Here is a 53,597-nt window from a genome sequence, read left to right as displayed (position 1 = left end):
GGCGAACCGCGCGCTCACGTACTTCAGGGGAGAACTTCTTTGACTTGTTCATGGCTCCATCTTCTCAAGAGTTGGAGCCTCCGCAAAACCCGGGGCGATTCACAACTGGTGTTCGCTTCAGATCGAAGAGCAGCTCGCCCGGCTCGGCATTCGCTACCGGCTCTACACGGACGCATCCGTCCCCCGCCGCCGTGTAGAAAACCTCTTGCATCTGGCTGACTACTTTCACCCGGCAACCGAGCCGGTGCCGGCGCACGAACTCACGCGTTTGAATCTGGCGTTGAAGGAGCACGGAGCCCTTTACATCGCCGAGCTGTGCGGCGTGCCGTTTGGCTTCTCTGCGGACACGCTCAACAAGGCCATCGCAGATAACCAGGCCGTTGCCGACCTGGACCGGGAATCACTGTCCGACATCCGCAGGTGCCGTCTTTACCGGGACACCACGCTGCGGGATTTCATGGCGGGTGAATCCCGGGTAGGGACCGTTCCGGGTCTGGCTGCCTTTGCACTCGATATCGCCGAAGGCGCGCAGTTCATATACGGGCGCCAGGAACTGACAATGCTTCTGATCGGTGAGAAAGAAGTCATTTGCTCCCGGCAGGACGGCTCCACGATCACGTTGAATCAGCAATGGCTCAAGGATGCACACCAGTCGGGACAGATCACCGCGCTTAAGCCGCCCGACACGAACTGCCTGGACTGGAACCGAGTCGGTGAATCTGAGCTTAGGGAAGCCATTGGCCGCCAAGCCATACTCGACGCAGGTCCTTCAGCAGCGACCGTAACCGATCGCACATTGCGCCGGTGGGAGCGCAGACAGCAAGCAGTTCTGGCCAGCGGTGGCAATGAAGTCCTCGCGCTCGTCCCGCATACCAATAAGCGCGGTAACCGAACAGCACGCCTGAGCGATGAGCAGTTGGCCCTGATCGACGAGAACATCAATAAGCACTGGCGTAGCCATGAAGCGAAGAACTACAAGCACTGTCACCGGCTGCTAGTGGTTGCTTGCGCGGACGCAGGTGTCCGCCCTCCTTCCTACCCGACGCTCATTTCGTTCATCAGGACCCAGGAAACGAACCATGACGTGCGCATCCGTCACGGCAAACGGATGGCTTATCAACAGGACACGTACGTGGACGTGCTCTATGCGGACACGCCACCGCATGGCAGCCGGCCGCTCCAGTACGTGCATATCGATCATACCCAGATCGATATCGAGCTGATTCCGAGCCGGACCGGCAAGCCGCTCGGACGCCCGTGGCTCTCGCTCGCTATTGACGCGTGGTCGCGCCGGATCGTTGCCTTCTATTTGACCTTCGATCCGCCCTCGTACCACTCGGTCATGATGGTGATGCGAGACTTGGTCGGTCGTTTCGGACGCTTGCCTGAATTCATCGTTGTCGACAACGGCAAAGATTTCATGTCGGAAGCTTTTGAGAGCTTTCTGATCGCGCTGGGCACCCATCTGCGCTTCCGCCCTGCCGGACAGCCGCGCCACGGCGCTGTTCTTGAGCGGCTCTTCGGGCGTGCCCATACCGAGTACATCCACAACCTCGCCGGCAACACCAAAGCTACAAAGAACGTGCGGATGACCACCGGCAAACATCTGCCAGTGAACTTTGCTGAGTGGACGCTCGAAGCGATGTACGCCGGCATTCAGCACTGGGCGATGGAGTACTACGACGCCGAGTATCACGCGGCAATCGATGACACCCCGCGGGACGCCTTCAACCGCGGTCTGCGGGAAAGCGGCGCGCGCCCGCAGCGGCAAATCCTGCTTAACCGGGATTTCCTCATCGCAACCTGCCCGCCGGCAGATCGAACCGGGCAGCGACAGATTCACAGTCAGAACGGCGTCAAGGTGAACAGCCAATTTCACTGGGCGCCGGAATTTCAGGATCCCCGACTTCAGGGCAAATCCGTGCCGGTCCGCTATGACCCTTGGGATGCGTCATCCGTGTATGTCCGCATCAACGATCGATGGGTGCACGCAGTCTGTCGCAAGTTGATCGGGCTTGGTCAACTCACCGAGCTTGAGCGCAGGGCGCTTACGGAAGAGTACACGCACCGCAGCGGCCACCCGATTTCAGATGAGAAGTCCGCGCAGCGCCTGCGCGAATTCGTGCAGACCTTCACGCCCGACGGCGCACTGGCGATCGAAATGGACCGTCAGTCAGAAAACAAGACGCTCTACAACGGCTTGCAGCTGGCAAGTATCAGTCCAGTTGTCCCGTTGAAGGAACGCCGCCTTTCCAAGGAAACATCGAGACCTGCCGAATCTGCGGCAGACAACAGGCCATCTGCAACGGCACTTTCGTCCGATCCGCTGAGCGAAACGCCAGCAACGGAAATCTTTCCCGACTTTGACACATTTTAAGGCTAACCCATGACACACCCGATCACTGCACCGGCGCTGACGCCGGTATCCACCCCCCCACAACCTTGGCATGAGCTCCGTCTCAAGCACCCGAGGATCGAAAGGGTTCTAGATGAACTAAACACCCTGATTCACCCTGGTAGTCAGAGCAGCATCTTGCTTGTTGTAGGACCAACAGGTGTGGGCAAAAGCACGCTCGCCAAATATATGGTCGAGCAGGCGATGGCTGACGCGGTAGCTGAGATGACGGCGAATGCCGGGCTGATTCCCGCAGCCTATGTCGAAGCCCCGACGTCGGGCGAAGACGATTTCTCTTGGCGCATGTTTTACATGCAAGTCCTGGCCCAGTTAGGCGAAGACCTCAGTGCTCCGAGAGTTGCTTACGGCATCGACCCAGCCACTGGACGGATGATGAAACCGCGCGGGATGAGCCTCAACGGCCTCGCAGGGTTGCGAACCGCCGTCGAGCGTTGCTTGAAGGAGCGGGAAACCCGCTTTCTGGCAATTGATGAAGCTGTCCACATCATTCAGCAGACACGTCCGAATCGTCTGCAGATCCAGCTCGACACGCTTAAATCACTTGCGAACAAGAGCAGTGCCCAAATAGTCATGGTCGGCTCTTACGATCTGTACCCGCTGGTGGCGCTATCCGGCCAGCTCGCGCGACGCATTCACGTTGTTCATTTCGAACGCTACATGCAGGACCGCCCCGAAGACGTGTGGGCATTCGGGCGCTGCCTGCAGAAATTCCAGGACAGCCGCCTGGATCTCTGGGGTGACCGACTGTTTCAACACAGCGCCGCGCTGCACGAAAACACGCTTGGCTGCATCGGAACGTTGAGCGGCGTGCTCGCCCGCGCTGAGCGATTCGCTCGAGCAGAGGGGGGTTGGACGGACGGGGCGCTGGAGCGTGCACTCCTGAACGAAGCTCAGCGGAGCCGGATTCTCGAAGAAATCCTTGCCGGCGAGGCGGCAATCGATCCGAGCATGACGCGGGCGCTGCGCCTCACGAAGAGCCGCAAAGGCGGCGCAGGCAGCGCGCGGGAGGTGGCATGAACTCGATCGCGAACAACCCGCGCTCTGAACTGCATGCCCTTCAGCCGATCGCGTCCGGGACGGGCCAGGTTGAAAGTCTGTCCAGCTACTTCTGCCGGCTGGCAGTTTCGCACTCGGTCTCCACGCTCGTGCTTTCCCGCACGATCGCACAACGGTTCGAGCATGACGTGATACCCAACTTCGAATGGCATCAGCGGCGAATTGCCGGCATCGGGGATTCCGCCGTAACCTGGTCGTCCGCACTATCGGCACTGACTGCCGTTGAAGGACTGGACCAGCTCACATTCGCTCCTTGGCGACAGGTGATCGCACAGAATGGGCTGGCGATCGCAAACTGCGGGCAGTTCTGTCCGGCGTGCCTGGCAGATGACCTTGCCGACGGACGTGAGCCGTACTTTCGCCTTACCTGGGAGCCGACCGCGGTAACGGTCTGTTCGACTCACGGCATCGCTTTGACGACGCAGTGTCCACACTGCGGAAAACACAAGATTCGCCACACGGCGCCATATGTGGTCCCTGGTTGGTGCGCGCACTGCGGCGGATTCCTGGGAGACGCCGACACGATGGCGACACCCGTTGATCCGGCCGCGCGTTGGAGGGCACGTCAGATCGGCGATCTGGTCGCGCAGCACGGCCAATTGTCGTCAACCCCGACACGGGAGAGCCTTGTCGACTCCATCACACTGCTGATCGCGGAAATGGATAACGGGCAAAGTGCGTCATTTGCGCGGCGTATCGGGGTGGCCAAAAGTACGATCAATTACTGGCTAAAGGGCGATGGCACACCGACAATCGATGCCAGTCTGAAGATCGCGGCGCAAACCGGTGCGAGTCTGACTCAACTGCTGACCGGAAACCTTGCCGAGTGGCGGCGTCCTGAACCTGAAGAACAATTGGTGCTGACACTCTCTCGCCCCTCACCCCGGGCGCGCGCCGTCGCACGTGATCTGGACTGGGCGGAGATTGATCGGCAGCTGAAGCAATTCCTCTCGCTGCCCACGCCAATTTCCGTCCGGGACGCGGCCAGTCGAGTAGCGGTGGAGCCCCGGCAGCTGTATCTGCGTTGCAATTTGCACACGCGACAAATTGGGGCGCGCTGGAAGAAGTACATCCGCCAGTGCCAGGACGAAAAGGTTGTCGTCGCCTGGCCTTATCTGGAGCAGGCATGCATCGACATATGGGCGGAGGGGAAGGCGGTCAATCTAAGGGAAGTCATTGCTCGGGTGCCGGCCCCGATCTTCTGCTCGATCACCAATGTCCTGCAGATTCTGAGGGATGTGCAAGCTCATCTTGCGATGCACCGATCAGGTGATTCCGCTCACGATCATCCGTAGCGAATCACTGAACATCAGCGCTCAAGCAAAACCGGCCAATCAGGCCGGTTTTTTTTCGTCCCCGTTTTGGGGAGTCCTAGCCGAGGACGCCTACCACACATTCCCGATAAAGCATAATGTGTCCTATCGGAAAATAAAGCATAACCTGTCCAAACGGACAATTTATGCTTAACGGCACAGCATCTCTCAGGCGGCGTCTGCCCGACGCTGGCGGAAGCTCAGGGATTCGAACCCTGGATACCTTGCGGTATGCCGGTTTTCAAGACCGGTGCAATCGACCACTCTGCCAAGCTTCCGCTTTACTGCTCGCGATGAACATCACGGTGTCAGAGGCCGCAACACCACGTTTTCATTCGGGGCCGGATACTAACACGCGTCCAATGCGTTGAAACTTAACGACCTGTGCGATAGTCTTTAGTGTGTTAATCATCCTTCGGGGTCACGCCATGCAACCGCAATTCCAGACCATCCAGACTGCCGGCACCGCAAGTGCAGGACAGAACCGCGTACTGCGCAACACCTACATGATGCTGGCCGCGTCGATGGTTCCGACACTGCTCGGCGCCGTCGTGGGCATCCAGATGAACTTTTCGTTCATGGCGGGCAGCCCGTTCATCGCGTTCGCATTGTTCATGGGCATCGCCTGGGGCTTCATGTGGGCCATCGAGAAGAACAAGAACAGCGGGCTGGGCGTCGCCCTGCTGCTCGGCTTCACCTTCTTCATGGGTCTGATGTTGAGCCGCATCCTGCAGGTCGCGCTGGGCTTTTCGAACGGTGGATCGCTGATCGCGATGGCGGCCGGCGGCACGGCCGTCACCTTCTTCACACTGGCGTCGATCGCCAGCACGACGAAGCGCGACTTCTCGAACATGGGCAGCTTCCTGATGGTCGGCATGATCGTTCTGCTGCTCGCCATCGTCGCCAACATCTTCCTGAAGATGCCGGTGCTGTCGCTGGCGATCTCGGGCGGTATCGTGATGATCTCGGCGGCCTGGATGCTGTACGACGTGCAGCGCATCGTGCGCGGCGGCGAAACCAACTACGTGTCGGCATCGCTGTCGGTGTATCTGAACCTGTACAACATGTTCGTCAGCCTGCTGCACCTGCTGATGGCGCTGACCGGCCAGCGCGACTGACCCGGGCTGTACGGAATGAAAAAGGCGGCTGCGGCCGCCTTTTTCGTTTCTGCCGTCGCACGCGACCGGATCAGCGCTCGATCAGCGCGATCGATTCGACGTGCGAAGTCTGCGGAAACATGTTGGCAATGCCGGCGCCACGGAATCGATAACCCTTGTCGTTGATCAGCACGGCCAGGTCGCGCGCCAGCGTGGCCGGACTGCACGACACGTACACGATGCGCTGCACCGCCCCGGCGGCATCTGCCCGGGGCAGCGCCTTGACCAGATCGAAGGCGCCTTCGCGCGGCGGATCGATCAGCATCTTGTCGAAGTGGCCGAGCGCAGCGAGGCTCTCGGGTGTCGCCTTGAACAGGTTGGCGACGCGAAAGCTCGCGCGTGACGCCAGACCGTTCGCTTCGGCGTTGCGCGCGGCGCGCTGCACCAGCGCTTCGGCGCCCTCGATACCGACCACGTCAGCGCCAAGCGCCGCAATCGGCAGCGAAAAGTTGCCCAGACCGCAGAACATGTCGGCGATGCGTTCGCCCGGCTGCGGCGCCAGCATCGACATGGCGCGACGCAGCAGCGAGCGGTTGATGCCGTGATTCACCTGGGTGAATTCCGACGGCGCAAAGGCCAGTCGAACGCCGAAATCCGGCAGCTCATAGGCGAGTTCAGGCATCGGCAGCGGCCAGAACGGCGCCAGCGTGTCAGGGCCGCCCGGCTGCACATAGATGGATACCCGCTGCGTGTCGGCAAACGCACGCAACGCGGTTTCGTCCTGCGCCGACAACGGCGCGAGCACGCGAAACACCAGCACGGTCATCTGCTGCGCGCCCTCGCCGCCGATCGCCACCTCGACCTGCGGCACTCGGTCGCAGATCGAAAAGCCGTTTATCAGTCCGCGCAGCGGCAAAAGCAGTGCCGACATGTGTGGCGGCAGCACCTCGCACGACGACATGTTCGTCACATGGCTCGACTTGCGTTCCCGGAAGCCCACCAGCACGCCGCCCTTGCGCGACACGTGACGCACCGACAGGCGTGCCCTGTAACGGTACCCCCAGCCGGGCCCGATCAGCGGCGTGAACACCGTCTCCGGCTTCACGCGGCCGACATGCCACAGCGCGTCTTCCAGCACGCGCTGCTTGACCGACGCCTGCGCGACCACGTCGAGGTGCTGCATGCTGCAGCCGCCGCAGGTGCCGAAGTAACGGCAGCGCGGCTGCACGCGCTGCGGGCTGTGCTTCAGGATGCGGCTGATCTGCGCCAGTTCGTACGACGGCTTGCGGACATAGGGTGAAAAATCGATCTGCTCGCCCGTCAGCGCACCATCCACGAAGATCACCTTGCCTTCGAAGTGCGCGACGCCGCGACCTTCGTGGTCCATCGATTCGATACGGACAACCGGCATGGCTCAACCTTGCATGATTCTTGGGGGATGCGGATTTTACCCGCTGCGCACGCGCTTTCCGGCGCATCGGAGATAATCCGCGCCATGGACAAGACACTGCTCGGCGGGTTGAGCCCGCGTACATTCCTGCGCGACCACTGGCAGAAGAAGCCGCTGCTGGTGCGTGGCGCGATCCCCGGCTTCAACGGTCTGCTGAGCCGCGACGCGCTGTTCGATCTGGCGCGCGACGAAGACGTCGAGTCGCGCTTCATCGCGCATGACGCCGCAGGCTGGCAACTCGAACGCGGCCCGCTGCCGAAGCACCTGTTGAAGCGGCCGAAGTCGAAGCCCTGGACAGTGCTGGTACAGGGCCTGAATCTGTTGCTGCCGCAGGCCGATGCCCTGATGCGGCGCTTCGCGTTCATCCCGTATGCGCGGCTCGACGACGTCATGGTGAGCTACGCCACCGGCGGCGGCGGCGTCGGGCCGCACTTCGATTCCTACGACGTGTTCCTGCTGCAGGGCAGTGGCCGACGCCGCTGGCAGATCAGCGCGCAGAAGGACCTGACACTGGTCGATGGCGCACCGCTGCGCATCCTGCGCGACTTCGTACCCGAGCAGGAGTGGCTGCTCGAACCCGGCGACCTGCTCTACCTGCCGCCGCACTACGCGCACAACGGTGTCGCCGAAGGCGAATGCACCACCTATTCGATCGGTTTCCGCGCCCCGTCGGCGCAGGAACTGGGCACCGCCTTCCTGGACCACCTGCGCGACCGGCTGTGCCTCGACGGCATGTACGCCGACCCGGATCTCGCGTTGCAGGACGACCCGGCCAGACTGCCGCCGGCCATGATCGATCATGTTGCCGACATGCTCGGCGCCATCCGCTGGTCACGCAGCGACGTCGAACAGTTCCTCGGCAGCTACCTGTCGGAACCGAAGCAGCACGTGTTCTTCGACCCGCCCGACGACACGCTGAGTCTGAAACGCTTCGCACAGAAGGTGTCGAAGCACGGTGTGCGGCTCGACACCCGCACGCAGCTGCTGCGCAGCGGCCGCCATGTCTGGATCAATGGCGAGGCGGTCGATGTGCCGCAAGGCAGCACCGAGACGCTCGCAGCGCTCGCTCGCGATCGACTGCTGGCCGTCGTGCCTGACCATGCCGGGACGCTGGCACTGCTGCACGACTGGTATGGCGACGGCTTCCTGTACCCGGGTGCCGACGGTGACTGACGCTGCCGAGCCGCTGCGCTTCGCCGACCGCGCGGGCTACCAGGCTGCAGTGGTGCAGCAGATCGAACACAGCCGCCTCAGCCTCGACATTTTCGACGTCGATCTGGTCGACACCGCGCTGGCCAGCTCACCACGCGTGACACAGTTGTCGGACGCGCTGACGCGCGACCCGGCAATGACCGTGCGCATCGTGCTTCATGACGCCGACGCGCTTCAGCATCGCATGCCGAGGTTGTGGAATTTGTGCACCGCGCAATCACACCGGATGCATATCCGGCAGACCCCGCGCACCCTGCGCCACCTGACTGAAACCTTCATGCTCAGCGCAGGCGGTTGCCTGTTGATTCGTACGCACAGCAAGCATTTCCGCGGCAAGCTGCTGATCGGCGATGCGCTGGAAAACGCCGGATACAAGCAGCGCTTCAGCGAACTGTGGGATGCCTGTTCATGTTGCATCAGCACAACAAAGTTCGGCCTCTAAGGTCATGTTTCCCGCGCGCTACCTTGATACATGACGCCCGTGCTACTATTTTGGGCTGATCGATGCTGTATGTTCGATCTTGTCAGACAGAATTTTTGTTGTCGCCCTCAGCCAAGGAAATCAAAATGAAACAGTCCCTCCTCGCCGCCGCCCTGCTCGCCCTGACTCTCGCCGCTTGCTCGAAGCCGGAAGAAGCACCGGCTCCGGTTGCCGAACCCGCTCCGGCCGCTGCCCCGGCTGACGCTGCTGCTGCCCCGGCCGCCGCAGCCGCTGACGCTGCCGCCACCACGGCCACCGATGCCGCCGCCACCGCGACCGACGCTGCTGCCACCGCAACCGACGCCGCTGGCGAAGCTGCCAAGGCTGCCGGCGAAGCCGTTGATGCAGCTGCCGATGCTGCCAAGGCTGCTGCTGAAGAAATGAAGAAGTAATTCTTCCTTTCGAAATGAAAAAAGCCGGCATCTCGCCGGCTTTTTTTCGTCTGTCTTTTTGTATATCGGTTTCAAAACTCGCAGCGATTCACGATCCGGGCTGATCCTTGCGGATCGGCGCGTAAGGACAGCTCCGTCCTGACAGCTCAGTTCGCCGGCGTCTCCGCCGCATCCTGCAGGCTTTCGGTCAGCGGCTGGATCAACGGCGACTCCGGTGGCAGCAACTTAAGCAGGCGCTCCCAGTGCTTGCGTGCGCCCGCCTTGTCGCCGCGCTGCATTGCAGCACTGCCGGCGAGCGCCAGGGCCTTCGGATGGTCCGGATCGATGGCCAGCGCCTTCGCCAGCATGGCTTCCGGCTCGCCGGACAATTGTCGGCCCTTGCTCATCGCGAGCACATCGGCGTAGTCGGTCCATACCTGCGCGTCGCCGCTGACGATCTTCACCAGATTTCCATATGCCGCGCTCGCCTCGTCAAAGCGCTGCATTGCGCTGTACGAGCGTGCCAGCATCTGCCAGCCATCGGCGTTGTCCGGCTCGCGCTTCAGGCGCTCGGCGAGTTGATCCACCATCGCCCTGATGCGCTCCGGGGTGATTTCCTCCTGCCCCATGGCCTGCTGTTCGCTCGGGCTGCTGCGCGGCGCATCCACAGCCTCGGGGTTGCCGAGCGCAAGATAGACCGGCACGGCGAAGACCGGCACGGCGAGAGCCGACACGATGGCCACCCAGCGGCCGGAACTGCGCATCGACGTCGGTGCGGCACCTGCTTCGTCAAGCACCCGACGCTCCAGCTCGGCGCAGGAAATGCGGTACTGCGCATCGTCAATCAGGCCGGCCGCCAGATCGCGGTCGAGTTCGGCCAGGGCGTCGCGGTGAATGGCAAGCGTCAGCGCACGCTGGGCTTCGGGGACTGCGCCGGAACGCCCGCGCAACAACGGGGCGAGCACGAAAGCGAGCGCCAGGGCGAGCATCAGCCCGGCGCCTATCAAGAACTGCGTCAAACCTGTTTCTCCTCGCCGGCCAGCAGCGCGCGCGCGCGCTGCTGCTCATCGGCACTCAATGTATTGGCGGCAGCCGCCTGTACCGTGCGACGGCGCAGGCGACGGCCGAGCAGCAGCACGACCACCCCAAGCAGCACGAACGGCCCGGCCCAGAGCAGCACAGTGGTGGCTTTCAGCGGCGGACGGTACAGCACGAAGTCGCCGTAACGCTCGACCATGTAGTCGAGAATTTCGCGGTCGCTGCGACCGGCGGCGATCTGCTCGCGCACCTGCTTCTTCAGGTCCATCGCCAGATCGGCGTGCGAATCGGCGATGTTCTGGTTCTGGCAGACGAGGCAGCGCAATTCTTCGCCGAGATGCTGCACGCGCGCCTCGACCGCCGGGTCGTCGGCCAGCGTCGGCGCCTGATCGGCGTGCGCAGGCAGCAGCGCGCAGATCGACAGCGCGATCGGCAGGAACAGATGGCGCATGTCAGGAGGCCTCGAGTTGCCGGATGCGCGGCAGGATGTCGTCGCGCAGAAGCGCAGGCGTCAGCGGCCCGGTGTGCTTGTGGCGGATCACGCCCTGGCGGTCGATGATGAAGGTTTCCGGCGTGCCATAGACGCCGAAGTCGATCGCGATGCGGCCGTCGCGGTCATGCGCCGACAGCAGGTAGGGATCGCCGTAGTCGGCCAGCCACTTCAGGCCGGCGTCGCGTTCGTCCTTGTAGTGCAGGCCGACCATCGTGACCGTGCCGGTCTTCGCGAGCTCGACCAGCAGCGGGTGCTCCTGCCGGCACGACACGCACCACGAGGCCCACACATTCATCAGCCACACCTTGCCCTTCATGTCGGCCGGCGAGAAGGTCTTGTCCGGCGCCCCCAGCTGGGCGACGCTGAACGCCGGCACTGTGCGGCCGATCAGCGGGCTGGGTACCTCGCGCGGATTCAGGAACAAACCGGCAAACAGGAAGCCGGCCAGCACGACGAACAGGCCGAGCGGCCACAGGTAGCGACTCATGCGTGCTGTTCCTGCGCCGGCCCGGGTTTCACCGCGGGTGCCGGCGCCTCGGCCGGCTGCTTGCCATCACGTTGCGCGAGCTTGCGGTAGCGCCGGTCAGCCGCTGCGAGCGTACCGCCGAGGGCCATGATGAGCGCGCCGACCCAGATCCAGTTGATGAAGGGCTTGTAGAAGATGCGCACGATCCAGGCGCTGCCATCCGGCAGCGGCTCGCCCATCGACACATAGATGTCGCGCGTGATGCCCGAATCGATCGCCGCTTCGGTCATCGGCATCTGCGACACGCGGTACATGCGCTTTTCCGGGTACATCATCGCGACCGACCGGCCGTCCCGCGTCATTTCGATACGCCCGCGCGCGGCGTCGTAGTTCGGCCCTTCATGCGCGAACGCGCCATCGAAACGGAAGGTGTAGCCGGCCAGCGTCGCCGTCTGCCCCGGCGCCATCTTCAGGTCGATGTTCTGTTCGAAACCCTTGACCAGCGTGATGCCGACGATGGTGACCGCGATGCCCAGATGGGCGAACCACATGCCCCACCAGCCGCCGGGCAGTGCCCTGGCGCGGGCGAACCAGTTGCCGTCACCGGTGCGGCCGCGCAGCCGCTCGACCAGGTGCTGCACGCTGGTGGCGACGATCCACACCACGATGAAAGTGCCCAGACCGAGCATCGGAGCAAAACGGCCTGACATGACCATCATGATGAGCGTGCTGACCACGCTGACCGCGAACGCCCAGCGCAGGCGGGTCACCAGACCCGGTGCGCCGTCCTTCTTCCAGCGCACGAAGGGCCCGATCGCCATCAGGAAGGCGACCGGCGTCATCAGCGGCACGAACACCGCATCGAAATACGGCGCGCCGACCGAAATCTTACCCATGCCGAGCGCATCGAGAAACAGCGGATACAGCGTGCCCAGCAGCACTGCCGACGTGGCCACCGCCAGCAGCACATTGTTGCCGAGCAGCGCGGTTTCACGCGAAATGAGCGCGAAGCCGCCGCCCAGGCCGACCGACGGCGCACGGATCGCGAACAGCAGCAGCGACGTGCCGATGACGAACACCAGCAGCGCGAGGATGAACACGCCGCGTTCCGGGTCGGTGGCGAAGGCATGCACCGAAGTCAGCACGCCGGAGCGCACGAGGAAGGTGCCGAGCAGCGACAGCGAAAAGGCCGAAATCGCGAGCAGCACCGTCCAGCTCTTGAAGGCGCCGCGCTTTTCGGTCACCGCCAGCGAGTGGATCAGCGCCGTGCCGACCAGCCAGGGCATGAAGGACGCGTTTTCGACCGGGTCCCAGAACCACCAGCCGCCCCAGCCGAGTTCGTAATACGCCCAGTAGCTGCCGAGCGCGATCCCCAGCGTCAGGAACACCCATGCCACGGTGGTCCACGGTCTCGACCAGCGCGCCCAGGCAGCGTCGAGGCGACCGCCGATCAGCGCCGCGATCGCGAAGGCGAAGGCGACCGAGAAGCCGACGTAGCCCATGTAGAGCATCGGCGGATGGAAGATCATGCCCGGATCCTGCAGCAGCGGATTCAGGTCGCGACCATCGACCGCCGCCGGCAACAAGCGGTCGAACGGGTTCGAACTGGCCAGCATGAAGGCGAGGAAGCCGACCGTGATCAGGCCGAGCACGGCGAGAACGCGCGCCACCATGTCCGGCGGCAGGCGGCGCGAGAACACGCTCACCGCCAGCGCCCACCCCGCCAGCATGAACACCCACAGCAGCAGCGAGCCTTCGTGGCTGCCCCAGGAGGCGGCGATGCGGTATTCCAGCGGCAGTGTGGAATTCGAGTTGGTCGCGACGTTAAGCACCGAAAAGTCATTCAGGATGAAGGACTGGATCTGGCACACGAAGGCAAACGCGACGAACACGAACACACCCTGGGTCAGCGGGCGTGCTGCCGCCATCAGCCGTGCGTCGCCGCGCTGCGCGCCGACCAGCGGCAGGATGCCCAGCAGCAGCGAAAGTACCAACGCGATGGACAGCGAAAAATTACCTAATTCGGGATACATGCTTGCTCAACCCCTGAAACCGGGCGCGCCAGGGCGCGCCGGTGTTGGACTTCACTGGACGACCGTGCCCTGCGCCTTCTTTGCCTGTTCGAGCGCGTGCGCCGCTTCCGGCGGCATGTAGTTTTCGTCGTGCTTGGCCAGCACTTCGCTGGCAGCGAACACGCCGCCATCGTTCAGCTTGCCCTGTGCGACCACGCCCTTGCCCTCCTTGAAGAGGTCGGGCAGTGCGCCGGTGTAGGTCACCGGAATCTTGTTCACCGTGTCGGTCACCAGGAATTTCACCGACGTGCCATCCGCGCCGCGCTCAAGACTGCCTTCCTCGACCATGCCGCCAATGCGGAAGGTGCGGCCCTGCGGCGCTTCGCGCGACGCCACCTGGGTCGGCGTGAAGAAGAACACCATATTGTCCTCGAACGCGGTCAGCACCAGCGTGGCTGCGCCGGCCAGCGCGATCACGCCGACTGCGATCAGGGCGAAGCGTTTCTGCCGTGGTTTCATGCGCGCCCCCGCCGATCGGCATCGATGCGTTCGAGCGCCACGTCGCGCGCCGCGCCGGCACGCGCCGCACGCATGCGCCGCGCAACCAGCACCAGTTCGGCCGCGATCAGCACGGCGGTCACCGCGTACGAGCCCCACACGAAAAATCCGTAACCGCCCATCGCCCAGAAATGGCTGGCGCTTTCCCAGTTCATGCCTTGATGTCTCCTGCCTGTGCTGCGTTGCCGAGCTGTCGCACCCAGTCTGTGTACCGCTCGCGTTCTATCATGATGGCGCGCACGCGCACCAGCGCCACGCCTACCGTGTAGGCCCACGCCGCCAGCGCCATCAGCAGCATGCCGGTGAGCATGGTGCTGGCCATCGACGGTGACTGCGTCAGGCTTACAGACGCCCCCTGATGCAGGGTGTTCCACCACTTCACCGAAAAATAGATGATCGGCACGTTGATCGCACCGACGATGGCGATCAGCGCACCTGCGCGATCGGCCCGGCGCGGGTCGTCGATGGCCGCCTGCAGCGCCATGTAGCCGCAGTACAGGAAGAACAGGATGAGTTCGGACGTGAGTCGCGCGTCCCACACCCAGTAGGTGCCCCAGGTCGGCTTGCCCCACAGCGCACCGGTCCACAGCGCGATGAAGGCCCACAACGCACCGGTGGGCGCCAGCGCGCTCGACATCATGAAGGACAGCCGGGTGTTGAAGATGAGCCCGACGGCGCACCAGAAAGCCATCACCAGATAGACAACCATGGACATCCAGGCTGCCGGCACGTGGATGAAGATGATGCGGTAGCTGTCGCCCTGGGTGGCGTCGGTCGGTGCGATGAAGAAGCCGGTGTAGAGGCCGGCAATCGTCAGCACGACGGCGATGATCCAGGTCGGCCACAGCAGCTTGCCGGCGAGCGGGAAGAAGGTTTGCGGACTGGCGTAGTGGAACAGGCTGAAGCCGGACGACGGTGCGCGCGTTGCAGTAAGCGGTGAGTCAGACATCAGCGGTTTTCGGGTTGATCCGGATTCGGGTTGCTCGACGGTTTGAACGGGGTGTCGGCGGAAGCGGTACTCGCACGGCGGAGCTTCGGTCGCATTCAAAAAAACGACCGCCCCGCAATATCAGCGCCCGACAGTTTAACCGACTGTCCGCTTTGGCCCGAATGGCGCCTGAACAGTTCAATCCTGGGCGATCCGCAGTGCGGTTGCACTGGCCAGCGGGCACACCGCCAGCGCCACCAGCAGCACCGCCGACAGCAGCGCCAGATGCGACTGTATGCCCAGCCCCGCCCGCCAGGCGTCGAGTGCGCCGGCGCCGAAGATCAGCACCGGCACGTACAGCGGCAGCACCAGCAACGCGATCAGCGCACCGCCGCCGCGCAGGCCCAGCGTCAGCGACGCGCCGACTGCGCCGAGCAGAGACAGCGACGGCGTGCCGACCAGCAGCGTGGCACACACGATCAGGGTTTCGTCGGCCGACAGGTTGAACTGCAGGCCGATCAGCGGCGCAATCACCACCAGCGGCAGGCCGGTCAGCAGCCAGTAGGCACACACCTTGCCCAGCACGATGACCGGCAGGGGCTCGACCGACAGCAGCATCTGTTCCAGCGTGCCGTCGGCTTCGTCGGATTCGAACAGCCGGCTGACCGACAGCAGCGTCGCCAGCAGCGCGGCGACCCACATGACGCCGGCCGCGATGTGGCTCAGTTGCTCCGGTTCCGGCCCCACTCCCAACGGAAAAAGGCTGGTCACCAGCAGGAAGAAGCCGAGCGCGGTCAGCACGTCGGAGCGCCGTCGCCAGGCCAGCAGCAGGTCGCGGCGCACCACCGACACGAACAGGCTCAGCATGCGTAGTCGTCCAGATTGAGTGTCTGCCGGCGCTCGGCTTCGATGTCCACCGGCTGATGCGTGGTGTAGATCAGCGCGCCGCCACGCCGCAGATGCGCCGCCATGGCCGCCGCGAGCACCGCGACGGCGCGCACGTCGAGCGCCGTGAAAGGTTCGTCGAGTATCCACAGCGCGCTGCGCGTATCGGCCAGCAGGCGCGCCAGCGCCACGCGGCGGCGCTGGCCCTGCGACAGGCTGCGCGCCGGCACATCGAGACGCGCGGCCAGACCGATGTCGACCAGCGCTTCGAGCAGCACCGTGTCGGCGATGCGCTCACCGGCGATGGCGGCACTTGCGTGCAGGTTCTCGAGTGGCGTGAAATCGTCCTTCACGCCGTTGCGGTGACCCAGATACAGCATGCCGCCGCGCCAGTCGTCGCGCACCGACCGGGCCGGCTGGCCCCGCCAGCGCACCTCGCCCGATTCCGGTTCGGACAGGCCGCACAGGATGCGCAGCAGGCTGGTCTTGCCGCTGCCGTTGGCACCGGCGACATGCACCAGCTCGCCCTCGCCGACGGTCAGGTCGAGCCCGGTGAACAGCCGCGCACGACCGCGCACGCAGGTCAGGGCACGGGTTTCGAGCAACGGGGCGGACGGTTCGGGCATCGATGTTTCGGACAGCAGGAACGGAGGCGTGACGACGCGTGGGCAGCCGCGAATTATCCGTTAAACCGGCGCGCGAAGGTCTGGTGATGTGAACCGGCCGGATTGCCGGCATCCAGTCGCGGCCTCGAGAGCGACGAGGCACGTCGCGAGAACAGGGAAAGGACAACGACAAACAAAGAAAAACGGCTCGCGAAGGAGTCGCGAGCCGCACAAAAGAACCGGTTCAATCCGCTGGCAAACCGGCCTCCCCATTGCCCCCCTGCCACCGGCCACCGTTCGAGGAGCCGTCGGGCGGTGGCCACAGAGCTGGCATGGAAGTTCTAGCAGGGGATGTGCCAGTTCAAACCAAGATTTCAAGTCATTGATTTCATTATGTTCGCCCATCCAGCCCCGGAGTACGCATTCAGCGGACGTTGCACAATGCAGCGACCCGGGCTATTCATGCCTGTCCGATCGACGAAAACCCGCATGAAACCGACCGATGCGCCGTTCGCATTACCGTTGAAATCCGCAACGCAACGTTTCAACATGCAATTAATGAAACTGTTGCCCCGATCGCTGCACGGCAAGATCCTGCTCGGCTACATCGTGCTCGGCGGCCTGTTCGTGCTGCTGGTATTCGCCGCACTTGAACAGGTGCGCGACCTGCTCTCGCATGTCGACGACGAATACAAGGTCACGCGCATGCACGACGTGGTGCGCGAGGCGCGCCGGCTGGAGAAGAATTACCTGCTGTTCCGCAAGCCGTCCGAACTGAAGGCGGCGGTCAGCAAGGCGGAAGAGGCGCTGGCGATGATCGGGCGCGACCGCCCGCTGATGCAGCGTGCCGCACCCGGTTTTGCGCTCGACGAACTGGAGCAATCGCTGTCCGACTGGCGCGACCTGCTGGACGACCGCCTGCAGCGCCGCATCAAGCCGACCGACCCGATCTCGCCGCTGGAAGAGCGCATGGAGGCGGTCGGCAAACAGGTGTTCGACAGCAGTGAGCGCCTGTCCGACCAGGCGCGCGAAGCGATGCGCAGCGCACTGACCGGTCAGGAATCGCGGCTGTACGTGATCATGATCGCCGCCATCGTGCTGGTGCTGGGCATCGGGCAGCTGGTGACACGACGCGTCGTGGTGCCGCTGCGCGAGGTCGAAAGCGATCTGGCGCGCGTCGGTACAGGCAATCTGGCGCGTCTCACGCCACGCGATCACGACGACGAGATCGCGGCGCTGGTCGATGCCTTCAACCGCGCGCTCGGCGACCTCGAAGAACGCCAGCTGGCCGTGCTGCGCACCGCGCGCCTGGCGTCGCTGGGCACCATGCTGTCCGGCGTGGCACACGAACTGAACAACCCTCTTTCCAATATTTCGCTCAACGCGCAGTTGCTGCTCGAAGAACCCGAGCGTGGCGACGCCGCCCCGCTCAATGCCTTCGTCGAACAGATCGATGATCAGGTGCAGCGTGCCCAGCGCATCGTGCGCACACTGCTCGCCTTCGCGCGCGACAGCCACTTCGCACTGGTGCGTCAGCCACTGCGGCCGCTGGTCGAGGAAACCATCGCGCTGCTGCGCGCCGAACAGCCGGACGCCGGCGATGCGGTCACGCTGCACATCGACCCGGCGCTGGAAATTCACGCCGACGGCCAGCGCATCCAGCAGGCGCTGCTCAACCTGATCCGCAACGCGCTCGAAGCGTGTGACGAAACCGCGACCACGCCGCACATCGTGGTCAGCGGCACGCAGCGTGACGGCGGCACGGCGATCGACGTGTGCGACAACGGCCCCGGCATCGCGCCGGGAAATCTGCAGCGCGTGTTCGACCCGTTCTTCACGACCAAACCGGTCGGCAAGGGCTCCGGACTCGGGCTGTTCGTGGTGCATGAAATTGCGGCCGAACACGGCGGCCGGGTCAGCATCGCGCGCGAACCGGACGGCGGCGCCTGCGTCACGGTCTGGATACCGGCGGAGGAAGCATCATGAGTGGAGCACGCGTACTGCTGGTCGATGACGAGGCGGTCGCCCGCGAGGGACTGGCCACTGCACTGCGGCGCGACGGCTTCGACGTCACGACCGCCGACAACGGCGACAGCGCGCTGGCGCTGCTGCGCACGCGCGACTTCGAGGTGATGCTGACCGACGTGCGCATGCCCGGCATGGACGGCCTCGATCTGCTGCGCCGCGCGCGCGAGGCATGGCCCGACATGGAGGTGCTGGTGGTGACCGGCTTCGCGACCACCGAATCGGCGGTCGAGGCGATGCGCACCGGTGCCTTCTATTACATTTCCAAGCCGTTCCGGCTGGGCGAGGTGCGCAAGCTGGTGCGCGAAGCCGCCGACAAGGCGCAGCTGCGCGCCGAAAACCACCGCCTGCGCCAGCTGGTCGAGCAGGCTGCCGAAGAGCGCATCATCACGCGCGACGGCGGCATGCGCGCCATTCTCGACATCGCGCGCGGCGTCGCGCCGACCGACTGCAATGTGCTCATCGTCGGCGAAACCGGTACCGGCAAGGAGTTGCTGGCGCGCCACCTGCACGCGCACAGCCGACGCGCCGGCGGGCCGTTCGTGGCGGTCAATTGCGGCGCGCTGACCGAGGATCTGCTGGCCAACGAACTGTTCGGTCACGAAAAGGGCGCCTACACGGGCGCCCAGCAATCGCGCGGCGGTCTGGTCGAGGCGGCGCAGTGCGGCACGCTGTTTCTCGACGAAGTGACGGAAATGTCGGCGGCGATGCAGGTCAAGCTGCTGCGCCTGTTGCAGGAGCGTGAATACATGCGGGTCGGCGGCACCGAACCGGTGCGCGCTGACGTGCGCTTTCTCGCGGCCACCAATCGCGAGCCGCGCAGCGCGGTCGATGCCGGCACATTCCGGCAGGACATCTATTTCCGGCTCAATGTGGTCACGCTGCAGTTGCCGCCGCTGCGCGCCCGGCGCGAGGACATCCCGCTGCTGGCGCAGCAGTTCCTGCGCCGCGCCGCCCTGGCGATGGGCAAGCCGGTGACAGCCATCGCCCCGTCGGCGATGCAGAAGCTGTGCGCCTACGACTACCCGGGCAATGTGCGGGAACTGGAAAACCTGATCGAGCGCGGCGTGGCACTGGCCGGCGGCAGCATGCTGGGCGAGGCGGATCTGCCGGCCGGATTTGCCGCGTCGGCGGTTCACCGCGATGCGGGCAGCCGCGTCGGCGGCGAAATCCGCACGCTGGAAAGTGTCGAGCGCTCGCACATCCTCGACGTGCTGGCCGAAGTCGGCGGCAACCGCGCCATGGCGGCACGCCTGCTCGGCATCGACCGCGTGTCGTTATGGCGCAAGTTGCGTCGCTATGAAGAGCTGGGGCTGATCGAAGCCGGCGACACCGAAGGCGCACTGCGGGTGCGCGACGCGCCCGCCTGATTGCACCACATTGGTGCGCGCACCGTCTGCGTGCATCGACTGATCGCAGGCAAACCCGCGCCGGTGCATGGAAAGCGGCCGCGACGCCTTTTGGCACGCTTGATGCAGGGCTGCCGCATCGCTTCATCGTGCGCGCACCGTGTTCGCCAACCTCCACCACCTGTCGCATCACGCTGCCTGGCGCCACCAGCTCGAAATGCTGCTGGAGTCGGCCGGCGAAGGCATCTACGGCATTGACCAGCGCGGCCGCTGCATCTTCATCAATCGTGCCGGCGCTGAACTGATCGGCTTCGACGCCGACGAAGTGCTCGGCCGCAACATGCACTACCTGATCCATCACGCGCATTCCGACGGCCGCTGCTATGAGGTCGAAGACTGCCCGATCTTCCGTGCCTTCCAGGAAGGGCGCGGCGTGCGGGTGGAATCCGAAGTGCTGTGGCGGCGTGACGGCAGCGCCTTTCCGGCCGAGTACACCTCCTACCCGATCCGCGACGCGGGCCAGATCGTCGGCGCCGTGGTCACCTTCGCCGACATCAGCGAACGCAAGCAGGCCGAGGCGGTGCTGCGCGCCAACCATGCCGAACTGGAACGCCGCGTATCGGAACGCACCGCCGCGCTGTCGCAGGCCAACGCCCGGCTGCAGCAATCGCACGGCGCGCTGCAGCGGCTGTCGGCCCACCTGCAGCAGGTGCGCGAGGACGAGCGCGCCCATATCGCGCGCGAAATCCACGACGAACTGGGCGCGTCGCTGACCGCGCTGCAGTTCGACCTGAACTGGCTGCGCGCCAAGGTGGCGCATGACGACACGCTCGAGCGCAAGTTCGACGACATGGTCGGCGTGACCCGGCAGGCACTTGGCGCCGTGCGGCGCATCCTGACCGACCTGCGACCCGGTGTGCTCGACCACCTCGGTCTGTGGGCGGCCATCGAATGGCAACTGCAGGAAATGCAGGCGCGCAGCGGCGTGCGCTGCACGCTGAACGTGCGCGACACCGGGCCGGAGCGCCGCCTGGGGCGCAGCGCCGAAGTGGCGGTGTATCGCATCGTGCAGGAGGTGCTGACCAATATCGCGCGCCACGCCGGCGCCACCGAAGTACAGGTGGATGTGACCGGAGCCGCCAGCCACATCGAACTGCGCATTCGCGACAACGGCCGTGGCATGCAGGTGCCGGCGCAACCCACCTCGTTCGGCCTGCTCGGCATGTACGAACGCACCCGCGTGCTGGGTGGAGAATTGCAGATCGACAGCGCACCGGGTGACGGCACCACGATCACGCTGCGCGTACCGGATTCGACCCGATGAACTCCTTCATGGACGCCAGCCGCCCCACGCGCGTCGTCATCGTCGATGACCACCTGATGCTGCGCCGGGGCATTGCGCAGATCCTCGGCGAAAACCCGGCCATCGCAGTCGTCGGTGAAGCGGCTGGCGGCCCGGACCTGATGCGTCTGTTGCGTACCGACGGTGCCGACGTGGTGCTGCTCGACATCGCGCTGAACGATCGCGATGGCTTCGACGTGCTGAAACAGCTGCGCAGCGAATTCCCGCAGGTCGCGGTGCTGATGCTGTCCACCTATCCGGAATCCCAGTTCGGCGTGCGCGCGCTCAAGAGCGGCGCGGCCGGATACCTGAACAAGGGCTGTTCGACCGAACAGCTGTTCGAAGCGATCGCCCGCGTCGCGCGCGGTGGCCTGTTCGTGACACCCGAACTGGCCGAGCGGCTGGCTTTCGGCGTGCGCAGCGACACCCCCGCCAGTCCGCTCGACAGCCTGTCCAACCGCGAAATGCAAGTGCTCAAGCTGCTCGCCAGCGGCCACAGCGTGGGCGACATCGCACGCGAACTGTCGCTGTCGGCCAACACCATCAGCACCTATCGGGCACGATTGTTCGAAAAACTCGACATCAAGAACCCGGTCGAACTGGTGAGCTTTGCGGCCAGACATCAATTGGTGACGCTGTAATCCTGCGCGCCTGACCGGCAGCCATGGGAGGCTTGCCGAGGCGCTGTGGGACGGGTGCAATGGGAGCTGTCCTTGTGGGAGCGGCAGAGGTTTTGTGGGAGCGGCGGCCTCGCCGCGATACGCACGCTGCACAACGATGGTCGCGGCACGATCGCGGCGAGGCCGCCGCTCCCACAGGCCGCTGCTCGCACAGGGTGGCTCNTGTGGGAGCGGCGGCCTCGCCGCGATACGCACGCTGCACAACGATGGTCGCGGCACGATCGCGGCGAGGCCGCCGCTCCCACAGGCCGCTGCTCGCACAGGGTGGCTCCTTCAGGAGCCACTCCCATGGCAGGCCGCAGCCCGGTGCTGTTCGCCTGCGCCCGCCAGCACCGACTCATCCGGGAGACCTCATGCCACTACCCGCCCACCCCAAGGCCCTGCTGATCGATCTGGCGGGCGTGCTGCATGTCGGCGACCAGATCATCCCCGGTTCGGTCGAAGCACTCGCCCGGCTGCGCGCCGCCGGTCTGCCGCTGCTGTTCCTGACGAACACGACGCGCACGCCGCTGCGCACACTGGTCGCGAAGATGAATGCGCTCGGCTTCGCGATGCAGGAAGACGATCTGCTGACGGCGCCGGGCGCCACGCTGAATCTGGTGCGTTCGCGCGGGTTGCATCCGCACTGGGTCGTGCACCCCGACCTGCGCAGCGAAGTCGGGCCCGATGCCGCAGAGCCCGATGCGGTCGTGCTGGGCGATGCCGGCCCCTGCTTCGACTATGCAACGCTGAACACCGCCTTCCGTCTGATCCAGCGCGGCCTGCCCTTCATCGCGATGGCGCGCAACCGGACCTTCAAGGAAGAAGACGGCCTGTCGCTCGACATGGGCGCCTTCGTTGCTGCACTCGAATACAGCACCGGCGTCACGGCGGAGATCGCCGGCAAACCGGCGGCGCCCTTTTTCCAGGCCGCGCTCGATCGCCTCGGCGTGGCGGCCGCCGACACCATCATGGTCGGCGACGACCTGCGCGACGACATCGGCGGAGCGCAAGCGCTGGGTATCGCCGGCGTGCTGGTGCGTACCGGCAAATATTCAGCCGCTGACGAAAGTCACCCGGACATCCGCCCGGACGCCATCCACGACGATTTCGCCCGCCTCGCCGAGCGCCTGACTTAGGGCCGCCTGCGGGCAACGAACAGCGCGCCTTCTGCGGGAGCGGTACCTGTGGGGTGCATCCTGTGGGAGCGGCGGCCTCGCTGTGGGGGCTGGCTTTGGCTGTGGGAGCTGGCTTTGGCTGTGGGAGCTGGCTTTGGCTGTGGGAGCGGCGGCCCCGCCGCGATCGTGCCGTGACCATCGTTGTGCAGAGTGCCTATCGCGGCGAGGGCGGAGCGGGGGTTTCGGCGAGCACTGCTCGCCGCCCGCAGAGCCGGCTGGCCATGCAGGGCCGGCAGTGGATCGCCGCTCCCACAAAACCTGCGCTGCTCCGACAAACCCCGCGCTGACCGCAACGGGTGTCTTCGAGCATTTCTCGCCGCCCGAGGAGGGGCCCTTGCCCGCGATCCTTGCTGCCGTCAATCGCCGCGCGCCTTGCGGTCCCGCTCGCGCAGTGCGGCGAGTTTTTCGGCGATCTTCGCCTCCATGCCGCGGTCGGTCGGCTGGTACCACTGCGGCTCGGGCATGCCGTCGGGCAGGTAGCGCTCGCCGGCCGCATAGCCGTCCTGCTCGCTGTGCGCATAGCGGTACTCCGCGCCGAAGCCCATGTTCTTCATCATCTTTGTCGGCGCGTTGCGCAGATGCATGGGCACCGGGCGCGAACCGTCTTCGGACACGAAGCGGCGGGCGGCGTTGTACGCCATGTAGACCGCATTCGACTTGGCGGCGCAGGCGAGAAAGATGACCGCCTGGGCAAGAGCGAGCTCGCCCTCGGGCGAGCCCAGCCGCTCGTAGGTCTGGCAGGCCTGCAGCGACAGCTCCAGACCGCGCGGGTCGGCCAGACCGATGTCCTCGACCGCCATGCGCACGATGCGCCGGCCCAGGTAGAGCGGATCGGCACCGCCGTCGAGCATGCGCACGAACCAGTACAGCGCGGCATCGGGGTTGGAGCCGCGCACCGACTTGTGCAGCGCTGAAATCTGGTCGTAGAAAGCGTCGCCACCCTTGTCGAAGCGGCGCAGGTTGCGCGACAGCGTGCTGTCGACAAAGGCGGCGGTGACCGGATCGACTCTGGCGGTGCGCGCAGCGGTATCGAGCTGTTCCAGCAGATTCAGCAACTTGCGTGCGTCACCATCCGCGAAACCGATCAGTCGTGTCCGGGCGTCATCATCGAAGGCCAGGCCTTTCAGGGCACCGGTGCGGGCGCGCTCGAACAGCGCCTGCAGTTCGTCTTCGTTCAGGCTCTGCAATATGTATACAGCGGCGCGCGACAGCAGCGCGGAATTGACCTCGAAGCTCGGGTTCTCGGTCGTTGCCCCGATGAAGGTGACGGTGCCCGATTCGACATACGGCAGGAAGGCGTCCTGCTGCGCCTTGTTGAAGCGGTGCACCTCGTCGACGAACAGGATGGTGCGCCGGCCGGTGCTGGCCGCGACCGCTTCGGCGCGCTGCATGGCTTCGCGGATGTCCTTCACGCCGGCAAACACCGCCGACAGCGCGGTGAACTCGGCGTCGAAGGCGGTCGCCATCAGGCGCGCCAGCGTGGTCTTGCCGACCCCCGGCGGGCCCCACAGGATCATCGAGTGCGGAATGCCGGATTCAAAGGCGAGGCGCAGCGGCTTGCCCGGCCCGAGCAGATGCTGCTGGCCGATGACCTCGTCCGGCGTGCGCGGGCGCAGCAGCTCGGCCAGCGGTGCGTGGGCCGGGCTTTTCGCCTCGCCCGGCGCAGCCGCTGCGCGCGCGGGCGGCACCGGCTCGTCCGGCATGCCGAAAAGATCAGCCATGCGTTCGGGTCACGACGGCCAGACTCACTTCTTCGCGTCGTCGCCGATCACATCGGCGCCGGCGGGTGGCGTGAAGCGGAACTGCGCGTCGTCGAGCTTCGGATTGCGTTCGAAGCTGTTGAAACGCAGCAAGGTGGTCTGACCGAAGCTGTCGCGCAGCACCATGCCGCGCAGCATGCCGTCGGCGAAGCCGATGCGCACCGATTCGAAACCGCCCTCCACTGCGTTGGGTTTGGCGTCCACCCAGGTCAGCCCGTCCTCGACGCCGCCTTCGCGCAGTTCGAAATTGCGTTCGAGTTCGTTGCGACCGGCCAGCAGCGCGGCGGGCGTCGACGCAAGGGCGTCGCCGAGTGTCTTCACGGTGACCTGGTTCAGGTCGCGGTCATGCACCCACAGCTTGTCGCCGTCGCCCACCAGCAACTGGTAGTAGGGCTTGTCATAGGTCCAGCGGAACTTGCCGGGGCGGGAAAACGCCATCGTGCCACTCGCCTCCTGCGGCTTGCGACCGGACTTCGCGGTCACCCGCTGCTCAAAGCTCGCTCGGCCCGACTGGGTCGATTCGATGAACGACCGCAATTGCTCGATGCCGCTGGCGGCAGAAGCCGACAACGAAGCCAGCAGGCACAACGCGCCGACGACGGATGCCCGCCATGGATGCACCATGATCATTCCTCCCGCACCGGCGCCAGCACTTCGCGACCGCCGGTGGCATTCATGGGTGACACGAGCCCGGATTTCTCCATCTGCTCGATCAGGCGCGCGGCGCGGTTGTAGCCGATGCGCAGGTGACGCTGCACCAGCGAAATCGAGGGCCGGCGCGTCTTGACGACCACTTCGACCGCCTGATCGTACAAAGGGTCCGCTTCGCCGCCGGCACCACCAGCCGCGCCTTCGAGCTGCAGTTCGCCGCCGTCGTCGTCGGTCGCCCCGGTCAGCAGGCCTTCGATGTAATCCGGCGCGCCGGTGCTCTTCAGGTGATCGACCACCTTGTGCACCTCGCCGTCGGCGACAAAGGCGCCATGCACACGCGTCGGCAGACCGGTACCGGGCGCGAGGTAGAGCATGTCGCCCTGGCCGAGCAGCGCCTCGGCACCCATCTGGTCGAGGATGGTGCGCGAATCGATCTTGCTCGACACCTGGAAGGCGATGCGGGTCGGAATGTTCGCCTTGATAAGGCCGGTGATCACATCGACGCTCGGCCGCTGCGTCGCAAGTATCAGATGAATGCCGGCCGCGCGCGCCTTTTGTGCCAGCCGGGCGATCAGTTCCTCGATCTTCTTGCCGGCCACCATCATCAGGTCGGCCAGTTCGTCGATGACGACGACGATCATCGGCAGGGTCTGCAGCGGTTCCGGCGTGTCCGGCGTGATCGAGAACGGATTGTTCAGTGCCATGCCGGCCTTTTCGGCTTCGATCAGCCGGGCGTTGAAGCCGGCGAGATTGCGCACACCGAGCGTCGACATCAGCTTGTAGCGACGGTCCATTTCGCCGACGCACCAGTTGAGTGCGTTTGCGGCATGGCGCATGTCGGTCACGACCGGCGCCAGCAGATGCGGAATGCCTTCGTAAACAGACAGTTCCAGCATTTTCGGGTCGATCATGATGAGCCGGACGCGGCTTGGATCAGCCTTGTACAGCAAGGACAGGATCATCGCGTTGATCGCCACCGACTTGCCCGAGCCGGTCGTGCCCGCGACCAGCACATGCGGCATGCGTGCCAGATCGGCCACCACGGGCAGGCCGCCGATGTCCTTGCCGAGCGCCATGGTCAGCGGGCTCGCCATGTCGTGATAGGCGACCGATCCGAGGATTTCCGAAAGCCGCACGATCTGCCGGCGTGCGTTCGGGATTTCCAGCCCCATGCAGCTCTTGCCCGGAATGGTTTCGACCACGCGGATGCTGGTCACCGACAGCGCGCGCGCCAGGTCCTTCACCAGACCGACGATCTGGCTGCCCTTGACGCCGGTTGCCGGCTCGATCTCGTAGCGCGTGACGACCGGGCCCGGATAGGCGGCCAGCACCTTCACCTCGACGTTGAAATCGGCCAGCTTGCGTTCGATCTGGCGCGAAATGAGTTCCAGCGTTTCCGGGCTGGGCGGTTCGATGTCCGGCTTCGCTTCATCGAGCAGGGCGAGCGGCGGCAGCGATCCGGGCAGGTTGGCGAACAGCGTCTGCTGGCGCTCCTGATTGACCCGTTCCGACTGCTGCACCTCGACTTCGGGCACTTCGATGCGGATCGGTTCGCGCCGGCGCGACGGCTTGCGTCGCTCGGCTTCGACCACCGCCTCGCGCTGTTCCGCCACCTGCTGGCCGACCCGGCGGTCGCGCCAGGTGGTGAAGGCGCGCACGCTGCCGAACCACACCAGTTCCAGCGCCCTGCCGACCGCTTCAGCCGCACCGAGCCAGGTGACGCCGGTCATGCCGCTCAGACCGACGCCTAGCGACACCAGCAGCAGCAGCGTGCTGCCGGTGAAGCCGAATCCGCTGCTCAGCAGTTGCCCGAGTTCGTTGCCCAGCATGCCCCCCGGCCCGACCGGCAGATCGGCCGACAGGCTGTGGAAGCGCACCGCTTCGAGCGCGCTGCTCGACAGCAGCACCAGCAGGAAACCACCGAGCGCGACGTAGAGCGGGCGGCGATCGATCCGGCGATCGCTCGCGCGCGACAGCCAGACGCAGCCGCCGATCAGCAGGGCCACCCACCACCAGGCCGACAGCCCGAACAGGAACAGCGCCAGATCGGCCAGCCAGGCACCGAAACGACCGGCCGGGTTGGACAGCCCTTCGGACGCGGCGGCGTGTGACCAGCCCGGATCGGCGCGGTCGTAACCGCCCAGCGCCATGACGAGATAAAGTGCCAGCGCGGCAAGGACGAGCCAGCGGGCCTCGTGCAGCACGGCAGCGATGCGTTCGGGAAGGGGAAGTTGCTGAGCGTCTTTCGCCACAGGGGAGATGGCGCGGGGCCGGGGTGAAAACAGGCCCGATTATAAGACGCGGGCCGCATCAGCGGCCCGTGTCGGAAAGCGGCGACCTGGAAGCGTCAAACCGTTTCGAGGCGTTCGCGCAGGTGAATCTTGCCGTTGGCTTCCTCGATCAGGCCCTGCAGGTGCAGGTCCTTCATGACGCGCGACACCATTTCACGCGACGCACCGATCATCTTGGCAATGTCCTGCTTGGAAATCTTCCGGTTCACGACCTTCTGGCCGTCCACCTCGTCGGCCATTTCGAGCAGCAGGCGGGCCACGCGACCATAGACGTCCATCAGCGCGAGGCTTTCGATCTTGCGGTCGGCGGTGCGCAGGCGCGCCACGAGGTTGCGCATGATGAACATCGACACGTCGAAGTTCTCCTGCAGCACACGCTTGAAGTCGCTCTTTGCAATGACGATCAGGTCGCTTGGCACCACCGATACCACGGTGGCCGATCGCGGGTTGTCGTCCAGCACGCCCATCTCGCCGAACAGCTCGCCCGGGCCGAGCATCGACAGGATGACCTCGCGGCCCTCCTCGTCGCTTACCAGCACTTTCAGGCTGCCGGACAGGATGAGGTATACGAAGTCAGTCTTGTCGCCGGCGCGGACCACGATGGAGCCGCGCGGCACGCGCCGCATGTTGGATACCTTGGCGACCGGGTCGAGCGAACTGTCGGGCAGCCCGCTGAACATCGAAAACGTACGCAAAGCCGTAACTGAAACGGGGTGAGCCGTTACCATCTCAAGACCTCCTGATGCGAGCATGCCTGACGGGAACAGGCTGCGCCGCTTTGAATGGATCGTCGCGCCTGTGGTCAATCTCCGGGCCACAGCGTCGTCGCCGGAGATGGGGTTGAGCCACAAACACTGATGCGGCCCTGATTATAGGGACTTTTCCACACCGGAAACAAATTGCCCCAATATCTGTCTTGTTTATCGGGCGGATGACACAAGAACTTGAGAGCGATGGTGCGCAGGCGCGATCGCTATAATCCGTCCCTTCGGTGCCTCGTCAATTCCGGAGCGCCCGGGCGTTTCGGGCGTCCGCGTTTACCGGGCGCGGTCTGTTCTCGAGCTTCTTCGTTCTTCCACCTCACCGGAATCAAGTCATGGCTTCACGGCACTCGCGTCTTCTCATTCTGGGCTCCGGCCCCGCCGGCTACACCGCTGCGGTCTATGCCGCGCGCGCCAATCTCAAACCCGTGCTGATCACCGGCATGGCCCAGGGCGGCCAGCTGATGACCACGACCGATGTCGACAACTGGCCGGCCGATGCCGAAGGCGTGCAGGGCCCGGACCTGATGGCGCGTTTCCAGCGCCACGCCGAGCGCTTCGAAACCGAACTGCTGTTCGATCACATCCACACCGCCCACCTGACCGAAAAGCCGATCCGGCTGGTCGGCGACAACGGTGAATACACCTGCGACGCGCTGATCATCGCGACCGGCGCCAGCGCCAAATACCTCGGCCTGCCGTCGGAAGAGAAATTCGCCGGCAAGGGCGTGTCGGCCTGCGCGACCTGCGACGGCTTCTTCTACCGCAACCAGGATGTCGCGGTCATCGGCGGCGGCAACACCGCGGTCGAAGAGGCGCTGTACCTGTCCAACATCGCACGCCACGTGACCGTGGTGCACCGTCGCGACAAGTTCAAGTCCGAGAAAATCCTGCAGGACAAGCTGTTCGACAAGCAGACGCAGGGCAAGGTGACGATCCGCTGGCACAGCACACTGGACGAGGTGCTGGGCGACAAGACCGGCGTGACCGGCATGCGCGTCAAATCTACGCTCGACGGCACGACCGAAGACGTCCAGCTGTCCGGTGTGTTCATCGCGATCGGCCACCAGCCGAACACCTCGCTGTTCGAGGGCCAGCTCGACATGGAAGGCGGCTACATCGTCACCAGGGCCGGGCGCAAGGGCGATTTCACGGCAACCAGCATCCCCGGCGTATTCGCGGCCGGCGACGTGCAGGACCACATCTACCGTCAGGCGGTCACCAGTGCCGGCACCGGCTGCATGGCTGCGCTCGATGCCGAGCGCTACCTCGACAGTCTTGGTCTGGCCTGATTCCGGTTGGACATGAAGCGCGATGTCTTCGAACAAGAGGCGGCGCCACCCGGCGCCGGCGCTGCCCGACGCTGAAGACATCGCGTTGTTCAGGCAGGCGGTGGAAGGTGTGCATCGTCTGTACACCGACCGCATCCTGCTCGAAACTCCGCCGCCGCGCGCCTGGCCGGTGCAGCGTGAAGCGGACGACCGGTCTGTGCTGGCCGAATCGATCCGCGGGCCGCTGTCGACGGATCTGCGTCTGGAAGGTGGCGAAGAGCCGTCATTCCTGCGCGCCGGCCTGGGCAAGCAGGTGCTGCGCGACCTGCGACGCGGCCGCTGGGTGTCGCAGGGGCAGATCGACCTGCACGGCGCCACGCGAGATGCCGCGCACGATCTGGTGGTCGGTTTCATGCACGACGCGCACCGGCGCGGCCTGCGCTGTGTGCGGGTCATTCACGGCAAGGGACTGGGTTCGCCCGGGCGTGAGCCGGTACTGAAAGGATTGGTGCTGGGCTGGCTGATGCACCGCCAGGAGGTGCTGGCCTTTTGTCAGGCCCGACCGCACGAAGGCGGCGCGGGGGCCCTGATGGTGCTGCTCAAACCCATGTCCGGCCAGTAGTTCGGGGGTGCCCCGGAAACCGGGCGGGCCGTCAGATGGCTTCTTCGCCCGACTCGCCGGTACGGATGCGGATGACCTGCTCGACCGACATGACGAAAATCTTGCCGTCACCGATCTTGCCGGTGCGGGCGGCCTTGATGATGGCCTCGACTGCGCGGTCGACCGTCTCGTCCGCCACGATGACTTCAATCTTGATCTTGGGAAGGAAATCCACGACGTACTCGGCGCCCCGGTACAGCTCGGTATGGCCCTTCTGCCGGCCGAAACCCTTCACCTCGGTCACCGTCAGACCGGTCACACCCACTTCGGACAAGCCTTCGCGGACTTCGTCGAGCTTGAATGGCTTGATGACGGCTTCGATTTTTTTCATGGTGCTTTCTCCTCGCTAAGGCCGCGAAGTATAAAGGCTTCAGGCCTCACTGACAGCGCCGTTAACCGGGCATCGTCAGCAGTAAGTGGGGAGGTTGGGCATGAAGGGCATGGTATTCACGGAATTCATCGACATGGTCGAGGCACGTTACTCGCCCGAATTGATGGACGAAGTCATCGAGGCGGCTGCGCCGCCGAATGGCGGCGCCTACACCGCAGTGGGTCAATACGACCATCATGAACTGGTGAAGATGGTGGTCGAACTGTCGGCACGCACTGGCAAGACGGTTCCGGAACTGGTGCGCACCTTCGGCGAATACCTGTTTGGCCGCTTCCACAAGGGCTACGGCCACCTGTTCGAGGGCATGAATGACTCCTTCCACATGCTGTCGAGCATCGAATCCATCATCCACCCCGAAGTGCGCAAACTCTACCCGGACGCACGGCCGCCGCGTTTCGACATCGGCGGCGACGGCATCAACACGCTGGAAATGACCTACCGCTCGGACCGCCACTTCGGCGACCTCGCGGAAGGCTTGATCACCGCCTGCATCGCGCACTTCAACGAGAACATCGGCATCCGCCGCGAAGACATTTCGGATGCGCCCGGCAGCGTCATCCGCTTCACGCTCACCCGCGGCACGGCATGAGCGACCCGGGCAACGCGGCGCCGGACGACAGGCAGATCGCGCTGTACGAGCGCAGACTGGCGCGCGAACGCGCGGCCCGGCACGCGGCAGAAAAACTGCTCGACGACAAGGCGCGCGAGCTGTTCGACAGCAACGAGGCGCTGCGCGCCCTCGCCGCCTCTCTTGAATCGCAGGTCATCGAACGGACTGCCAGGCTGTCCGAAGCGCTGGCGCTGGCTGAACAGGCCGACCGCGCGAAGTCCGATTTCCTCGCCACGATGAGCCACGAAATCCGCACGCCGATGAATGGCGTGATCGGCATGGCCCAGTTGCTGGCGGCGTCCGACCTGGATGCGGAACAGACACAGTACGTCGACACCCTTCTCGAGTGCGGTGATTCGCTGCTCGGCCTGATCAGCGACATCCTCGATTTCAGCAAGATCGAGGCGGGCCGCCTGGAGCTGGACATCCACGCCAGCACGCTGTCCGACCTGCACGACAGCGTGCTGTCGATCACCCGGCCGCAGGCGCGGGCGAAGTCGCTGTCACTTGAACTCGACTCGGCGGTCGCACCGGACACCCACGCCATGATCGACGCGGGCCGGCTGCGTCAGGTGCTGGTCAATCTGGTCGGCAACGCCATCAAGTTCACTGCCGCCGGATCGGTCGTGCTGCGCGTGCGGCCCGCACCGATGGCGGACGGCACACCGGGCGTCGAATGGGCCGTCATCGACACCGGTATCGGCATCGCTGACGACAAGCGCGCCCGGCTGTTCCGCCCGTTCTCCCAGGTCGACACCTCCACCACCCGCCATTTCGGCGGCACCGGCCTCGGGCTGGCGATCAGCCAGCGGCTGGTGCAGGCCATGGGCGGCCTGATCGTCGTCGACAGCATGCCCAGCGCGGGCAGTACCTTCAGCTTCGTTCTGCCACTCACCGAAGCCGGCGCCAGCAGCCCCCCGTCAGCCGTGACGGTTGACGCAGCGCCACGCCTGCCGGCCGATCTGCGTGTGCTGGTGGCCGACGACAATCTCGTCAACCGCCTGCTGGTGCAGCGGATGTTGCAGCGTCTCGGTGTCGAACCCGATCTCGCGAACGACGGCGCCGAAGCGCTCAGACTGTGGTCGGAACGTGGCTACGATGTGATCCTGATGGACATGAGCATGCCGGTGATGGACGGCCTCGAAGCGACGCACGCGATCCGCAGCTGCCCGGGGCATCAGCCGCAGATCATCGCACTCACCGCAAATGCCTTCGAAACCGACCGGCGCCATTGCCTGGACGCCGGCATGGACGACTTTCTCGCAAAGCCGATCAACTTTGCGCAGTTGATGGAAAAGCTGAAGGCATTCTGACCGACCGCACGGCGCAGCGCTCCTTGACCTCGTGCGCCGCGCGGCACAGGCGCACCCACGCATCACGAAATCATCACGTTTCGTACCTAGACTCCGTCGCATACCTTTCCGGAGCCGTCGCATGAGTGCCATGTCGGGATTTGAGGCGGTTCCCCATGTGCGGCCGTGGTGTCTTTCACTCGTGCTGATTGCTATTGCCGGTGCGGCGCAAGGTGTCGAAATGCAGCGCGCGCCAGCGGCCGATGCGACCCTGTTCGGCGACGAGCCGGGTCTGGCCAACGGTTCCGGTTCCCATCTGTTCATCGGCGCCACGGCGGCCGGTTTTTCAAGACGTGCCCTGGTGCGCTTCGACCTCTCCGAAGTTCCTCCCGGATCGACCGTCCGGTCTGCTTCACTGCGTGTGGTGATCGACCGCATCGCAAATGGCGCGCCCGCCGACAGTGTTGCGAGCCTGCACCGGGTGCTCGCCTCGTGGGGTGAGGGCGCTTCGGGTTCAGGCGGCGGCGGCAACGGCGGCGGCGAGGTTGCCGTACCGGGCGACGTCACCTGGACGCAGCGCTACCATGCGGCTGCCCCGCCCCGTAGCTGGAGCACCCCGGGTGGCGACTTTGCGGTGGAAAGCGCATCGATCCCGATGGTTTCGACCGGCGCCTTCGTCTGGGCAGGCACGCCGGAAATGCTGGCCGACATTCAGGGATGGGTGAATGATCCTGCGTCGAACCACGGCTGGTTGATCCACGGTTCCGAAGCGACGACGCGCTCCGCCAAGCGCATGGTCAGTCGGGAAGGCGGGGTGAATGTGCCGCTGCTGACCCTCGAATACGATCCGCCGGTCGCCGAGTCGGGTGATGTGCCTCTTCCCGCCTGGGCCCTGGGCGCACTGGCTGCTTCACTGCTTGGCGCTGCGGTCAGGCCACGACTGCGCAAACGTGAATCGGAAACTTCGAAACCGTGACGGAAGGCAAGCCCGCGGATGACTCGGTCGGCACCATGGCGTTCTGGCGGGTCGGCCTGTTTGCGCTGATTTTCGCCGCGCTGCAGTGGGGCTGGTCGGTGCAGCAGGACAGCGCGCTGTTCCGGCTCTGGGTCGAGGATCTCAATGTGCGCGCCGCCGTCGTGCTGATCGCCGCCGTCCAGCCGGAGAGCGGCGCCGCGGCCGCCGGACCGCGCGTGCAGGCACCGGGTGGCGGCATCAATGTGCTGCAGGGTTGCGACGGTGCAGAATTGCTGTGGCTGATGACTGCCGCCTTCGCCGTGGCGCCGCTCGCCTGGCGCTGGCGACTGGGTGGCTGGCTGGCCGGACTGCTGCTCGTGTGGCTGCTCAACGTCACACGCATCACGGCGCTGTTCTTCGCCTGGCGAAGTGATCCGCACTGGTTCGACTGGCTGCACAACTACATCGGGCCCATCGTGCTGGTGGCGCTGCTGGCGCTGTATTTCCAGTGGATCATGCACCGCGCGCCCGTTGCCGAACCTGAACCGGACATCGGCTACCGATGAATCCGGGCCGTCTCGCGCTGCGCTTCGTCGCAGCGCTGTGCCTCATCGGCGCGCTTGTGCTGTGGCAGGGCGAGGCACTGATGCAGCGTCTGCTGCCCTCGATCGCGCTGACGATGGACCTGATCGATCGTCATCACAACGTGCTGTCTCTCGACATCACGAAAACCGGCGCCGACACGGTGATCCGCCTCGAAGCCGGCATCCGTCAGCTGATCCTGACCGGCACCCATGTGACCTACGCCGACCCGCGCGCCCGTGCCGTCATCACCACGCCACTGGCGACCTTCTGGCTGGCGCCCACACTGTTCCTTGCCCTGCTCGCTGCCTGGCCGGCACAGCACGCCGCCGAATGGCCGCTGCGCGCGCTGTGCGCCCTGCCCGCCCTGGCTCTGCTGCTCGCGCTCGACGCACCCTTCGTGCTCGACGCCGAGCTGTGGAGCCTGCATCGCGACGCGCACGACCCGGGCGGCAGTTCGCCGATTCTGGCCTGGTCAGCCTTCCTGAAATCCGGTGGGCGCTTTCTGCTCGGCGCCGCTGCAGCAGCAGCCGTCACCGCTGTCAGCCACGCTGTCGCCGAGAGATGGCGTCCGCTGACATCACACTGACATGCGGCTGGAACGAAGCTGCGGCAAAGTCACAGCCTCAGGACCCGCCTTGCAGACGCACATGCCGCACCGACGTCCATTCCTTCTGCTGCGCGGCGCACTGGCCGCATTGATGGTGGCGCATCCGGCCGCCCACGCCGCCCCGCGCCATGTCGACGCCGACGTGGCCGCGGCGCTTGAACGCGGCGAGGCGCCGCGGGTGATCGTCGAGTTGATCGACGACGACAGCGTGCGGATGTCGAGCACGGTGCAGCGGCGGCGCGACACGATGAAGGCGGCTGTGATCGCCGCGCTGCCGGTCGACCGTGTCAGCGTGCACCGCCGCTATAGCACGATGCCCCTGCTGGCACTCACGCTGAAGCATGCAGATGCGCTGCGCGCACTGCGGAACGACGACCGGGTCGCCGCCATTTATGCCGACAAGCAGCGCAAGGCAATCGGCGCGCAGGCGCTGCCGCTGATCGGCCAGCCGGCGGCAGTCAGTGCGGGATATCAGGGCGCGGGCACGGCGGTGGCGGTGCTCGATACCGGTGTCGATTACACACTGGCGCCGTTCGGCGCCTGCACGGCGGTTGGCGTGCCCGCCGGCACGTGCAGGGTGGTCGCGGCATACGAAGCGGCTGTCGAAGACAATGCGCGTGATGCCGATGGCCACGGCAGCAAGGTCGCGATGACGGCGCTGGCTGTTGCGCCCCAAGCATCCATCGTTGCCATCGACGTGTTCGAGCCCGAAGGCGCCTTCGATTCCGACGTGATCGAGGGCATGGACTGGGCCATCTCGCAGCGCGCCACCTACAACATCGCTGCGCTGAACCTGAGCCTGGGCGACACCCAGCAAAACGCCAGCGCCTGCACGCTGACGCCCTACGTCGCCGCCGTGCGCCGGGCACGCAATGCAGGGTTGGTCGTCGTGATCGCCGCCGGCAACGACAGCTACACGGGCGGTGTCGCCGAACCAGCCTGCGTCGCCAACGCCGTAGCGGTCGGCGCTACCTACGACGCCAACGTCGGCCAGCGCGCCTTCGGCAGCTGCACCGACAGCACGACCGCGGCGGACAAGGTGACCTGCTATTCCAACAGCGGCGAGCCGCTTGACCTGTTCGCGCCGGGATCGGTGCTCAACATAGGCGGCAACACGCTGGACGGCACGTCTTTCGCCGCGCCCATGGTGGCGGGCGCGGTGGCCGTGCTGAAACAGCGCTTCCCGCTCGACACGCCGGCCCAGCTCGAAAGCCGGCTCACGCTGGGCGGAACCATGATCACCGATGCGCGCAACGGCCTGCAGCGCCCGCGTCTGGCGGTGGGCGCCGCGGTGGCCGGCGTCGGCACCGAAAGCAATGACGCCTTCGCCGCCGCCCGCGCACTGAGCGGCACGGCCGACAGCGACAGCGGCAGCAACACCCTGGCCAGCAGCGAACCGGGCGAGCCGGCGCACGATGGCACCGCCGCCACGCGCTCGCTGTGGTGGACCTGGACCGCGCCGGCATCCGGCGTGCTCACGCTGGACACGAACGGCAGCAGTTTCGACACCATGCTCGCGGTCTATACCGGCAGCGTGCTCGCCTCGCTCACGCTGCAGGCGAGCGACGACGACAGCGGCGACGGATCGCAGAGCAAGCTGGAGTTCGTCGTCGCAGCCGGCACGACCTACCGCATCGCGGTCGATGGCTTCGAAGGCGCCACCGGCAGCATCGTGCTCAACCTCGCTTTCGACGAACGCGCTGAACAGACCATCGTGTTCCCGTCGCCGGGCGATGTGTGGCTGGACCAGGGCAGTGTCGCGCTGGAAGCGCTCGCCAGTTCCGGCCTCACAGTGACTTACGCGTCGATCACACCGGCTACCTGCAGCGTGAGCGGAAGCACCGCCACACTGATCGCCGCCGGCACCTGCAGCATCGTTGCCAGTCAGGCCGGCAACGGCGACTGGTTCGCCGCCCCTTCGGTCACCCTGGGCTTCACCATCAAACCGGCGCGCGGCTTGCAGACCATCACCTTCCCGTCCCCCGCCGCCACCGCGCTCGATGCCGGCCCGGTCGCCCTCGCCGCCAGTGCGAGTTCAGGTCTCGCAGTGAGCTATCTGAGCCTGACACCGACCGTGTGCAGCACCGTCGGCAATCTCGCCAGCCTGCTCGCCACCGGCACCTGCACCGTGCAGGCCAGCCAGCCCGGCAACGACAGCTGGCTCGCCGCCACACCCGTCAGCGCGAGCTTCGCGGTCACCGCTGCGACCGCCAGCACTCCGAACGACGGCGATGTGCCACTGCCGGCGTGGGCGTTGGTCGGGCTGGCCGCGGCGCTGGCGGGGAGTGTCTGGCGGCGCGGTCGTTGAGCACTCGGGGCAGGCGCACGCCGCTCAAGCGCGCAAGCCTGCGCGGCACAACCCGATTGACCCCGGCGATCCGGCAGCCATCAAGGTGACGGGTCACCTCCAGGCTTCAGGCGAAGTCATCCGGTGCGAACATTCCGGACGCGTGCGGCGAGGGTGGAGCAGGACGACGCGGCGAAAACGCCGCTGTTGCCGTACCGTCCTCGTCATCCCACCGCAGACCGAAAACATGAACGGGATGGATCGCATACGGTTGATCATCTCGACCAGCCGGATGCCGTTCGTCTTTGCCATCACGGACTGCACCAGGCGCCGTATCGTGCTGAGTGCCAAGCCATGCAGCTCGGCGATCAGCGCCACCGGCATGCCCTGTGCAATGCACATGGCCACCTTCGCTTCCGCTCTCGTCAGGTCGAAAGCGCTGGCCAGGATGCTCGAGTTTGTCTGAAGATCGCCTTTCAGTTCATGCGCCACCGCCAGCAGCACCGGACACGAAATGAAAGCCGACGTCTCTTTATCCTGCGGCAGCATCAGCATCATGCCCGCGACACGCAACCCTGCCGGACGCGCAATACCGACATGTTCGCTGGCCGCGAACTTGGGATGGGGTCCGGCCGACAATCGCGCAGCGTCCGCCTCGCGATAAAGCTTGTCGGCCAGTGCTCGCAAGGCCCGGTCGTCCTCTGGGTGTGCGAGCGCAACGCGACCTTCACGCTCTGATAACGCTGAACCAGACGACATCAGCGAGCGGGCAGGCTGGTTTGCAAAGAGCACCCTGCACTCGCCATCCAGCAAAACGATCGGCGAACCGCGGTGCTGCATCACGAGTTCAGCAGCCGCATGCTGGCGTCCGAGCCGCGCGTGCAACTGCGCAAACGCGTAGGCCTTTGCGATGTGAAAGGAAAGAAGGTCGCAGGCCAGGACGTCATCTCCTGCCAGCGGCCCCAGTTCTGCGCGCCGTGTGACCAACAGACTGACGGCGGTGTCACCGCTCGCGATCAGCTTGATGCCACTGACCCAGCGTCCTTCATCGGGCGGCAGAGATGCCTTGTAGAGGGGCTCGCTACGAACGACTGCATCGACGACCCGTTCAGGACAGTGAACCCAGCATCCCGGGCTCGTTTCGTGCAGACGCTTCAGCAGCGGATCACCCTGGCGGACTCGTCTATTGAACGCACGCCGCGCTCCGGGCGGCACGACGCCAACTTCGACATGGAACCGAAGCTCTCGCCGCGACACCTCGATCTCGCAGAGCGCAACCGTATGGCCCCGCACCACGCGCATCACGTCTGAAAGCGCGCGCGCCCAGGTCGCCTCGGCGCTGCCCGTCGCAGCGCGATAAAGCTGCTCGATGACCGCATGCAGTTCCGCTCCCTGCTCCATGACACCTCCCGACGCCCCATCACCTCGCACCCGCTCGCATCACCGCGCATACATCGACGCCGGCGCAGCCGGTGGCTGGCCTGCTTGGTGCCGCCACTATGGTCCGAGCTCAATTACCGATGCCGAACGCAAGCCCTGCTCTGCTCAGGCGCCTCCGCGGGGTGCGGTGCGCATACGCCGCGCGCCCGGGTTCGGGCCGAGCGCAACCGCACGTGCGTGCGCTGCGGCCTCGTTGGTCGGCCGGCGCGGGCGGTGTGCCGTCTCGCCGTCGCACCGCATGCCGAGGAACATCAAGGGCAATGAAAGCACACGGCTCACCACCTCGCTCTGACGAGTGCAGCCCATTTTCGCGAGCATGGACTTCACCTGGCTGCGCACCGTGCTCACCGCCTTGCAGCGCTGTTCAGCGATCTGTTCCACCGAAAGGCCCAGCGTAATCGCGATGGCGATCCGCGCCTCCGCCCGCGTAAGCCCGAAGGCGCTCGCCACGACCGCCGGATCGGGCGTCGACGCGCCCTGCAGCACATGCGCCACCGCGAGCAAGGAAGGCTTGAAACCGAACGCGCCTATCGTGCGCTCGGGCAGCAGCGAACTGAGCATCATGCCGAGCACGCGGCTCCGCTCGGGCTGCGCCACACCTTCGTGGCCGCTCACCGCCAGCGGCAGATAGGCACTGGCCGGAAAGCGATCGTCACCCGCCTTGCCGTACAGCGACTTCGCCACCGCGCGTAAGGCCCGGTCGTTGTCCGCATGCCGCAAGGCCAGACGGCCGTCCAGCGCGTACAGCGCGCCACCGCAAGACAAAAGCGAGCCCGCACTGCGGTTCGAAAATCTGATCTGGCATCCGCCATCGAGCAGGAACACCGGCACGCTGAGCTGATGCAGCGCTGCCGACACCACGCCGGGGCCATCGTCCGGCGGCACGCGCTGTTGATTGAGGCGATACGCCTTGGTGACATGCCAGGCAAGCCGCTCGCACAGCACGAACGCGTCGCCCACCAGCGGCCCCTGATCCAGCCGCCGTGTCACCGCGAAGATCACCGCCACATCCCCGTCTTGCATCAGCTTGATGCCGCTACTCCAGCGCCCGCCATAGGGCAGCAGGAACTCCTGGTAGAAGGGGTCGGCTGCGACGAACGCGTCGTCGAACACCTCATGACAATGCGCCCATCGCCCAGCTGCCATAGGCAGCAAACGCGCCAACCGCGGATCGATCAGGTGATAGCTGCGTGTGTAATCGAGCAACGCCTCCGGCGGCGCATCGCTCGCCTCGGCATGAAACAGCATCGCGCGCCGCGAAACGTCCATGGCCAGCAGCACCACCGCATGCGCTTTGAGTAAGCACTGCACTCCCGCCAGCGCCTGCGCCCAGCTCACGCCGGCCAAGCCGGCGCCTGCCTCATAAAGCTGCGCAACGACCTCGTCCAGCTCCGAGCCCTGTTCCATGACACCTCCGAACGACGCATCACCCACGCAAGGCCACGCCGCGTGGTGGCGGAGACGATGCTTACATGATGTTACATGCAGTCGCGGTATGCGCGTCTCATCCGGATGTGGGAGACGACGGGTTGCGAGGCGGGGTCAATCCGATATCCAGTGGATTACCCAATTTGGAGGATTAAGGCGTGTCGTTTGATCCCTAACATGACGATGAGTGTTCTTCCCCAGCCGTCTGCTGCGCGCTGCAGGGAATCACATTTACTTAGGGACGGCAGTTCTTGGCTGGCAGTCAAATCACGCAGGCGACGCGCTACGCGCTCAGGCAAAGGTCATGATGAACATAAATGAGTGGATGAATCTGCTGGGTCTGGGATTGATTTGTGGCGCCATAGGGCAGGCGGTGCGCGTGATTGCCGGAATGAAAAAACTCGGCGAAGAAGCCGGCAGCATCGAAAAGATGCGTGTTGCGTTCGTTCCGCAGCAGTTCGTCGTCAGCCTTCTGATCGGCGCTGCCGCCGGCGCATTGGCAGCAATAGGATTGAGTCCTCCCGGCGATGAGAGTGTCCCGGCCGAAGTCATAACGACGCTGATCGGTGCGGGCTATGCCGGCGCCGACTTCATCGAAGCATTCATGCGCAAGGCGCTGCCTAAAGGCACCAATTGATTTGCTTACTACCCACGGTCAAGTCCTCAGCTAGTCCGATGGCGCAACCATGACGAAAACGACCCCGAACGACGACGGGAAAGAGCGGGGTCTGACCCCATTTTTTCCCACTAAGAGTCGGCAAGCGACTTCCCCAGACGTATCGGACGGATAGTTTGACGTGAATGGGAAATCAATCCTCAACATGAGCCAGGAGAATAGCTATGGCAGTCTTTGCAGTCGATCCGAATCGCTTTCTTGGAGCAGGCAACGAAAGGGAAAACGCGGAGAAACATAGGCACTCGGTGTCATCTCAGGTGGTATCAACTGTTCGACCGTATCAACCGGACAACGGAGATTTCGCGCAGAATGACAAACGGGGAAGCTTCAGTAAGGGCTTGAAGCACGATGCTAAGACAGGGTTGGTCGATCCGGCCGCTTTTACGGCATTCGCGAATGCTCTCTCCAGTGATCGTCTGGCGGTGTTCGCTGCCATCGAGAACATCAGCGACACACATCGCGGTTGCGGCGCCGATACCCGCAAGTGGGTCAATCCGGCAGCGGGTCGAGCATTTGCAGTGGTCGGCGGAGATCCGCAGCAGTTCGCCATGCCGGCCGCGCCAAAATTCGGCAGCGACGAGCTGACGTTTGAGATGGCCGAAAACTACTGGATGGCGGCACTTCGCGACGTATCCTTCAATGAATACACGTCAAGTCCAATCGCACAGCAAGCGGCGCTCGAGCTCACCCAGCTAAGGAATGCTGCGGTCGCCGAGCGCGTGGACGTCACCCAACGTCCAGACCTGACCCCTGCTCAACGAAGTGAAGAACTGGCACCGACTGCAGCAGGACACATTACTCCAGAACTGCTGTTTCGCGGATTGACACCTGGCGATCGCGTTGGCCCGTACATATCGCAGTTCTTGATACATCCGGTGCCCTTCGGCGTGCAGGGGTTCCACCAGCGCAATAAGACTCTTCGAGCTGGTCAGGACTTCATGACCGTCTGGAACGAATGGCTCGCCGTCCAGAACGGAGGGAAGCGCGATTTCGTGCCTAGTCATTTCGACGATGAATTGCACTATTTGCGTAATGGCCGCGATCTGTCGCAATGGGTACACATCGATGTGCTGTTCCAAGGCTACTTCAATGCGTGCCTCATCCTTCTTGCGAGCACCGGAGCCGCCTCCTCAGTGGGGGGGGGCATTGGTTCCAAACCGTCCACGGTGAGCCCTTACGCCCCAGATGGGCTGAAGCAGGAGGGATTTGGAACTCTCGGTGCCCCGGGTCACATCGGCATGATGTGCGAAGTAGCGGCACTTGCACTCAAGGCCGTATGGTTCCAGAAATGGTTTGTCCACCTGCGTATGCGCCCCGAGGTTTACGCTGGACGTATCGATGTGGAGCGCCGTATGCCGGGCACTTTCAATCTACCCGCAAGCCTGATGAACTCGATCGCTGTGCAAGGAAACCTGTTGCGCTATGGCTCGGCCTTGCTGCCTATGGCGTTTCCAGAAGGTTCGCCTATGCACCCCGCCTACGGCGCGGGACACGCCACCGTGGCCGGCGCGTGTGTAACTATTTTGAAAGCGCTGTTCGATGTGAGTGGTGAACTTCCCAACCCGATAAACATCACGGTGGACAAGACCGGTCGCGAGACAGTCACGGCCTATGCCGGGTGCTCGCTGACGATCGAAGGTGAATTGAATAAGCTCGCGTCGAATATCGCTCTTGGGCGCAATATAGCTGGCGTCCATTGGCGATCCGACGGAACTTATTCGCTTCAACTCGGAGAGCAGGTGGCCATCGAGCTGCTTAAAGCCTATGCGCGCAGCTACGCAGAACTCTCACCCGGCGTTTTGGCCTTCCAATTCACCAAGTTTGATGGTTCTCAAGAGCAGATTTATTCCTAGTACCATAGTGTGGTTGCCGCAGGCATGCAGCCGACGCCGCAAAGCGGCACGGCTGCATGCTTGGCGTAAAAGCTGAAGTCGCATGGGGAAGCCTCAGTCTTCGTCCCGATACCCCGCTCTGTCGAGTGCAACCCAATTTGGCGAGCATGGACTTAACCTGGCTGCATACCGTACTCACTGCCTTGCAGCGGCGCTACGCGATCTGTTCCACCGACAAACCCAGCGCGAACGGGATGGCGATGCGCGCTTCCGTCCGCGTCAAGCCAAAAGCGCTCGCAACGACCGCCGGATCGGGCTCCGATATCCCGCGCTGTTCGTACGCGACCGCCAGCAAGGCCGGACTTCCGCCAAATGCGCCTATCGTGCACTCGGGCAAAAGCAAACTGATCATCATGCCGGCCACACGCCTTCGCGCCCGCTCGCCGCCAGCGACGATATCCACTTGCCGGAAAGCGGTCATCGCCCGCCTTGCCATGGAACAACTTCGCAAGCGCGCGAAACGCCTGGTCGTTGTCGGCGAGCAGCAGCGCAAGGCGGCTATCCAGTTCGTACAGCGCACCGCGGGCCGACATCACGGAACGCGCGTCGCGGTTCGAGAAGCGTATACGGCAGTCAGCGTCGAGCAGGAACACCGGCACGCCAATCTGATGAAGCACTGCCGACATGAGGCCCGCATCGTCGTCCGACAGCCGTCGCTGCCAGTTCAGGCGGAAGGCCTCTGAGAGGTTTGAAGACAGCCTCTCACACAGAAGGAGATCGTCGCCATCGAAAGGCCCACGATCCGGCCGCCGCGTCACCGCAAAAAACACCGCCACGCAGCTCTCTTCCTTCAGCTTGATGCAACTGCTCCAGCGCCCGCCATAGGGCAAAAGGAACTCCCGAAAGAACGGGGCGTTGGCGACAAACGCGTCGTCGAAAACCTCGTGACAATGCGCCCAGAGCCCGACCACCATGTGCAACACGCGCGCCAGCCGTGAATCGATCCGGTGATAGCTGCGCGTGTAATCGAGCGGCGCGTCGCCTGCATCGGCGATGCCCTTCTTGTGCGGGTCGCGCGGCGCGCAGGCGTCGATCCGGATGCCATAGCCGTCGGCATACTCGGTGTAGGCGAACTGCACCTGCGGGTCGTGCATGCACGCCCGGGTGATCGCGCACTTGGCGTTGTAGATGATGAGCCGCACGGGCACTGCGCCGAACCACTCGAAGGCGCGGCGATGGCAGCCCAGCCAGGTACGCACGCTCTGGTCCCAGACGAACGCCACGTACTGGCGAAGCGAGAAAAGGAGCGTCATCACGAACGCCCAGGTACGGCGCAGTTCCCCGGTCGCCCGATCGACGAGCTGGGGCCAGCGGCGAAGTCCACCTGTGAGGCCTCGCCACTGCGCGAAGGTGAGCCGCACCGTGGCCTCGGAGGGCTGCTCGCGGCCGATCTGCGCGATCAGCTGGCGCACGCGGAGTAGTGACCGGTAACCATGCTCACGCTTGAGCGTGGTGTGGATCACCACGCCGGAGACGCCCTGCCCGAACGCAGCGGCGCTCTCGGCGTCCTCGGGCAAGGGACGCTAAGGACCGAGCCAACCCTGGGCGCGCGCCAACTCGACGAATCGGGCCGCCTTGCGGCGTCCCATAAGTTTCGAACGCGCGATCTCGCGCTCGGAATCGCCTTGGTGCATGCGCATCAGGGCCTGGCGGTACTCGTACATCTAGCTGCTCCTGCATGCCACCGCCTACTTCCTGCCGAACAAAATGGCAGCAGCGTCACGATGGACCGCCCAAGGTCGAGGCGTCCGTCAAAGCGTAAGGGCTCCACTAAGCCGCTCCGGCTCTGGCCTCCATGTGCCGATCATCAATGGGCTCCAATCTGCCTGTCGGTGACAGCGCGAGGTCGATTGAAAGCAGCTCGACGGTATGCGCCTGAAGCACGCGCTGAAACCCTTTAAGAGCCCGCCCCCTGCTTGCGTCTCCAGTCCAGCCCCCGCCTCGCAAGAAACCCGCGCAACGACCTCGTACTGCTCCGTGCCCTGATCATGACACCTCCGAACGACCCATGACCCACGCGAGGCCTCGCCGCATGGTAGCGGGAACAATGGTTACATGATGTTCCATGCCGTCGAGGTATGTGCATCTCATCCAATTGGAGGGGGAGATAGTTCGTGGGGCACAGATCCGGTATGACGGTGGGTACTTACCCAATATGGGGGATGAATGAACTTGATGGTGCATCTAGATTGAATGCCTGTTGCAACTCAGAAGGCTGAGCTTCCTGCCATAAACCTTCGCGGGAAGCGTTCGTCAAGCTGCATACAGACCAGTGCCAGACATCCAACAACAAAACCACGAAATCTTCACGAATTGCTGACGGGGAACTTCATAGGAAAATTCTGGAAATGGGACTTCTGATAGATCTGTTCGCCATCAGCGCGCGCACGCTGGTCAAACAAGGCAGAAAAGTGGGGGACGAGTTCAATCTCAGCACCAAAAAAAAGCAACTGAATTTTAGAATGCAGGAGATCGTACTCAATTGGAAACAACTCCATTTCTACTAGTTAGCTGGGAGGTGTTATGGGTGTTCTCGGGCTCGACGCCACGGCAGGTCGGAGAAGCATATTCTCAGAAGCTTCCGGTGGTACCGTGCAGATCGCGGGGGTAGAAGTGGTTCAGGCCATCCAGAACCTAGCACATGATGTCCGTCTGATCGCGCAGAAGCGCACCGTGGTTCGCGTCTACGTCAAACCTGACGGCCTCTCGCGGAACATTCGCGTAAGAGCAGAGATCGCAGTCTCTTCAACGCGAGTTGGGCCTGAAAAATATATAGTTTCGCGCAACATCGTCTCGTTGCGATCCGCGGCTCATCCAGAACTGGAGGCGCAGCGCGTCAACTCCGATGAAAGCCTCAATATTGAGCTGCCGCCCCAACAGGTCGGAACGTTATATGTTCGGGTTAATCGGATCATCCCGGTTGCCATGGGGGACGACGTTCCGATCAGCAATCCTGACAATGAGGTCGAGGTGCATTTCGTGTCCGCACCGCCCTTTCGCATTCGAGTCGTGGGCCTGCGCTACATCGACAAGCGGCCGAATCCGCCAAGAAGTTTTGCCCCCGACGCGCTGCATTTCGATTTGCTACGTTCCTACCTGACGCGCGCTTACCCGATTTCCGCATTGGAATGGTCGCAGATCGTCGTGCCCATCGGCAGCAACGTAGAGCCGCCTTTCAGCGACGGCACGCAGAACGACCCGCTGTGGCAGACCCTGGCCGCGCGAGTGCTATTGCGGCTGCAGTTGATCCGGCAAGCCGATGTCAACGCGGGACGGGATCCGCGGACGCACTATTACGGGCTGATTGCCGACGACAGCGACTTTTTTCGGGGGCGCGCGACACAGGTGGCGGCTGCGCCGGACCCGACGACGGTGGCCATAGGGCCAGCGGGCCGCAGCAGGTTTTCTTGGGACGGCGATGGCTCTTATGCCGACTGGTACGGCGCGCATGAATTCGGCCACACGCTCGGCTGTCGCCATCCGGGTCATTGCAACCAGGACCGCGATCCGCTTTCGAGCTTTCCTTACCCCAACGGGCGGATTTCCGACGCTGCAGAGGGATGCGTCGGCTTCGACATCGGCGATTCTGACCTCGGGCTGCCGATGCGCGCTCTGCCGCATTCGGACAACAGCGATTTCATGACTTATTGCGAAAACCAGTGGGTTTCGCGCCACACCTACAACCAGATCTTTGATCGGCTGCATTTGGAGGACGTTCAGTTCGCACCGGCGGTCGGGTAGCAGCAGTGGGAGAAGCTATGAGCAAGAAATGGATTCAGGCCGTTGGGACCTTCAATCGGGCGGACAATTCTGGCCAGCTCGTCGCGGTGCAACCTGCCCTGGAGGTCAACGTGCCGACGGAACGTCGGGAAAGCGTCCTAAAAATATCGGTCGAAACCGAAGGTGGCCAGAGGCTAGCAGAGATCCCGGTAACGCCCGAATTCGGCAGTTGTGACGACGTGGTAGATGAAGGCACCTTCCAGGCCTTCTTTGAACTGCCTGAAGGCGCCAAGGTGCTGCGCCTCATGCATGCTGATCGGGAACTTGCGTCCTTTTCCACGCCGCCTCCCCGCCCACCGGCGGAAGCGGCCGAGGCGTTTGGGATTGGGCCACGGAGCGGCCATTCGGTGCCTTTGATGCAGGCCGGTCCTGTCGATCCAAACGCGACCTACACGCTGCAGGCGCGCGAAAAGGGAAGTTCGCTCTGGCAGACGCTTGACGTTGGCCTTGATCGTCCGGACGCCGGGAAAGTGGACATTAATCAGTTTCCGGATGCTGCTGCGATCGAGGTCAGGGTGTTGAAGTCTTCCGGCTTCGAAACCAATGAGGTCAACAGCACCGAAATCGATTTAAGTGAATGAAACTGGGCGCCGCCGAGCCCGATGGTCTTCTGAACTACTCCAACAGTGAGAAAGATAGATAGATGCATGCCGAGGATATTCAATCGCTTTCGATACATCCGTCTATTGGAATCGCCCGTATCGGTAACGCACCCGATGCGTGGTTTCTCGCTGCGGAAGTGCGCGGTGGAGTGCCGGAAGACCCGGACGGTTATCGCATTAGCGGCGGCATGATCAAGCGGCAGGTGCCCCGTTTTCGGGTCTATGCATCGCTCAAATCCGGTGAAGTACGCGAAGTAACGGCGGCTGAAGGCAGGCTGACATGGCGGGTCCAGGTCGCCAATCTCAAGGCCGGCTGGTACCAGTTTCATTTTGCGATGGACTTGGATACTTCCTACGTGGACGAGCCACAAAAACGCAATATGGCCTGGGCCGGCCAAGCGCGCGACAGTCTTAACATTCGGCCCGCCACGCGCGAAATTTCGGGCCCGAATCAGCACGGGGCTCAGTATCGCTTCGACGACGGAACCTTTTTTGGAAAACGTGTTTACCTTGGCGAATTGCAGACGGACGAGGCCGGACGATTGCTGTTTCTTGGCGGCGTTGGTGTGTCGGAGCCCCGATTGCACGGCGCACGGCCCACGACCTTTGCCAACAACGACGGGTGGCACGACGACACTTGTGACGGGCCGGTACGCGCCCGTTTTGAAATTGACGGTCAGTTTTTTGAGGCGAAGCCGGCGCATGTGGTGGTAGCACCGCCGAATTTCGGGCCGGGGCTGTTCGGTGTTGTCACCATGGATGACGTTGTGCGCGATCTTTACATTCGTCAGGGGTGGATAGACAAACCGACAAGCACCTCCTTTTCTGAGGACATCTGGCCCATCTTCGACCGGATGAGCGCCCATCAATGGGTCAATGATGGCGTCTTGCTCTTGGCCGGGCAGGGCACGCCGCTGGACGCGCGGGACCCGGCGGTCATTACGCGGTTGGCCAACACATCTTCTCAGGTCGCAGCCTTTCGCGAGGCCGTACTTGCGCTCTTCCGCCCGCAGCCGCCGCAGGATCAATCGGCAGGGCTGCCGCCTTTCTACGGCGATACCTTCGGTGACAGCGTCGATGCGGCGCTGGAGTACCTGCCAGTCACAGAAACGCAATACGCCCATCTCAGGAGATGGGCGGAAGGAAGATTTGCCTCGGACTGGACAGGGATTCCACAACTACCGGTCTTCGACGCCCTGACGCCCGAACAGCAAATCGAAGAGTTGGACCGGGCAAGCATGCACGAGTGCCTCGGCGGCCCCTTCCATCCGGGTATTGAGCTCACATGGCCCTTCCGGCTGGCGACCATGTGGGAGGCGCCCTATCGCCTGCGCACGCTGCCTGAAGGTGAGCCGGTCAGGCAGGACTACGGTCCGGTTCTGACCAAGGAAGTGGCACTGGCACACGACGGGCCGCATGGCGCCTCGGGCCCTGGGTCGCTGACGCGTTGGCTTGGCGTGCCATGGCAGACGGATGAGGCCTCCTGCAATTCAGCCGACCTCTACACACCAAGCCTCTATCTTTCGTCGCCCAGCTTTTGGGGCGCACGGGTCCCGAACCAGGTAATGCCCGCCGAAGCGCTCGAGCTCGCGATCCTGCCCGGCCAGCCGGAATTGCAGCGGCAGCGTCATTTCTCCAACCGCCGCCTCTGGCTGCGCGACATTCAGGGGCGTGGCTATCTTGAACGCATCGACAGCATGGTGTCGCAATGGTGGCGGCTTGGGATGGTCGAGGCGAAGTCGCCGCCGCCGGGAATCGGCCTGCCTGACCCGTGTTTCGTCGAGACCGGCCGCTGGCCAAGGTTCTCGCAGGGCGACTTCACGCTGAAGCTGGCGCGCGATGTGACAGCGCTCTATCAGCACGAACCACCCGCGCCAGTCGCTGGGCCGACGCGGGCATCGGTAGCAGAGCCCGAACCAACATTCAAGCGCTTCAACCGCGGGGAGATTTGAAGGTGCATCCGCGTTTCGATGTGTTGATCGCGGGGGGCGGACCGGCCGGTCTGGCCGCTGCGATTGCCTTGCTAGAACGCGGGTCGAGCGTGGCCGTTCTGACGCCACCTGCCACTCAACAGACACCGCGCTCCGAGATGCTGCCGCCCGCCGCAGAGTCAATCATCGCGCGGCTGGGCATTGGGGATCTCCTGGACTCGGCGGTGCCGCTGCACCCTGCACTGAGCCTGTGGTCGACGGCCCGGCCCGAAGTTCTAGGCCATGTCTCGATGCTGAACCGCCCGGCGATCAGCATAGATAGGCAAACGCTTGTAGGCCTTTTGCAGGCGCGCGTCGAAACTTTGGGCGGCCGTTTTCACGCATCGCGGCTCCGTGCGATCACCGGTGTGCCGAGCGACTGGCGGATAACGGCGGGGCCGGGACAAGAGTTGCACGCCCGTTTTGTCGTGGATGCAACGGGCCGGCCTGCGCATCTGGCGCGCCGGCTCGGGGCGCGCCTCCGTCTTGGTGCGCCGCTTGTGGCGCGAACCTGTTTTCTGCCCAAAGGAGTCCTTTCACGGCTAGTGATCGAAGCGACCCCAAATGGTTGGTGGTACGCGCTACCGATGCGGCATGGCGGAACGATGGGCTTTCTGAGCGACCCCAGCACGGCAGTGGAATGGCCCGTCTATTTGCCAAGGCCGAACGGTTTTTCTGAAAAGGCCGAGACTTGGGATGCCAGAAATGCCCGTCTCTCTCCCTGCGCCGGGCAAGGCTGGCTTTCCGCTGGAGATGCAGCAGCGAGCTTTGACCCGATTGCCTCGCAAGGCCTCTTCAACGCACTTTCTGGCGGGTTCTTTGCCGGAAACGCGGCGGCGGAGGCACTTGCGGGCAACTATGAGGCGCTCGATATCTATGCCGAATTAGTGGCGCGCACGGCGGAACGGACGCACCGCGCGATGCCGCGCCATTATGCGAATGCCGTGGGACACTCACGGTTTTGGCACAGCCGGAGAGTGCAGGACCTCAGCGAGACAGAGTTTCGGTCGACATCGCCACAGCACAACCCCAAGCACTACCCAACTGCATTCCCCACAATCTCGATTGATCATGGAAGCTCTTGATATGACGAGAATCAGTGGAGCCCCAAGTGGCCTCCTGAGCGGCGCTGTTCGACCCGCGCGCTCTCGCCGAAGCTGGAGTAGGTCATGACGCGAACGCCTTTCGACAAGCGCAGCCTGGCCGGACTGACTAGAAACCCTGTGAACGCCGCCGCGCCATCTGCAGGGGTCGCCCCAGCCGCGGTGCCGCCGGTGCTGCGGATGGTAGTCGGCCTCGACGCCGCCCCGGTGCCGCTGACAGCCCCAGACCTCGCGGCCTTGAGCGATCCCTTTGCCTTGTTGATCCTGCGCCGGGACGAACGCCCGATGACAGTCGATGCTTTGCTAGAAAGGCTCGACATCCTGTCGGCGGCGGCGGCGCTGGCCGATGCCGCCGTGCCGGAAGAGCAGGTGTTTCTGGTGGGCGAGGGCGGGCAGATCCCCTTCACACCGGTCACTGCATCGTTGAATCGAGAGCTGCGCTTTGTCGTCGCGCGAACCGGAGCGAGCGGCCGTCTCATACTTTTGAGCGTCGATGATCGCCCATCCGCTAATACCGGTTTGCTGCAGGTGTTGTCTTGGGACCCCAGCAAGGGTGCCTACAATTTCTACCAGCGCCGGGACGATGTCTGGTTTTATTCCGGCGACGGCACACATGCGCTGGAGCCACCGACCCGGGGCCGCGGGCCCTTTGACGGTCACGTGAACGGCTCGCTGGTCATGAAAGAGTTGCGCGCACCTTGGCTGCATTGGAACAGCCAGTCCGTTTTAATCCCGCCTGAGGCCTTTGCGCCCGGCCATCCCATCCTCGGGCATCGGCTGATGACCCATTCGCAGGGGGCGGAGATTCTTGAGCGCGACATCGTCCAGCCTGGTATCGACCGTTGGACCGAAGCGCGTTTTGACCGCTCCATTCAGGCCGGGACGCTGAGCGCTGCGGACACTTTCTTGCGGCAACTGGTTCAGACAACGTCAGTGAATCTAGTCGCCTCAGATCGTGAATTTCGCGAGTTAGCAGCCGGAGTCAAGGTCAACGTTCCGCCCGAAATCCTGCTCAACGTCGAGGCTTGGAGCCGGCTGCTCGACCCGCAAACTATCCGCGGGCGCATTCAGGTGGACGGTGGACACCTGTTGCAGGCCATCGATGATCTGGGCATCGCGCTGGAAGATCCAGCAGCGGACTTTCGCCAGATAGGCGAGGCCTTCTTTGTGCTCGCCTGTCCTTCGCCCGCCTTCGAGGATCTCAGCATCATTTTTGCGCTTATCGACCGGGGAGTTTTGAGCTTAGGGCTGGTACGGGCGATCCTCGCCGTAGATTTCAGCAATCCGATCCAATCCTCGCGTCGGGCGGGTTTACAGCGGCACATGCCAAAGTCCGGTGCCCTAGGAACCGGAGCGGCGTCTTGCGAGGCCCTGATCCTAGACGCTTTCGCGGCCGAGGCCGTCGCCCGGCCGGATTCGGATGAGGCTCAGGTTCTGGATTGGATTGCGACGGGCGACGATGCGGCTCAGCGCGCGCGGATCGGCGCACAGATCGCCGCATACTACGAGGCCGCCAAACGGCGTTTACAGACTGAACAAGGGGTTCGCGACCTGATGCGGCTGGTGGTTTCGCGACGCCGGTATTTCCGCACACTCGGCGTTTCGGAATTCGCGCTGACGCTGCCCGTTGATTCGCTCCTGCCGGACGCTGCGCCAGTGATGATGGCACCCGACGCAACTATTTTCGAAGTACCTGACCTGATCGCATCACGGATTGGAGGATGACCCGATGGTATTCAAGTTTACCGCCCCCGGCAGTCTGACTGAAATGAACGCCGATGCCGCTGCGGATTGGCACACGGAGGTCAATGGCTATTTCAAAGGTTCGCGCAATCCGCCGGAGACCACCTTCGCGGGATCCCGCAACCAGTTCTTCAATCCGGCGGATGGAATCGAGGCCGACGCGGTCGAAAAGGAAATCGGCTGGACAGCTTTTCCGCGCCCGCTGACCATTTCCTCTGCGACCGATGATGAGCGCTGGAACTTGGCGGAGGAGAGCCGGTTCGAACAGGTCGAGTACTGCGAATGGAGCACCACCCGCGACGCAAACGGCAAAGTTCTAAAAATCACATTCACCTGCGAGGACCGAAATTACTTCTGCGCTCTGTTCCGGCGGCAGCCTGAAGTGGTGCTTGCGCTTTACCGCGAGCACGTGTCGCCGGATGTCCAGATGTCCGACCTCGTGGACGGATTGGGCAACTACAAGCCGGTGAACCGCTGGAACGCGAACAGTTCGGACGGCGCCATGCACATGATCGGTGGACCGAACACGATCGGCGCGGCGGTAGAACTCGTGGCCGGAGCCTGCGTAGTTCGCAGCAATCCGGACGGCACACTGAAGACTGGCGCGCGTGAACTGATTATTTGCGGTAACTACGGCGCGCGAGAACGGCACAGCGATCCGACCATCGGCGCCGAGGTCAACAAACTGGCCCGCGCCGGGCACTTCGTTGCTCTGGCCAATCCGCCGCAACTCGCCTTTGAGTCGATATCTTTCGCCGGCTGGGACGTGCCGGATGGTGTCGCGCCCGAAGACTGCTGGACCTACACGCGCGGGTCCGGAGGCCGCGCGGTACGTGGTGTGCTGGAGGCACCGGAGGGCGCGTCCTTTGTCGTGGGCGATATCGAGATCAACGGCAAGGCAATCCGCTTCGGAGGGCAGGTGGCAGACGGCATACGGATCAAGGTCACAGGCCTTGCTCACATGCTCGGGCAGGCGACTATAGAAGCAGAGATCGGCTGTATCGGGGATCCCGTTGTTAGCGGCACCGGTGGCGCGACCCCAGCGCCAGCGCCCGAAGGTAGGCCGTTGAACCGCTTTCGCCGCATCTGATTACGCATCCGTGCCGTTCGCTCCAACCGGCATTCTCAGGGCACCAGCCTGACGCCGGAGGTACGTATGCTGACATCCATCGCGATCTATCCACCACTTGCTTTTGCCCGCATCGGCTCGTCAGAGACACTTTGCATGGCCTACTCGTAGCGTTCGGCAAAATTGTCGCCGGAGCAGCCGGCTGCGACCACACTCCAGCCCGAGGAGACGCTGACCTTGGCCACGGATGGCACTGTCACTTCGTCGGTGCTGAACGAGATCGTGCTGAAGGATAAGGGGGGCGGATTTCGCCCGGTCTGCCCATTTTTCGAGCTTTAGCAGGCTGGTGAGAAACCCCGGCTCTGTTTCCGGGTGCGGGTTTTGAGGCAGACTTCCACCTCGAATCGTTCTTCTACTTTTCCAGATTTTCCATGCGCGGCCAAGAGAATCCCCAGACGTCGATGTTCAGCTACGTGAGTCTTGAGCAACGTGTTCCGAAGGACCATCCGCTGCGTACCCTGCGTGCGCTGGTCGACGGCATCCTCGCGAACATGAGTACGTTGTTCGACGAACGCTATTCGCATACCGGCCGCCCGTCTATCCCACCCGAGCAGTTGCTGCGCGCTCTGCTCCTGCAGATCCTTTTCACCATTCGCAGCGAGCGCCAGCTCGTCGAGCAACTCGACTTCAACCTGCTGTTCCGCTGGTTCGTCGGCCTGGGCATGGACGATGTGGGTAAGCGTCCGACCGCCACCGTCTTCCCTTCCCTGATCCAGCGCGTAATCATCGCCCGCACTCGGGCACCTCAATGTTGTGTCCATAAAGGAGATCATGGACA

The 53,597-nt window shown here is 64.1% G+C and carries 48 protein-coding genes and 1 tRNA gene; 30 read left to right on the top strand and 19 right to left on the bottom strand.

Annotation, left to right across the window (positions count from 1 at the left end; translation table 11 throughout):
• Positions 1–205 precede the first annotated feature (205 nt).
• The 3 genes from NMQ14_RS17880 to NMQ14_RS17870 are packed head-to-tail and all read left to right on the top strand — an operon-like array spanning position 206 to position 4,767.
• Positions 206–2,377, top strand: a complete 2,172-nt coding sequence (locus tag NMQ14_RS17880; RefSeq protein ID WP_257098227.1) for a transposase family protein — start codon at positions 206–208, stop codon at positions 2,375–2,377.
• 9 nt (positions 2,378–2,386) lie between these two features.
• Positions 2,387–3,433 (top strand): TniB family NTP-binding protein, encoded by a 1,047-nt coding sequence (locus tag NMQ14_RS17875; RefSeq protein WP_257098226.1) that lies wholly within the window; start codon positions 2,387–2,389, stop codon positions 3,431–3,433.
• Positions 3,430–4,767, top strand: coding sequence for a TniQ family protein (locus NMQ14_RS17870; protein ID WP_257098225.1), 1,338 nt, complete (start codon positions 3,430–3,432; stop codon positions 4,765–4,767). The genes NMQ14_RS17875 and NMQ14_RS17870 overlap by 4 nt, the downstream gene beginning before the upstream one ends.
• A gap of 208 nt (positions 4,768–4,975) precedes the next feature.
• Here the strand turns inward: NMQ14_RS17870 and NMQ14_RS17865 are convergent.
• A tRNA-Ser gene (locus tag NMQ14_RS17865) sits at positions 4,976–5,063 on the bottom strand.
• Between the two features lie 150 nt (positions 5,064–5,213).
• On the opposite strand from NMQ14_RS17865, the gene NMQ14_RS17860 reads away from it, so the two are divergent.
• Positions 5,214–5,903, top strand: a complete 690-nt coding sequence (locus NMQ14_RS17860) for a Bax inhibitor-1/YccA family protein (protein WP_069039848.1) — start codon at positions 5,214–5,216, stop codon at positions 5,901–5,903.
• Positions 5,904–5,973: 70 nt separating this feature from the next.
• Here NMQ14_RS17860 and rlmD read toward each other — a convergent pair whose 3' ends face one another.
• Complete coding sequence (rlmD, locus tag NMQ14_RS17855; RefSeq protein WP_257079910.1) at positions 5,974–7,293, bottom strand: 23S rRNA (uracil(1939)-C(5))-methyltransferase RlmD; 1,320 nt, start codon at positions 7,291–7,293, stop codon at positions 5,974–5,976.
• Between the two features lie 84 nt (positions 7,294–7,377).
• Here rlmD and NMQ14_RS17850 point away from each other — a divergent pair, with 84 nt between their 5' ends.
• The 3 genes from NMQ14_RS17850 to NMQ14_RS17840 all read left to right on the top strand — a co-directional run bounded on the left by NMQ14_RS17850 (position 7,378) and on the right by NMQ14_RS17840 (position 9,417).
• The gene (locus tag NMQ14_RS17850; RefSeq protein ID WP_257098224.1) at positions 7,378–8,505 is read left to right on the top strand and encodes a cupin domain-containing protein; all 1,128 of its coding nucleotides are present in this window, start codon (positions 7,378–7,380) and stop codon (positions 8,503–8,505) included.
• Positions 8,498–8,986 carry a hypothetical protein gene (locus tag NMQ14_RS17845; protein WP_257079912.1) on the top strand — a complete coding sequence of 163 codons (489 nt, stop codon included), beginning with the start codon at positions 8,498–8,500 and terminating at the stop codon, positions 8,984–8,986. Before NMQ14_RS17850 ends, NMQ14_RS17845 begins: the two co-directional genes overlap by 8 nt.
• Before the next feature lie 125 nt (positions 8,987–9,111).
• Positions 9,112–9,417 (top strand): hypothetical protein, encoded by a 306-nt coding sequence (locus NMQ14_RS17840; RefSeq protein ID WP_257098223.1) that lies wholly within the window; start codon positions 9,112–9,114, stop codon positions 9,415–9,417.
• 146 nt (positions 9,418–9,563) lie between these two features.
• Here NMQ14_RS17840 and ccmI read toward each other — a convergent pair whose 3' ends face one another.
• The 9 genes from ccmI to ccmA all read right to left on the bottom strand — a co-directional run bounded on the left by ccmI (position 9,564) and on the right by ccmA (position 16,402).
• Entirely contained in the window at positions 9,564–10,415 is an 852-nt protein-coding gene (gene ccmI, locus NMQ14_RS17835) for a c-type cytochrome biogenesis protein CcmI (protein ID WP_257098222.1), read from the bottom strand.
• Complete coding sequence (locus NMQ14_RS17830) at positions 10,412–10,885, bottom strand: cytochrome c-type biogenesis protein (RefSeq protein WP_257098221.1); 474 nt, start codon at positions 10,883–10,885, stop codon at positions 10,412–10,414. Before NMQ14_RS17830 ends, ccmI begins: the two co-directional genes overlap by 4 nt.
• Position 10,886: 1 nt before the next feature.
• Positions 10,887–11,414, bottom strand: coding sequence for a DsbE family thiol:disulfide interchange protein (locus NMQ14_RS17825; RefSeq protein ID WP_257098220.1), 528 nt, complete (start codon positions 11,412–11,414; stop codon positions 10,887–10,889).
• Positions 11,411–13,426, bottom strand: a complete 2,016-nt coding sequence (locus NMQ14_RS17820; protein ID WP_257098219.1) for a heme lyase CcmF/NrfE family subunit — start codon at positions 13,424–13,426, stop codon at positions 11,411–11,413. Before NMQ14_RS17820 ends, NMQ14_RS17825 begins: the two co-directional genes overlap by 4 nt.
• 51 nt (positions 13,427–13,477) lie before the next feature.
• A complete protein-coding gene (gene ccmE / locus NMQ14_RS17815) occupies positions 13,478–13,924 on the bottom strand; it encodes a cytochrome c maturation protein CcmE (RefSeq protein WP_257079918.1) in 447 nt (148 codons plus the stop codon).
• Complete coding sequence (ccmD, locus tag NMQ14_RS17810) at positions 13,921–14,118, bottom strand: heme exporter protein CcmD (RefSeq protein ID WP_257098218.1); 198 nt, start codon at positions 14,116–14,118, stop codon at positions 13,921–13,923. The genes ccmE and ccmD overlap by 4 nt, the downstream gene beginning before the upstream one ends.
• Positions 14,115–14,912: a heme ABC transporter permease CcmC gene (ccmC, locus tag NMQ14_RS17805; protein WP_257098217.1), complete on the bottom strand. Its 798-nt coding sequence runs from the start codon at positions 14,910–14,912 to the stop codon at positions 14,115–14,117. The genes ccmD and ccmC overlap by 4 nt, the downstream gene beginning before the upstream one ends.
• 177 nt (positions 14,913–15,089) lie before the next feature.
• Positions 15,090–15,758 (bottom strand): heme exporter protein CcmB, encoded by a 669-nt coding sequence (gene ccmB / locus NMQ14_RS17800; RefSeq protein ID WP_069039838.1) that lies wholly within the window; start codon positions 15,756–15,758, stop codon positions 15,090–15,092.
• Positions 15,752–16,402 carry a cytochrome c biogenesis heme-transporting ATPase CcmA gene (gene ccmA / locus NMQ14_RS17795; RefSeq protein WP_257098216.1) on the bottom strand — a complete coding sequence of 217 codons (651 nt, stop codon included), beginning with the start codon at positions 16,400–16,402 and terminating at the stop codon, positions 15,752–15,754. Before ccmA ends, ccmB begins: the two co-directional genes overlap by 7 nt.
• Positions 16,403–16,930: 528 nt before the next feature.
• On the opposite strand from ccmA, the gene NMQ14_RS17790 reads away from it, so the two are divergent.
• The 5 genes from NMQ14_RS17790 (at position 16,931) to NMQ14_RS17770 (ending at position 22,895) form a co-directional block, all read left to right on the top strand.
• Positions 16,931–18,367 carry a sensor histidine kinase gene (locus NMQ14_RS17790; RefSeq protein ID WP_257098215.1) on the top strand — a complete coding sequence of 479 codons (1,437 nt, stop codon included), beginning with the start codon at positions 16,931–16,933 and terminating at the stop codon, positions 18,365–18,367.
• Positions 18,364–19,776 carry a sigma-54 dependent transcriptional regulator gene (locus NMQ14_RS17785; protein WP_257098214.1) on the top strand — a complete coding sequence of 471 codons (1,413 nt, stop codon included), beginning with the start codon at positions 18,364–18,366 and terminating at the stop codon, positions 19,774–19,776. Before NMQ14_RS17790 ends, NMQ14_RS17785 begins: the two co-directional genes overlap by 4 nt.
• Positions 19,777–19,915: 139 nt before the next feature.
• Complete coding sequence (locus NMQ14_RS17780; RefSeq protein WP_257098213.1) at positions 19,916–21,079, top strand: PAS domain-containing sensor histidine kinase; 1,164 nt, start codon at positions 19,916–19,918, stop codon at positions 21,077–21,079.
• Complete coding sequence (locus tag NMQ14_RS17775; RefSeq protein WP_257098212.1) at positions 21,076–21,738, top strand: response regulator transcription factor; 663 nt, start codon at positions 21,076–21,078, stop codon at positions 21,736–21,738. Before NMQ14_RS17780 ends, NMQ14_RS17775 begins: the two co-directional genes overlap by 4 nt.
• Before the next feature lie 392 nt (positions 21,739–22,130).
• Positions 22,131–22,895: a TIGR01458 family HAD-type hydrolase gene (locus NMQ14_RS17770; RefSeq protein WP_257098211.1), complete on the top strand. Its 765-nt coding sequence runs from the start codon at positions 22,131–22,133 to the stop codon at positions 22,893–22,895.
• A 395-nt stretch (positions 22,896–23,290) separates the two neighbouring features.
• Here the strand turns inward: NMQ14_RS17770 and NMQ14_RS17765 are convergent, their stop codons facing one another.
• The 4 genes from NMQ14_RS17765 to NMQ14_RS17750 form a co-directional block, all read right to left on the bottom strand.
• Positions 23,291–24,655 carry a replication-associated recombination protein A gene (locus NMQ14_RS17765; RefSeq protein ID WP_257098210.1) on the bottom strand — a complete coding sequence of 455 codons (1,365 nt, stop codon included), beginning with the start codon at positions 24,653–24,655 and terminating at the stop codon, positions 23,291–23,293.
• A gap of 24 nt (positions 24,656–24,679) precedes the next feature.
• Entirely contained in the window at positions 24,680–25,318 is a 639-nt protein-coding gene (lolA, locus tag NMQ14_RS17760; protein WP_373457208.1) for an outer membrane lipoprotein chaperone LolA, read from the bottom strand.
• A 2-nt stretch (positions 25,319–25,320) separates the two neighbouring features.
• A complete protein-coding gene (locus NMQ14_RS17755) occupies positions 25,321–27,549 on the bottom strand; it encodes a DNA translocase FtsK (protein WP_373457209.1) in 2,229 nt (742 codons plus the stop codon).
• A gap of 143 nt (positions 27,550–27,692) precedes the next feature.
• A complete protein-coding gene (locus NMQ14_RS17750; RefSeq protein ID WP_257098207.1) occupies positions 27,693–28,331 on the bottom strand; it encodes a Crp/Fnr family transcriptional regulator in 639 nt (212 codons plus the stop codon).
• 401 nt (positions 28,332–28,732) lie between these two features.
• Here NMQ14_RS17750 and trxB point away from each other — a divergent pair, with 401 nt between their 5' ends.
• Both trxB and NMQ14_RS17740 read left to right on the top strand, forming a co-directional pair.
• Positions 28,733–29,689, top strand: a complete 957-nt coding sequence (gene trxB, locus NMQ14_RS17745) for a thioredoxin-disulfide reductase (RefSeq protein WP_257098206.1) — start codon at positions 28,733–28,735, stop codon at positions 29,687–29,689.
• Between the two features lie 22 nt (positions 29,690–29,711).
• On the top strand, positions 29,712–30,290 hold the full coding sequence (locus tag NMQ14_RS17740; protein WP_069039829.1) for a Smr/MutS family protein: 579 nt from the start codon (positions 29,712–29,714) through the stop codon (positions 30,288–30,290).
• A 31-nt stretch (positions 30,291–30,321) separates the two neighbouring features.
• On the opposite strand, the gene NMQ14_RS17735 is transcribed toward NMQ14_RS17740, so the two are convergent.
• Positions 30,322–30,660: a P-II family nitrogen regulator gene (locus tag NMQ14_RS17735; protein WP_069039828.1), complete on the bottom strand. Its 339-nt coding sequence runs from the start codon at positions 30,658–30,660 to the stop codon at positions 30,322–30,324.
• Between the two features lie 100 nt (positions 30,661–30,760).
• Here NMQ14_RS17735 and NMQ14_RS17730 point away from each other — a divergent pair, with 100 nt between their 5' ends.
• The 6 genes from NMQ14_RS17730 to NMQ14_RS17705 all read left to right on the top strand — a co-directional run bounded on the left by NMQ14_RS17730 (position 30,761) and on the right by NMQ14_RS17705 (position 37,077).
• Positions 30,761–31,309 (top strand): heme NO-binding domain-containing protein, encoded by a 549-nt coding sequence (locus tag NMQ14_RS17730; protein ID WP_257098205.1) that lies wholly within the window; start codon positions 30,761–30,763, stop codon positions 31,307–31,309.
• On the top strand, positions 31,306–32,643 hold the full coding sequence (locus NMQ14_RS17725; protein WP_257098204.1) for a response regulator: 1,338 nt from the start codon (positions 31,306–31,308) through the stop codon (positions 32,641–32,643). The genes NMQ14_RS17730 and NMQ14_RS17725 overlap by 4 nt, the downstream gene beginning before the upstream one ends.
• Before the next feature lie 121 nt (positions 32,644–32,764).
• Positions 32,765–33,598, top strand: coding sequence for a DNRLRE domain-containing protein (locus tag NMQ14_RS17720; protein WP_257098203.1), 834 nt, complete (start codon positions 32,765–32,767; stop codon positions 33,596–33,598).
• Positions 33,595–34,143: an exosortase/archaeosortase family protein gene (locus tag NMQ14_RS17715; RefSeq protein WP_257098202.1), complete on the top strand. Its 549-nt coding sequence runs from the start codon at positions 33,595–33,597 to the stop codon at positions 34,141–34,143. The genes NMQ14_RS17720 and NMQ14_RS17715 overlap by 4 nt, the downstream gene beginning before the upstream one ends.
• The gene (locus NMQ14_RS17710) at positions 34,140–34,748 is read left to right on the top strand and encodes a hypothetical protein (protein WP_257098201.1); all 609 of its coding nucleotides are present in this window, start codon (positions 34,140–34,142) and stop codon (positions 34,746–34,748) included. The genes NMQ14_RS17715 and NMQ14_RS17710 overlap by 4 nt, the downstream gene beginning before the upstream one ends.
• A 61-nt stretch (positions 34,749–34,809) precedes the next feature.
• Positions 34,810–37,077: a S8 family serine peptidase gene (locus NMQ14_RS17705; protein WP_257098200.1), complete on the top strand. Its 2,268-nt coding sequence runs from the start codon at positions 34,810–34,812 to the stop codon at positions 37,075–37,077.
• A 93-nt stretch (positions 37,078–37,170) separates the two neighbouring features.
• On the opposite strand, the gene NMQ14_RS17700 is transcribed toward NMQ14_RS17705, so the two are convergent.
• The gene (locus NMQ14_RS17700) at positions 37,171–38,457 is read right to left on the bottom strand and encodes a helix-turn-helix transcriptional regulator (protein ID WP_257098199.1); all 1,287 of its coding nucleotides are present in this window, start codon (positions 38,455–38,457) and stop codon (positions 37,171–37,173) included.
• A 144-nt stretch (positions 38,458–38,601) separates the two neighbouring features.
• Entirely contained in the window at positions 38,602–39,843 is a 1,242-nt protein-coding gene (locus tag NMQ14_RS17695) for a hypothetical protein (protein WP_257098198.1), read from the bottom strand.
• Between the two features lie 385 nt (positions 39,844–40,228).
• Between NMQ14_RS17695 and NMQ14_RS17690 the strand changes: the two genes are divergently transcribed.
• Entirely contained in the window at positions 40,229–40,561 is a 333-nt protein-coding gene (locus tag NMQ14_RS17690) for a hypothetical protein (RefSeq protein WP_257098197.1), read from the top strand.
• A 203-nt stretch (positions 40,562–40,764) separates the two neighbouring features.
• Positions 40,765–42,453: a vanadium-dependent haloperoxidase gene (locus NMQ14_RS17685; protein ID WP_257098196.1), complete on the top strand. Its 1,689-nt coding sequence runs from the start codon at positions 40,765–40,767 to the stop codon at positions 42,451–42,453.
• 152 nt (positions 42,454–42,605) lie between these two features.
• On the opposite strand, the gene NMQ14_RS17680 is transcribed toward NMQ14_RS17685, so the two are convergent.
• Complete coding sequence (locus tag NMQ14_RS17680) at positions 42,606–44,009, bottom strand: DDE-type integrase/transposase/recombinase (RefSeq protein WP_257098195.1); 1,404 nt, start codon at positions 44,007–44,009, stop codon at positions 42,606–42,608.
• An 831-nt stretch (positions 44,010–44,840) separates the two neighbouring features.
• Between NMQ14_RS17680 and NMQ14_RS17675 the strand changes: the two genes are divergently transcribed.
• The 8 genes from NMQ14_RS17675 to NMQ14_RS17640 form a co-directional block, all read left to right on the top strand.
• On the top strand, positions 44,841–44,999 hold the full coding sequence (locus NMQ14_RS17675) for a hypothetical protein (protein ID WP_257098194.1): 159 nt from the start codon (positions 44,841–44,843) through the stop codon (positions 44,997–44,999).
• A 16-nt stretch (positions 45,000–45,015) separates the two neighbouring features.
• The gene (locus tag NMQ14_RS17670; RefSeq protein ID WP_257098193.1) at positions 45,016–46,233 is read left to right on the top strand and encodes a hypothetical protein; all 1,218 of its coding nucleotides are present in this window, start codon (positions 45,016–45,018) and stop codon (positions 46,231–46,233) included.
• A gap of 17 nt (positions 46,234–46,250) precedes the next feature.
• A complete protein-coding gene (locus NMQ14_RS17665; protein WP_257098192.1) occupies positions 46,251–46,853 on the top strand; it encodes a hypothetical protein in 603 nt (200 codons plus the stop codon).
• Positions 46,854–46,915: 62 nt separating this feature from the next.
• On the top strand, positions 46,916–48,826 hold the full coding sequence (locus tag NMQ14_RS17660; RefSeq protein ID WP_257098191.1) for a LodA/GoxA family CTQ-dependent oxidase: 1,911 nt from the start codon (positions 46,916–46,918) through the stop codon (positions 48,824–48,826).
• Positions 48,827–48,828: 2 nt separating this feature from the next.
• On the top strand, positions 48,829–49,929 hold the full coding sequence (locus NMQ14_RS17655; protein ID WP_257098190.1) for an FAD-dependent monooxygenase: 1,101 nt from the start codon (positions 48,829–48,831) through the stop codon (positions 49,927–49,929).
• An 84-nt stretch (positions 49,930–50,013) separates the two neighbouring features.
• Positions 50,014–51,672, top strand: a complete 1,659-nt coding sequence (locus tag NMQ14_RS17650; protein WP_257098189.1) for a hypothetical protein — start codon at positions 50,014–50,016, stop codon at positions 51,670–51,672.
• A gap of 4 nt (positions 51,673–51,676) precedes the next feature.
• The gene (locus NMQ14_RS17645) at positions 51,677–52,780 is read left to right on the top strand and encodes a hypothetical protein (RefSeq protein WP_257098188.1); all 1,104 of its coding nucleotides are present in this window, start codon (positions 51,677–51,679) and stop codon (positions 52,778–52,780) included.
• 410 nt (positions 52,781–53,190) lie between these two features.
• A partial coding sequence (locus NMQ14_RS17640) for a transposase (protein WP_257098187.1) occupies positions 53,191–53,597 on the top strand: 407 nt, incomplete at its 3' end.

Origin of the sequence: Methyloversatilis sp. XJ19-13 (assembly GCF_024580155.1) — a bacterium.
Taxonomy (GTDB): domain Bacteria; phylum Pseudomonadota; class Gammaproteobacteria; order Burkholderiales; family Rhodocyclaceae; genus Methyloversatilis.
Note: the sequence above shows the minus strand (reverse complement) of the source record. Positions and strands in the feature narration are given on the sequence as shown.

Coding starts and splice junctions, on each gene's coding strand:
- ccmA (WP_257098216.1), bottom strand. CDS start 16,402: ATGCCCGAACCGTCCGCCCCGTTGCTCGAAACCCGTGCCCTGACCTGC.
- NMQ14_RS17770 (WP_257098211.1), top strand. CDS start 22,131: ATGCCACTACCCGCCCACCCCAAGGCCCTGCTGATCGATCTGGCGGGC.
- NMQ14_RS17875 (WP_257098226.1), top strand. CDS start 2,387: ATGACACACCCGATCACTGCACCGGCGCTGACGCCGGTATCCACCCCC.
- NMQ14_RS17765 (WP_257098210.1), bottom strand. CDS start 24,655: ATGGCTGATCTTTTCGGCATGCCGGACGAGCCGGTGCCGCCCGCGCGC.
- NMQ14_RS17685 (WP_257098196.1), top strand. CDS start 40,765: ATGGCAGTCTTTGCAGTCGATCCGAATCGCTTTCTTGGAGCAGGCAAC.
- lolA (WP_373457208.1), bottom strand. CDS start 25,318: ATGGTGCATCCATGGCGGGCATCCGTCGTCGGCGCGTTGTGCCTGCTG.
- NMQ14_RS17775 (WP_257098212.1), top strand. CDS start 21,076: ATGAACTCCTTCATGGACGCCAGCCGCCCCACGCGCGTCGTCATCGTC.
- ccmE (WP_257079918.1), bottom strand. CDS start 13,924: ATGAAACCACGGCAGAAACGCTTCGCCCTGATCGCAGTCGGCGTGATC.
- NMQ14_RS17820 (WP_257098219.1), bottom strand. CDS start 13,426: ATGTATCCCGAATTAGGTAATTTTTCGCTGTCCATCGCGTTGGTACTT.
- ccmC (WP_257098217.1), bottom strand. CDS start 14,912: ATGTCTGACTCACCGCTTACTGCAACGCGCGCACCGTCGTCCGGCTTC.
- NMQ14_RS17665 (WP_257098192.1), top strand. CDS start 46,251: ATGAGCAAGAAATGGATTCAGGCCGTTGGGACCTTCAATCGGGCGGAC.
- NMQ14_RS17850 (WP_257098224.1), top strand. CDS start 7,378: ATGGACAAGACACTGCTCGGCGGGTTGAGCCCGCGTACATTCCTGCGC.
- ccmB (WP_069039838.1), bottom strand. CDS start 15,758: ATGCTGAGCCTGTTCGTGTCGGTGGTGCGCCGCGACCTGCTGCTGGCC.
- NMQ14_RS17725 (WP_257098204.1), top strand. CDS start 31,306: ATGAGCGACCCGGGCAACGCGGCGCCGGACGACAGGCAGATCGCGCTG.
- NMQ14_RS17735 (WP_069039828.1), bottom strand. CDS start 30,660: ATGAAAAAAATCGAAGCCGTCATCAAGCCATTCAAGCTCGACGAAGTC.
- NMQ14_RS17700 (WP_257098199.1), bottom strand. CDS start 38,457: ATGGAGCAGGGAGCGGAACTGCATGCGGTCATCGAGCAGCTTTATCGC.
- NMQ14_RS17675 (WP_257098194.1), top strand. CDS start 44,841: ATGGGACTTCTGATAGATCTGTTCGCCATCAGCGCGCGCACGCTGGTC.
- NMQ14_RS17740 (WP_069039829.1), top strand. CDS start 29,712: ATGTCTTCGAACAAGAGGCGGCGCCACCCGGCGCCGGCGCTGCCCGAC.
- NMQ14_RS17870 (WP_257098225.1), top strand. CDS start 3,430: ATGAACTCGATCGCGAACAACCCGCGCTCTGAACTGCATGCCCTTCAG.
- NMQ14_RS17650 (WP_257098189.1), top strand. CDS start 50,014: ATGACGCGAACGCCTTTCGACAAGCGCAGCCTGGCCGGACTGACTAGA.
- trxB (WP_257098206.1), top strand. CDS start 28,733: ATGGCTTCACGGCACTCGCGTCTTCTCATTCTGGGCTCCGGCCCCGCC.
- NMQ14_RS17705 (WP_257098200.1), top strand. CDS start 34,810: ATGCCGCACCGACGTCCATTCCTTCTGCTGCGCGGCGCACTGGCCGCA.
- NMQ14_RS17785 (WP_257098214.1), top strand. CDS start 18,364: ATGAGTGGAGCACGCGTACTGCTGGTCGATGACGAGGCGGTCGCCCGC.
- rlmD (WP_257079910.1), bottom strand. CDS start 7,293: ATGCCGGTTGTCCGTATCGAATCGATGGACCACGAAGGTCGCGGCGTC.
- NMQ14_RS17825 (WP_257098220.1), bottom strand. CDS start 11,414: ATGAGTCGCTACCTGTGGCCGCTCGGCCTGTTCGTCGTGCTGGCCGGC.
- NMQ14_RS17670 (WP_257098193.1), top strand. CDS start 45,016: ATGGGTGTTCTCGGGCTCGACGCCACGGCAGGTCGGAGAAGCATATTC.
- NMQ14_RS17830 (WP_257098221.1), bottom strand. CDS start 10,885: ATGCGCCATCTGTTCCTGCCGATCGCGCTGTCGATCTGCGCGCTGCTG.
- NMQ14_RS17790 (WP_257098215.1), top strand. CDS start 16,931: ATGCAATTAATGAAACTGTTGCCCCGATCGCTGCACGGCAAGATCCTG.
- NMQ14_RS17720 (WP_257098203.1), top strand. CDS start 32,765: ATGAGTGCCATGTCGGGATTTGAGGCGGTTCCCCATGTGCGGCCGTGG.
- NMQ14_RS17860 (WP_069039848.1), top strand. CDS start 5,214: ATGCAACCGCAATTCCAGACCATCCAGACTGCCGGCACCGCAAGTGCA.
- NMQ14_RS17660 (WP_257098191.1), top strand. CDS start 46,916: ATGCATGCCGAGGATATTCAATCGCTTTCGATACATCCGTCTATTGGA.
- NMQ14_RS17645 (WP_257098188.1), top strand. CDS start 51,677: ATGGTATTCAAGTTTACCGCCCCCGGCAGTCTGACTGAAATGAACGCC.
- NMQ14_RS17730 (WP_257098205.1), top strand. CDS start 30,761: ATGAAGGGCATGGTATTCACGGAATTCATCGACATGGTCGAGGCACGT.
- NMQ14_RS17690 (WP_257098197.1), top strand. CDS start 40,229: ATGATGAACATAAATGAGTGGATGAATCTGCTGGGTCTGGGATTGATT.
- NMQ14_RS17840 (WP_257098223.1), top strand. CDS start 9,112: ATGAAACAGTCCCTCCTCGCCGCCGCCCTGCTCGCCCTGACTCTCGCC.
- NMQ14_RS17710 (WP_257098201.1), top strand. CDS start 34,140: ATGAATCCGGGCCGTCTCGCGCTGCGCTTCGTCGCAGCGCTGTGCCTC.
- ccmD (WP_257098218.1), bottom strand. CDS start 14,118: ATGAACTGGGAAAGCGCCAGCCATTTCTGGGCGATGGGCGGTTACGGA.